The organism is Pontibacter saemangeumensis, assembly GCF_039541895.1.
In the GTDB taxonomy this organism is placed as follows: Bacteria; Bacteroidota; Bacteroidia; order Cytophagales; family Hymenobacteraceae; genus Pontibacter; species Pontibacter saemangeumensis.
This window is the reverse complement of record NZ_BAABHC010000029.1, coordinates 692058-749728: the sequence shown is the minus strand read 5'-3', so window position 1 is coordinate 749728 and position 57671 is coordinate 692058. Positions and strand designations below refer to the sequence as shown.

Annotated in this window: 44 protein-coding genes (2 of these 44 cut by a window edge); 26 read left to right on the top strand and 18 right to left on the bottom strand. The window is 55.3% G+C overall.

The window, feature by feature from the left end; genetic code table 11:
- Window positions 1-1806, bottom strand: the 5' portion of a protein-coding gene (locus ABD920_RS21410) for a vitamin B12-dependent ribonucleotide reductase (RefSeq protein ID WP_345162118.1). 1494 nt of this gene lie to the left of the window's left edge; only the first 1806 of its 3300 coding nucleotides appear in the window; it begins with the start codon at window positions 1804-1806; the stop codon falls past the left edge of the window.
- A gap of 392 nt (window positions 1807-2198) precedes the next feature.
- Here ABD920_RS21410 and ric point away from each other — a divergent pair, with 392 nt between their 5' ends.
- The 6 genes from ric to ABD920_RS21380 all read left to right on the top strand — a co-directional run bounded on the left by ric (window position 2199) and on the right by ABD920_RS21380 (window position 6665).
- Window positions 2199-3155, top strand: coding sequence for an iron-sulfur cluster repair di-iron protein (gene ric / locus ABD920_RS21405; RefSeq protein WP_345162116.1), 957 nt, complete (start codon window positions 2199-2201; stop codon window positions 3153-3155).
- 74 nt (window positions 3156-3229) lie between these two features.
- Entirely contained in the window at window positions 3230-3733 is a 504-nt protein-coding gene (locus ABD920_RS21400; RefSeq protein WP_345162114.1) for a hemerythrin domain-containing protein, read from the top strand.
- Window positions 3734-3735: 2 nt separating this feature from the next.
- On the top strand, window positions 3736-4554 hold the full coding sequence (locus tag ABD920_RS21395) for a DUF2249 domain-containing protein (protein ID WP_345162112.1): 819 nt from the start codon (window positions 3736-3738) through the stop codon (window positions 4552-4554).
- A 2-nt stretch (window positions 4555-4556) separates the two neighbouring features.
- A complete protein-coding gene (locus tag ABD920_RS21390) occupies window positions 4557-5867 on the top strand; it encodes a hypothetical protein (protein ID WP_345162110.1) in 1311 nt (436 codons plus the stop codon).
- Window positions 5848-6162, top strand: coding sequence for a metal-sulfur cluster assembly factor (locus tag ABD920_RS21385; RefSeq protein ID WP_345162108.1), 315 nt, complete (start codon window positions 5848-5850; stop codon window positions 6160-6162). The genes ABD920_RS21390 and ABD920_RS21385 overlap by 20 nt, the downstream gene beginning before the upstream one ends.
- Window positions 6163-6209: 47 nt before the next feature.
- Window positions 6210-6665 (top strand): RrF2 family transcriptional regulator, encoded by a 456-nt coding sequence (locus ABD920_RS21380; RefSeq protein WP_345162106.1) that lies wholly within the window; start codon window positions 6210-6212, stop codon window positions 6663-6665.
- A 95-nt stretch (window positions 6666-6760) separates the two neighbouring features.
- Here ABD920_RS21380 and ABD920_RS21375 read toward each other — a convergent pair whose 3' ends face one another.
- Window positions 6761-7078, bottom strand: a complete 318-nt coding sequence (locus ABD920_RS21375) for a hypothetical protein (RefSeq protein ID WP_345162104.1) — start codon at window positions 7076-7078, stop codon at window positions 6761-6763.
- Here ABD920_RS21375 and ABD920_RS21370 point away from each other — a divergent pair.
- The 11 genes from ABD920_RS21370 to ABD920_RS21320 all read left to right on the top strand — a co-directional run bounded on the left by ABD920_RS21370 (window position 7059) and on the right by ABD920_RS21320 (window position 31613).
- Window positions 7059-9830, top strand: a complete 2772-nt coding sequence (locus tag ABD920_RS21370) for a hybrid sensor histidine kinase/response regulator transcription factor (protein WP_345162102.1) — start codon at window positions 7059-7061, stop codon at window positions 9828-9830. The genes ABD920_RS21375 and ABD920_RS21370 overlap by 20 nt on opposite strands.
- Window positions 9831-10430: 600 nt before the next feature.
- Window positions 10431-11798, top strand: coding sequence for a sugar porter family MFS transporter (locus tag ABD920_RS21365; RefSeq protein ID WP_345162101.1), 1368 nt, complete (start codon window positions 10431-10433; stop codon window positions 11796-11798).
- Window positions 11799-11800: 2 nt separating this feature from the next.
- Window positions 11801-12691: a carbohydrate kinase family protein gene (locus ABD920_RS21360; RefSeq protein ID WP_345162100.1), complete on the top strand. Its 891-nt coding sequence runs from the start codon at window positions 11801-11803 to the stop codon at window positions 12689-12691.
- Window positions 12692-12713: 22 nt separating this feature from the next.
- On the top strand, window positions 12714-15833 hold the full coding sequence (locus tag ABD920_RS21355; protein WP_345162099.1) for a SusC/RagA family TonB-linked outer membrane protein: 3120 nt from the start codon (window positions 12714-12716) through the stop codon (window positions 15831-15833).
- 18 nt (window positions 15834-15851) lie between these two features.
- Complete coding sequence (locus tag ABD920_RS21350; protein WP_345162098.1) at window positions 15852-17576, top strand: RagB/SusD family nutrient uptake outer membrane protein; 1725 nt, start codon at window positions 15852-15854, stop codon at window positions 17574-17576.
- Window positions 17577-17710: 134 nt separating this feature from the next.
- Window positions 17711-19351: a glycoside hydrolase family 32 protein gene (locus ABD920_RS21345; protein ID WP_345162097.1), complete on the top strand. Its 1641-nt coding sequence runs from the start codon at window positions 17711-17713 to the stop codon at window positions 19349-19351.
- Between the two features lie 397 nt (window positions 19352-19748).
- Window positions 19749-20471 (top strand): DUF4397 domain-containing protein, encoded by a 723-nt coding sequence (locus tag ABD920_RS21340; protein WP_345162096.1) that lies wholly within the window; start codon window positions 19749-19751, stop codon window positions 20469-20471.
- Window positions 20472-21759: 1288 nt separating this feature from the next.
- The gene (locus ABD920_RS21335; RefSeq protein WP_345162095.1) at window positions 21760-24930 is read left to right on the top strand and encodes a SusC/RagA family TonB-linked outer membrane protein; all 3171 of its coding nucleotides are present in this window, start codon (window positions 21760-21762) and stop codon (window positions 24928-24930) included.
- Between the two features lie 11 nt (window positions 24931-24941).
- Window positions 24942-26804 carry a RagB/SusD family nutrient uptake outer membrane protein gene (locus ABD920_RS21330; RefSeq protein ID WP_345162093.1) on the top strand — a complete coding sequence of 621 codons (1863 nt, stop codon included), beginning with the start codon at window positions 24942-24944 and terminating at the stop codon, window positions 26802-26804.
- A gap of 102 nt (window positions 26805-26906) precedes the next feature.
- Window positions 26907-30263: a VCBS repeat-containing protein gene (locus ABD920_RS21325; protein WP_345162090.1), complete on the top strand. Its 3357-nt coding sequence runs from the start codon at window positions 26907-26909 to the stop codon at window positions 30261-30263.
- 426 nt (window positions 30264-30689) lie between these two features.
- Window positions 30690-31613: a hydroxypyruvate isomerase family protein gene (locus tag ABD920_RS21320; RefSeq protein WP_345162086.1), complete on the top strand. Its 924-nt coding sequence runs from the start codon at window positions 30690-30692 to the stop codon at window positions 31611-31613.
- A gap of 186 nt (window positions 31614-31799) precedes the next feature.
- Here the strand turns inward: ABD920_RS21320 and ABD920_RS21315 are convergent, their stop codons facing one another.
- From ABD920_RS21315 to ABD920_RS21300, 4 genes are all read right to left on the bottom strand, one after another.
- The gene (locus ABD920_RS21315; protein ID WP_345162084.1) at window positions 31800-32798 is read right to left on the bottom strand and encodes an FAD:protein FMN transferase; all 999 of its coding nucleotides are present in this window, start codon (window positions 32796-32798) and stop codon (window positions 31800-31802) included.
- A 228-nt stretch (window positions 32799-33026) separates the two neighbouring features.
- Entirely contained in the window at window positions 33027-34346 is a 1320-nt protein-coding gene (locus ABD920_RS21310; protein WP_345162081.1) for a Gfo/Idh/MocA family oxidoreductase, read from the bottom strand.
- A 38-nt stretch (window positions 34347-34384) separates the two neighbouring features.
- Entirely contained in the window at window positions 34385-35386 is a 1002-nt protein-coding gene (locus ABD920_RS21305) for a formylglycine-generating enzyme family protein (protein ID WP_345162080.1), read from the bottom strand.
- Between the two features lie 438 nt (window positions 35387-35824).
- Window positions 35825-36079, bottom strand: a complete 255-nt coding sequence (locus ABD920_RS21300) for a hypothetical protein (RefSeq protein WP_345162079.1) — start codon at window positions 36077-36079, stop codon at window positions 35825-35827.
- 526 nt (window positions 36080-36605) lie between these two features.
- Between ABD920_RS21300 and ABD920_RS21295 the strand changes: the two genes are divergently transcribed.
- The 3 genes from ABD920_RS21295 to ABD920_RS21285 all read left to right on the top strand — a co-directional run bounded on the left by ABD920_RS21295 (window position 36606) and on the right by ABD920_RS21285 (window position 41924).
- Window positions 36606-38492, top strand: coding sequence for a 3-keto-alpha-glucoside-1,2-lyase-like domain-containing protein (locus ABD920_RS21295; RefSeq protein ID WP_345162077.1), 1887 nt, complete (start codon window positions 36606-36608; stop codon window positions 38490-38492).
- 28 nt (window positions 38493-38520) lie between these two features.
- Window positions 38521-40671, top strand: coding sequence for a plastocyanin/azurin family copper-binding protein (locus tag ABD920_RS21290; RefSeq protein WP_345162075.1), 2151 nt, complete (start codon window positions 38521-38523; stop codon window positions 40669-40671).
- A 335-nt stretch (window positions 40672-41006) separates the two neighbouring features.
- Window positions 41007-41924 (top strand): mechanosensitive ion channel family protein, encoded by a 918-nt coding sequence (locus ABD920_RS21285; protein ID WP_345162073.1) that lies wholly within the window; start codon window positions 41007-41009, stop codon window positions 41922-41924.
- A 40-nt stretch (window positions 41925-41964) separates the two neighbouring features.
- On the opposite strand, the gene ABD920_RS21280 is transcribed toward ABD920_RS21285, so the two are convergent.
- The gene (locus ABD920_RS21280) at window positions 41965-42750 is read right to left on the bottom strand and encodes a sialate O-acetylesterase (RefSeq protein WP_345162072.1); all 786 of its coding nucleotides are present in this window, start codon (window positions 42748-42750) and stop codon (window positions 41965-41967) included.
- Window positions 42751-43349: 599 nt separating this feature from the next.
- Between ABD920_RS21280 and ABD920_RS21275 the strand changes: the two genes are divergently transcribed.
- The 3 genes from ABD920_RS21275 to ABD920_RS21265 all read left to right on the top strand — a co-directional run bounded on the left by ABD920_RS21275 (window position 43350) and on the right by ABD920_RS21265 (window position 44617).
- Complete coding sequence (locus ABD920_RS21275; RefSeq protein WP_345162069.1) at window positions 43350-43631, top strand: hypothetical protein; 282 nt, start codon at window positions 43350-43352, stop codon at window positions 43629-43631.
- A 185-nt stretch (window positions 43632-43816) separates the two neighbouring features.
- A complete protein-coding gene (locus ABD920_RS21270; RefSeq protein WP_345162067.1) occupies window positions 43817-44044 on the top strand; it encodes a hypothetical protein in 228 nt (75 codons plus the stop codon).
- Window positions 44045-44128: 84 nt separating this feature from the next.
- Window positions 44129-44617 carry a DUF4112 domain-containing protein gene (locus tag ABD920_RS21265; protein WP_345162065.1) on the top strand — a complete coding sequence of 163 codons (489 nt, stop codon included), beginning with the start codon at window positions 44129-44131 and terminating at the stop codon, window positions 44615-44617.
- Here the strand turns inward: ABD920_RS21265 and uvsE are convergent.
- From uvsE to ABD920_RS21245, 4 genes are all read right to left on the bottom strand, one after another.
- Window positions 44614-45513: a UV DNA damage repair endonuclease UvsE gene (gene uvsE, locus ABD920_RS21260; protein ID WP_345162063.1), complete on the bottom strand. Its 900-nt coding sequence runs from the start codon at window positions 45511-45513 to the stop codon at window positions 44614-44616. The two genes, ABD920_RS21265 and uvsE, sit on opposite strands and share 4 nt — an antisense overlap.
- A 65-nt stretch (window positions 45514-45578) precedes the next feature.
- Window positions 45579-46214, bottom strand: a complete 636-nt coding sequence (locus ABD920_RS21255; RefSeq protein WP_345162061.1) for a carboxypeptidase-like regulatory domain-containing protein — start codon at window positions 46212-46214, stop codon at window positions 45579-45581.
- 210 nt (window positions 46215-46424) lie between these two features.
- On the bottom strand, window positions 46425-46958 hold the full coding sequence (locus ABD920_RS21250; RefSeq protein ID WP_345162059.1) for a hypothetical protein: 534 nt from the start codon (window positions 46956-46958) through the stop codon (window positions 46425-46427).
- A 320-nt stretch (window positions 46959-47278) separates the two neighbouring features.
- Window positions 47279-48511, bottom strand: a complete 1233-nt coding sequence (locus ABD920_RS21245; RefSeq protein ID WP_345162057.1) for a metallophosphoesterase — start codon at window positions 48509-48511, stop codon at window positions 47279-47281.
- Window positions 48512-48666: 155 nt separating this feature from the next.
- Here ABD920_RS21245 and radC point away from each other — a divergent pair, with 155 nt between their 5' ends.
- Together radC and ABD920_RS21235 are read left to right on the top strand one after the other, a co-directional pair.
- Window positions 48667-49389, top strand: coding sequence for a RadC family protein (gene radC, locus ABD920_RS21240; protein ID WP_345162054.1), 723 nt, complete (start codon window positions 48667-48669; stop codon window positions 49387-49389).
- A 57-nt stretch (window positions 49390-49446) separates the two neighbouring features.
- A complete protein-coding gene (locus ABD920_RS21235; protein ID WP_345162051.1) occupies window positions 49447-49851 on the top strand; it encodes a four helix bundle protein in 405 nt (134 codons plus the stop codon).
- Window positions 49852-49853: 2 nt separating this feature from the next.
- Here ABD920_RS21235 and ABD920_RS21230 read toward each other — a convergent pair whose 3' ends face one another.
- The 6 genes from ABD920_RS21230 to ABD920_RS21205 all read right to left on the bottom strand — a co-directional run bounded on the left by ABD920_RS21230 (window position 49854) and on the right by ABD920_RS21205 (window position 55138).
- Window positions 49854-50054, bottom strand: coding sequence for a YwbE family protein (locus ABD920_RS21230; protein WP_345162049.1), 201 nt, complete (start codon window positions 50052-50054; stop codon window positions 49854-49856).
- Window positions 50055-50181: 127 nt separating this feature from the next.
- Complete coding sequence (locus tag ABD920_RS21225; RefSeq protein WP_345162047.1) at window positions 50182-50409, bottom strand: hypothetical protein; 228 nt, start codon at window positions 50407-50409, stop codon at window positions 50182-50184.
- A gap of 85 nt (window positions 50410-50494) precedes the next feature.
- Window positions 50495-51106, bottom strand: coding sequence for a DJ-1/PfpI family protein (locus ABD920_RS21220; RefSeq protein ID WP_345162045.1), 612 nt, complete (start codon window positions 51104-51106; stop codon window positions 50495-50497).
- Window positions 51107-51265: 159 nt separating this feature from the next.
- Window positions 51266-53113, bottom strand: coding sequence for a pyruvate kinase (locus ABD920_RS21215; protein ID WP_345162043.1), 1848 nt, complete (start codon window positions 53111-53113; stop codon window positions 51266-51268).
- A 185-nt stretch (window positions 53114-53298) separates the two neighbouring features.
- Window positions 53299-54639 carry a glycoside hydrolase family 2 TIM barrel-domain containing protein gene (locus ABD920_RS21210; RefSeq protein WP_345162041.1) on the bottom strand — a complete coding sequence of 447 codons (1341 nt, stop codon included), beginning with the start codon at window positions 54637-54639 and terminating at the stop codon, window positions 53299-53301.
- A 118-nt stretch (window positions 54640-54757) separates the two neighbouring features.
- Window positions 54758-55138: an SRPBCC domain-containing protein gene (locus ABD920_RS21205; RefSeq protein ID WP_345162039.1), complete on the bottom strand. Its 381-nt coding sequence runs from the start codon at window positions 55136-55138 to the stop codon at window positions 54758-54760.
- 442 nt (window positions 55139-55580) lie between these two features.
- Between ABD920_RS21205 and ABD920_RS21200 the strand changes: the two genes are divergently transcribed.
- Entirely contained in the window at window positions 55581-56957 is a 1377-nt protein-coding gene (locus ABD920_RS21200) for a vanadium-dependent haloperoxidase (RefSeq protein ID WP_345162037.1), read from the top strand.
- Between the two features lie 93 nt (window positions 56958-57050).
- On the opposite strand, the gene ABD920_RS21195 is transcribed toward ABD920_RS21200, so the two are convergent.
- On the bottom strand, window positions 57051-57671 hold the 3' portion of the coding sequence (locus ABD920_RS21195; protein ID WP_345162035.1) for a DUF5655 domain-containing protein. 294 nt of this gene lie beyond the right edge of the window; only the last 621 of its 915 coding nucleotides appear in the window; its start codon lies beyond the right edge, outside the window; it ends in the stop codon at window positions 57051-57053.

The window sequence follows — 57671 nt, the reverse complement described above, 5'->3', positions numbered from 1 at the left end:
GCCAGTCGTGTCACAGTCCATCAGCAACCCGATGGTGCCGGTGGGGGCGATGACGGTGGCCTGGGCGTTGCGGTAGCCATATGCCTCGCCCTGCTCCAGGGCCGTATCCCAGGCCTGCTGCGCCGCCTGCAGCAGTTGCGGCGGGCACAGTTCCTGATCCAGGCCGTGCGGTTTGATGCTTAGCCCCTCATATGCCTCCTGCTGGTTGTAGGTGGCGTAGCGGTGGTTGCGCATCACGCGCAGCATGGCCTCCTTGTTCTGTTCGTATTTTGAAAATGCACCCAAGACAGCGGCCATCTCAGCGGACGTGCGGTAGGCGGTGCCGGTCATGAGGGAGGTGATGCCGGCCGACACGGCGCGGGCCGCGTCGCTGTCGTAAGGCAGGCCCTGCACCATCAGCAGCGCCCCCAGGTTGGCATAGCCGAGGCCGATGGTGCGGTAATCGTACGAGCGCTGCGCCACCGCTTCGGACGGGAACTGCGCCATCAGCACCGAAATCTCCAGCACCACCGTCCAGAGGCGGCAGGCGTGGCGGAAGGCGGCGATGTCAAATTCCTGTTGCTCCTGATCAAAAAACTTAAACAGGTTAAGGGAGGCCAGGTTGCAGGCGGTGTCGTCGAGGAACATATACTCCGAACAGGGGTTGGAGGCTTTTATCTTTCCCCCGGCCGGGCACGTGTGCCACTCGTTGATGGTGGTGTCGAACTGCACGCCTGGGTCAGCGCAGGCCCAGGCGGCCTCTGCCACCTGCTGCCATATATGGCGGGCAGGTACGGATTTGAGCACGCGCCCATCGGTGCGTGCCGTCAGGTGCCAGTCGGAGTTGGTGTGCAGGGCCTCAAAAAAAGCGTTCGGTACCCGCACCGAGTTATTCGAGTTCTGGCCGGAAGCCGTCTGGTAGGCCTCACCTTCATACTCGGCGGAGTAGCCGGCGGCAATCAGGGCCGCTACTTTTTTCTCCTCCTCCTTTTTCCAGTTGATGAACGCCTCGATCTCCGGGTGGTCCAGGTCGAGACACACCATTTTGGCGGCCCTGCGCGTGGTGCCGCCCGACTTAATAGCCCCGGCTGCCCGGTCGCCCACTTTCAGGAAAGACATCAGGCCGGAGGAGGTGCCCCCGCCGGAGAGGGGTTCGTCTTTGCCCCGGATGGCCGAGAAGTTGGTGCCCACCCCGGAACCGAACTTGAAGATTCGCGCCTCCTGCACCAGCAGGTCCATCAGGCCGCCTTTCTGGGCAAGGTCGTCGTGCACCGACAGGATAAAGCAGGCGTGCGGCTGCGGCCGGCCAAAAGCGGATTCCGATTCTTTCAGCGCACCTGTTTCGGGCTCCACATAAAAGTGCCCTTGCGCTTTCCCCGTAATGCCATAAGACTCAAAGAGCCCCGTGTTGAACCATTGCGGCGAGTTAGGGGCGGCGTACTGGCCCAGCAGCATATACACCAGCTCGTCGTAAAACACCTGCGCATCCTCCTCCGCCTTAAAGTAACCGTAGCGGCTGCCCCAGGCCCGCCAGCAGTTGGCCAGCCGGTGCACCACCTGCTTCACCGACCGCTCGGCCCCCTTGCTGCCGTCGGGCTGCGGCACGCCGGCGCGGCGCAGGTACTTCTGGGCCAGGATGTCTGTCGCAATCTGCGACCACTGCAGCGGCACCTCCACGTCTTTTATCTCGGCCACCACATGGCCGGTGGGGGTGCGGATGGTGGAGGAGCGGGGTTCGTATCGGAACATGTCGAAGGGGCTTTGCGCCGCCGTCGTGAAGTGCCGGGCAAAGGAGAGGCCAGCGTGCTTGCTGTTGGTTTTTTTCATGAGCGTTCTATGTGTTGATGGTATATAAATCGGTGTCAGGTACCCTGGCTGCGCCGCAGCCAGGGTGACAGAACTGCAAAAAAGGCAGCAGCCGAATGCGAATAAAGCTAAGCCCAACAGCCCCCGCGGCGCATGACCGAAGTCATTTTGAGTGATGACATCAGTCATTTTAAGTTTACGCGAAGTGGCATAAACTTGTACATCGAATCAGCGGCCCGGCATGCCAAACCGGTGTGCCGCCTGCTGCGGATATTGATTGGAAACATCTCCGTCAAAACCTGGGGTAAATATAAGACGTATAGTAAAATAATAAAATACCTTTATATCTTTTATTTTAGATAATCATATTTTACCTTTATCCCGATATCAAAACCATACTAATCATATATCATATGGAAGCCACACAAAACATAGAAGTACTGGATGTCACCATCATCGCACCACGCCTGAAGCACCCGACTATTTTTGAGAAGTTCGATGCGCTACGGGGAGGGGAGGCCTTTATCATCCACAACGACCACGATCCGAAGCCGCTGTACTACCAGTTGCTGGGCGAGCGCGGCAACACCTTTACGTGGGAGTACCTGCTGCAGGGCCCTGAGATTTGGGAAGTGAAAATAAGCAAGCTGGCCCCTGCCGAGGGCGACACCGTGGGCGAACTGGTGGCCAAGGATTTCCGCAAGGCGCAGGTGTTCAAAAAGTACGGCATCGACTTCTGCTGCGGCGGCAAGAAATCGGTGGCCCAGGTATGTGAGGAGAAGGGCCTCGACCCACAGGTGCTGGAAACAGAGCTGGAGGCCAGTACCGCAGCCGCTACCCGCGAAACAGATTACGGCAGCTGGGAGCCTGGTTTCCTGGCCGATTACATTGTGAACATGCACCACAAGTATGTGCGCGAAGCCATTCCGGCCTTATATGAATACACGTCCAAGATTGCCCGCGTGCACGGGGAGCGGCATCCGGAGCTGCTGGAGGTAGCAAAGCATTTTGTGAATGTCGCCAACGAACTGGAGGCCCATATGCCGAAAGAAGAGCGCGTGCTGTTCCCTTACATCAAGCAGCTGACTGAGGCGAAAAAGCACAACGTTGCGCTGGACAAGCCCGCCTTTGGCACTATCCAGAACCCCATCAACATGATGGAGATGGAGCATGAAGCAGCCGGAGACGAGCTGGAGGCTATCCGCACGCTAACCAACAATTTTGAGCTGCCGGACGATGCCTGCGCCACTTACACGGTTGCCTTCAAAAAGCTGCAGGAATTTGAGGAGGACCTGCACCGCCACATCCACCTCGAGAATAACATCCTGTTCCCGAAAGCGCTGGAGCTGGAAAAAGAAGTCCTGAAATAACAACTGGGGCAGGCAGCCCTGCGGCTGGCCTCCCTTATTTTTCAAATTAAAGGGGGGAAGACCCCGCTACCGTCATGGAAAACGCAACGAAACCCCAAAAGAGAGACAAAAGCCTGATTCCACTGTCCAGGGAGCACCACTTTGGCCTGCTGTTCTGCTGGAAACTGCGCCAGGGGCTGAAGAACGGTGCCGACCTGGAGGTGATGCGCGCGTATGTGCGCTACTTCTGGAAAAGCATCCTGCAGCCGCACTGCGAGGAAGAGGAATGGGTGATGCGCCGCCTGCTCCCGAAAAACAACTACATGCGCCTGCGCCTGGAGGAGGAACACCGCCTGCTGCAGGCACTGATTGAACTGGTGGAGGAGGGAAGCCCGATGAACAGGGACCTGTTCAAGGTGCTGGAACAGGACCTGGTGGACCACGTGCGCTGGGAAGAGCGGGAGCTGTTCCCGTACCTGCAGGCCGAGGTGCAGCCCGACGAGTTGGAGCTGACCGGTAAGGTACTGGAGCACCGGCACACCGTGCACACCGACGATTTCACACCCGAGTTCTGGGTTAAATCAGCCAAAGCCAAGTAGCCATGGACATAGCGGCCACTACCAAAATTTCCTCCCTTATCAAGGAAAACCCGGATGCCGTGGAGGCCATCGCCTCCATCAGCAGTCATTTTGAGAAGCTGCGCAACCCGCTGCTCCGCAAGCTGCTGGCCTCGCGGGTAACCATCGCCGATGCCGCCCGCATTGGCGGTTGTAAGGTGGAGGCTTTCTATGAGAAGCTGGCCCCACTGGGCTTCACCGTCAGCAGCAGCCAGGGAAGCACACGGGCACTCACCGCTGAGGCTGGCCCCAGGCCTGCCGCACTGGCGCAGTTGCCTCCGGAGAACATCATCACGCTGGATGTGCGGGAGGCTATCGCTGCCGGCCATGATCCTTTCCAGCGAATCATGGGCGCGGTGCAGAAACTCAACAGTACCAATGCGCTGCTGCTTGTGAACACTTTTGAGCCGACGCCGCTTTTCGCTATCCTCGCCAAAAAAGGGTACGCTGCCTACGCCGAGGTGCAGGGGCCGGACCTGGTGCATACGTACTTCTGGCTAAGCGGCGGGGGAGAGGCGACGCCTTCGGAAACCAAGGCCCCGAATAGGGACTTTGAGCAATTGCTGCACCGGTTCGGCAACAGCAAGGTCCGGAGCATTGATGTGCGCCACCTGGAGATGCCGCAGCCGATGGTTACCATCCTGGGCGAGCTGGAGCAGATGCCGCCGGGCGAGGCCCTGTATGTGACGCACCGAAGGGTGCCGCAGTTCCTGCTGCCGCAGTTGGAGGAACGCGGCTTTACCCACGCCATCCGGGAGGTCGGCCCTGCGGAAGTTCACTTACTTATATATAAAGCGACGTAGCCATGCGTACCGCCACCGTCTCTAACTCACCGGGCAAATGGGTCGTGCTGCCGCATTATGCGTTTGCCGCCCTGGCTTTTGTGGCCCTGAGCGTGCTGCTGCTCATCTCCACCGATGCCTTCGGCGGGCACTACTTTCACCCGAAGCTGCTGACCCTGACGCACGTGGCAGTGCTAGGCTGGGCGACCATGCTCATATTCGGGGCGCTGTACCAGTTGCTGCCCGTGGTGCTGGAGGGGAGGCTTTACTCCGAGCGGCTCGCCATATATACGTTTGGCCTGCTGGGCACCGGCACCATCCTGCTGGCCTATGCGTTCTGGCATTTCGAGGTGGGCTGGGTGATGCACCTTGCCGCCTGTTGCCTGTTTCTTTCTTTCCTGCTGTTCACCATCAACGTGCTCCAGACGGCCCGGCAGGCGCCAAAATGGACGATAGAGGCTGATTTTATCGTGACCTCGGCCATCTGGCTGCTCATGACGGGCCTCGTGGGGCTGCTGATGGCCATTAACTTTTCGGTGCCTTTTCTGCCGGAGGACCACGTGCATTACCTGAAGCTGCACGCGCATATGGGCATGGCCGGCTGGTTCCTGCTGCTGATCATCGGCGTCGGCTCCAAGCTGATCCCGATGTTTTTGCTCGCGCATGTGAAAGAGACAAAGAAGCTGCACTGGGCATATAACCTGATTAACGGGGGGCTGGTGCTGTTCGTCTTCGACCACATGGTGCTGCGGATGGGGCTGCTGGCGTTGTGTGCCGCGCTGGTGGCAGGAGGCGTTGTGCTGTTCCTGCTATATGTTCAGGCGGCCAGGAAGGCGGCCCTGCGGAAAGACACTGACCTGGGTATGACACAGACGTTTGTGGCACTGGGCCTGCTCGTGCTGCCCCTGGTGCTGGTATTCGTGGTGAGCGGCAGCGGCCTGCGTGTGGCGCCGCAACTGATGGCCGCTGTCTACCTGGTATATGGCATCACCGTTTTCCTGGGGTTCGTGACCGCGCTTATCCTGGGGCAAACATTCAAGACACTCCCTTTCATCGTGTGGATGCATGCGTACGAAGACCATGTGGGGCGCTTTAAAACGCCGCTCCCAAAAGACCTTTACAGCCACGCGCTCCAGCGCTGGCAGAACATCAACTACCTCCTCGGCCTCCTGCTGCTGGTGGCGGGGGTGCTGCTGCGGCAACAGGAAATTATCCTGGCCGGGGCCATTGCCTTCACCATAACGGCTGTTTTATATATGATAAACGTGTTCAGCCTGCTGCTGCACAGAGTACATGACCTTAAACCCTTCTCTTATGGAAACGCAAGCGCCTGACATTGGCCACGAGGCGTTCGAAACGCTGAAGTACATCATCGACCCCGAAATCGGGATAAATATCGTAGACCTCGGGCTGGTATATAAAGTAAGCCTTGAGCAGGAGCAGCTCACGGTAGAACTTACCCTCACCACCCCCGGCTGCCCCATGAGCAGCACTATCGTGAAAGCAGCGGAGCAGGTGCTCATCAAGCGCTTCCCTGACCTGGATGTGGCGGTGGAACTGGTCTGGTCGCCGCCCTGGTCTGTTGATATGATTTCGGAGGAAGGGGAGCGCCAGTTGGGAAGGATATAGTAACTTTGCAGCCGTTTTAGTGTTAGACGTTTAGAGACTCTGAACCCATGTTATCGAAGACAACAGAATATGCTATGCGTGCCGTGGTGTACATCGCGCTGAGCGATGCCCAGGGCAATAAAGTGGGGATAAAGGAAATTGCCAAGGAACTGGAACTTCCGGCCCATTTCATGGGCAAGATCCTGCAGGACCTGGTGCGCAAGGGCGTTATCTCTTCCTCTAAAGGGCCGGGCGGCGGATTCTTCCTGCACCGGTCGGCCAGCGACATCAGAGTGATAGAGGTGGTGCAGGTGATTGATGGGCTGGAGGCATTCAGGAGGTGCGGCATGGGCATGAAGGAGTGCTCTGATAAGCACCCCTGCCCCCTGCACAACGAAATCAAGGCCTACCGCGACCAGCTGCTGAAGGTGCTCAGTTCCAGGACCATCCAGGATCTGGTGAATGGCATCAGCTCCGGGGAATACTTTATTACCAACGTACACGAGGCAGCGCCGAAAGCATAGCCTACTTTTGCTGCTTTATCTATACCGCCCCGATATGCTGCGCGCCTGTACGTGCAGCATATCGGGGCGCTTCTCCTCTCCGTATATCCTTCAGCTTACCAAGAAATTTCCTGCTGCGCCAGTCTGGTAGGGATGCCGGCCCGGCGGCAGCCGAGGTGTTCCCCTTCATCTCCGGCAATACACATCCCCAAGCTGTTCTTTGCCGGTGGCACGTGACGGAATACTGCAGGATAAAATCCCTGTTTGCCTTCAAATGTTAACAAAAGCCTTTTCTGGAAGCATTGATTTCCCTTTAAAATCCTTACCTTGTAAATCCGAATGTCTCTTATTTTCGCTGTTTCGGATACAATGCGCTTCTGTGGCGTTCCCGGACCTATATAAACAGTAGCAGCTATGCGGTTGTTGAAAGCCATATCCCTTATACTCCTCACTTTTGTGATTTCCTGCGGCAAGCCAGCCGAAGAGAAAGCGATCACCATTGGCTTTTCGCAGTGCACGGAAGGCGATGCCTGGCGCAAAGCCATGCACCGGGAAATGGAGCGGGAGGTGTCGTTTCACCCGGAGATAGACCTGCAGATAAAAGACGCCAAGAACAGCAGCGCCCGGCAGGTAGCGCATATCAGAGAATTTATAGACCAGGGGGTTGACCTGCTCATCGTTTCCCCGAATGAGGCCGAGCCCATTACGCCGGTGGTGGAGGAAGCCTTCGAAAAAGGCATCCCGGTGATCGTGGTGGATAGGAAGACCAGTTCCTCCAGCTACACCGCCTATGTGGGGGCTAACAACTACCAGATCGGGAAGCTGGCGGGAGAGTATATCGCCGAGATGCTGAACGGGGAGGGGGAAATCATAGAAGTGTGGGGCCTGACAGGCTCTACGCCGGCCATCGAGCGGCACAGGGGCTTCCTGGAAGGCATCGCTGCCTACCCGGGGGTAGAGGTTGTGGCGGATGTAAAGGGGGAATGGGAAAAGGAGATCGCCAAAGCCCGTTTCCCGGAGGCCTTCCACGCCAATCCGGGCATCGACCTGGTGCTCGCCCACAACGATGTGATGGCGCTGGGGGCCTATGAGAGCATAAAGGGCCAGGCCAGGCAAAAGGATTTGAAGTTTGTCGGCTTTGATGGCCTGGGAGGCCCCAACGGGGGGCTGCAGTTTGTCGAGGACGGCATCCTGGACGCCACCTTTCTCTACCCTACCGGTGGGGAGGAAATCATCCAGCTGGCCTATAATATCCTGCACAACCGGCCGTACGAGAAGGAGAACATCCTCAACACGACGGTGATCGACGATCGGAACGTGCATATCATGAAGCAGCAGTCCGACAAGATCCTGATCCAGGAGCAAAGCATTGAGCGACAGCAACACAGGATATACGAGCAGATCGAGCTATATAACAACCAGCAGGGGCTGCTGTACATCCTGTCGGCCAGCTTGGTCGTTATCATTGTGTTAGGCGCGCTGGCCCTGCAGGCCCTGCGGCTGAAGCAGGAGGCCAACAGGGCCCTGCTCCTCAAGCACCAGGAGGTGGTGAACCAGCGGAATGAAGTGGCGCTGATGGCCAAAAAAGCCGATAAAGCCAACGAGGCCAAATTGAAGTTCTTCACCAACATCTCCCACGAGTTCCGCACGCCGCTCACTCTGATTCTGGGCCCGGTGGAGGATGCGCTGCAAAGCAATATTCCTGCTGATTTAAAGATAGACATGCTGTTGGTAAAGCAGAATGCTACCCGTTTGCTGCGGCTGGTGAACCAGCTGATGGACTTCCGTAAGGTCGAGAACAAGAAAATGAAGCTTCAGGCGTCCGAAAGAGACATTGTCCGGTTCGTGAAAGAAGTGGCTTCTTCCTTCGACAGGCTTGCCAAAAAGCGCAACATCAGCTTTAAAGTGCAGACTGACCTGAAAGAACTGCAGGTGTTCTTTGACGCCGACAAGCTCGACAAGGTGCTGTTCAACCTCCTCTCCAATGCCTTCAAGTTCACAAAAGACGGCGGGAAAGTAACGCTGGGCCTGCGCCTGTCCGATACCTACGACAGTGTGGTTGTTTCGGTGGAGGACAACGGCAAGGGCATGTCTGCGGTGCAGGCGGAGCATGCGTTCGACCGGTTTTACTCCGGGGACACCTCCGGCAGCCTCAGCACCGGTTTGGGGCTGGCGCTTTCAAGGGAGTATATGAAACTGCACAAGGGCACGATTGCCGTCGAGAGTGAGGAAAAACGGGGAACGAAGTTTATGATCGTGCTGCCGTTGGGAAGCGGGCACCTCTCCGAGGACGAGATCGTGGCTGACCCCGGCGCATACGCGCCGCCACTGGCCCCTGGTGTGGCGGACACGGACGAGGATCTCTACGGCGAGCCTTACCTGGCGGGGGAGGGGGCGAAACTGAAAGAGCACACCATCCTGCTGATAGAAGACAACAAACAGCTTCGGGAGTTCCTGAAAAAGCGCCTGGAGCGGGAATTTAACGTGGTGGAGGCACCGCACGGGGTGTTCGGCCTGAACCAGGCCTTCGAAACGGTGCCGGACCTGATCCTCAGCGATGTGATGCTGCCCGGGCAAAGCGGCCTGGAGATCACCTCCATCCTGAAAAATGACCTGCGCACCTCGCATATCCCGGTTATTCTGCTGACAGCCAAAGACGCCATGGAGCAAAAGATAGAAGGGGTGCAATCCGGGGCTGATTTATATATAACCAAGCCCTTCAGCTCCCTGTACCTCCTGGAAAGAGTGAAGGGCCTGCTCAAAAACAGGGCGCTGCTGAAAGAGCACTACAGCAGCGAAGTGGCGGTGGATACAAAGGCAGCCCCAACGCCGCCAAAGCAACTGGACAAGAAGTTCCTGAACGAGGTGATGGCGGTGGTTGAGAAAAACCTTTCCAACCCCAACCTGAACGCCAACAGCATCGCCCATGACCTGGGCATGTCGCGGGTGCAGGTTTACCGCAAGCTGAAGGCCCTGCTGGGATACTCCGTGAACGACTATGTGGTAAACGCCCGGCTGAAGAAAGCCCGGCACCTGTTGCTGCACACCGACAAGAACATATCTGAGATCGCCTACGAGGTAGGTTTCTCTTCCCCCGCCTACTTTTCCACCGCCTTTAAGAATCATTTCGACAGGAGCCCTTCTGATTTTAAGGCGGACCGCTCCTTGAAAGAGCCAAGCGTATAGCCACAGCCGATTAAGGTTAGCAAAAGTTTCCGGCATACCAACCACCAGCCTTTCCGCATACTTCCCTTTGTAACCGGGGTTGATCTTATCGTTACGTCTATCCCATAGAAAACCTTTCCCTGCTCTCTCAGCTGGTATGCCTGCCGGTTGAAACACCACTGGCAGGAGTATGTTCTATCCTCTGTATACACGCAGCCTGTTCCCGTTTCTTTACTTCTGAAAAAAAGCCAAACACCTTTCCCTCCAAGTATAGGATAGTATACACAGGTGCTCAATGCCTGCCGCTTGCCTGCTGCTATGGCAGGGAATACAAGTGAGTGGATACTCATTTATGTAATAGGCGCCCGCCTTGCCGCAGCATAGCCAGTCAAAAAAGGGATATGTTGCTGCTATATGATACAATTTTGAAACAATGATACAAATTCGAAAGACCTCCATAGGGGAAAAAACCTTTTTTCTGGTGCATTTAACCGTCCTGGCGGCGCCTGCTGCTGCTTTTAGTGACTGGTTACTCAATTGGTCAGAAATCAAAACATATTGAAACGATCCTGAAATCCGCGCCAGCTGTTTGCCGCTACATTTGAAGAAAAACAAGCAGCTATGAACAGTAGGAAAATTTTATTTTGGTCGGTGACCGTGGCGATGGGGGGCTTCTTATTCGGCTTCGACACTGCCGTTATCTCCGGAGCTGAGCAATCCATTCAGGCGGTCTGGCAGTTAGATGTGTTTCAGCACGGGCTCACAGTTTCCATTGCGCTTATAGGTACCGTTCTCGGTGCCTTGTTCGGCGGGTTCCCCTCCGACAGGATCGGCAGGAAGAGCACCCTTTTCTGGATCGGGGTGCTTTACCTCGTGTCCGCTGCCGGGTCTGCCCTGGCCCCCGACTGGTACTCCTTTCTCTTCTTCCGGTTTATTGGCGGTCTGGGCGTTGGGGCCTCTTCCGTGGCGGCTCCGATGTATATAAGTGAAATTGCCCCTGCCAAAGACAGGGGTAAGATGGTGGCCATGTTCCAGTTCAATGTGGTATTCGGAATCTTGGTCGCTTTTCTATCAAACTACCTGCTGCAGGATATAGGCGGTAACGCCTGGCGCTGGATGCTCGGCGTGGAATCTTTTCCGGCCATAATTTTTGTCGGGCTGGTGCTGCTGGTGCCGGAGAGCCCGCGCTGGCTCATCGTGAAGCGGGGAGCGGTAGAAGCGGCAAGAGCAGTCCTCCACCAGATTGACCCTTCCACGGCTGACGCTGAACTGTCCGCCATCCTCGCATCCAGGGACAAGGATGAAAGGAGGAGCATTAAGGATTCGCTCTTCTCCAGGCAGCACAGTTTCCCGGTGATGCTGGCAGTTGTTTTCGCAGTTTTCAACCAGGTGTCCGGGATCAACGCGATCATATACTATGCCCCGCGAATTTTCGAAATGACAGGCCTTGGCAAAGACGCCTCCCTGCTTTCCTCCGCGGGTATTGGTCTGATCAACCTGATCTTCACGCTCATCGGCCTGAACCTCATTGACCGTGTGGGCCGCAGGGTACTGATGCTCATCGGCTCCATCGGCCTGATTGTTACCCTGGGCATGGTGTCGTGGGCCTTTTACACCGAAAGCTTCAACGGTATCCTGGTGCCGCTCTGCCTGTTCGGCTACATCGCCTTCTTCGCCTTCTCCCAGGGAGCGGTGATCTGGGTGTTTATTTCAGAGATTTTCCCGAACAGCGTCCGGGCGAGCGGCCAGGCGCTGGGCAGCTTCACCCACTGGTTTATGGCCGCGGTGATCGCTTTCGCCTTCCCCTACATCGCCACCACGCTGGGCGGCGGAAACACCTTCCTGATTTTCGCGGGCATGATGGTGCTGCAGCTGCTCTTTGTCTGGAAAATCATGCCCGAGACAAAAGGCATATCGCTGGAAGACATAGGGGAGAAAGTAGAGTCTTTGGATGCAATCGAGAAAGTAACCCTCACTAAAACCCACTAACCATGACAAAGCCACAGATTATATGCTTCGGAGAAGTGCTTTGGGATATCCTCCCGAGCGGAAAGATGCCCGGCGGCGCACCCATGAATGTCGCCATCCATTTATCCTACAACAACTTCTCGCCCCTCGTCATCAGCCGGGTGGGCAGCGACGACCTGGGGAAGGAGCTGCTGAGTTTCCTGCGGGAGAAGAACCTTTCCACGGAGTGGATTCAGGTGGGCGAGACGCACCTGACGGGGGTTGTGAAGGCGAACATCTCCGACAAGAACGAGGTGACCTACAAGATCGTGGAACCCGTTGCCTGGGATTATATACAGTTTGACGCACAGGTGGCGGACCTGGTGGCGGCGAGCGATGTTTTTATATATGGCAGCCTGGCCGCCCGAAACCCTACCACCCGCCAAACGCTGCTGCGCTACCTGAAACTGGCCAGGTTCAAGGTGCTGGACGTGAACCTGCGGCCGCCTTACTACAACCAGGAGCGCATACAGGAACTGCTGCAGTATGCGGACGTGGCTAAGATGAATCACCAGGAGCTGGAGGAAATCTCCGGGTGGTTCGGCTGGGCAGGGGACGGGAAAGAACAGATGGAGGCCGTGAGGCAGCACTTTAACCTGCAGCTGCTGATCGTGACGCGCGGCGAAAAGGGGGCCGCGGTAGTATCCGAGGCCGGCTACCACGAGCATGAGGGCCATCGGGTGGAGGTGGAGGACACCATCGGCAGCGGCGACGCGTTTCTGGCCACTTTCCTGAAATTCTACCTGCACCAGGAGCCTGTGCAGAAGGCCCTGGCAAGGGCATGCCTGATCGGGGCGTACGTTGCCACGCAGAAAGGCGCGACCCCCCGCATCGACTTATCGAAGTTTGAGAACACACCACTTACCCATATATAATTCACACTCTAAACTATATACCATGAAAAAGTTTCTATTCTTTATGCTGCTGCTGTTTGCGAGCCTTCCTGTGGTATACGGGCAGGGCGGGGCAGCTGTCAGCGGGGCGGTTACAGGCCCCGACAAGGAGCCCCTGATCGGGGTGACCGTCGTCTACAAAGGCGGCACCATTGGCACTACCACCGACGCTGACGGTACATTCAGCCTGCAAGTGCCTGACGCAAATGGCACTCTTGTCTTCTCTTATATTGGTTATATGACGCAGGAGGTGCCGATTAACAGCCAATCTACCGTCAATGTTTCCCTCGCCACCGACGCGAAGGCCTTGAGCGAGGTGGTGGTGACCGGTTACGGTACCGAGAAAAGAGCCGACCTGACCGGCGCGGTTGCTGTGGTAGACATGGACAACATCAAAGACAACCCCGCCCCGAACGTGATGCAGTCGCTGCAGGGGCAGGTGCCGGGCTTGTATGTGGCCACGGACGGATCGCCCAACCCAAACACGGAGGTGCGCATCCGGGGTACCAGCACGCTCGGCAACAACAACCCCTTGTATATCATCGACGGGGTGCCTTCCACCACCGGCCTGCAGTACCTGAACCCGAATGACATCGAGTCGGTGCAGGTGCTGAAGGATGGATCCTCGGCCTCCATATATGGCTCCAGGGCCTCAAACGGGGTCATCATCGTCACAACCAAGAAAGCAAAGGCAGGGCAGCTGTCTGTGGATTATAACGCCAGCGTTTCGGTGGAGCAGTTCCGCAACAGGCTGGATATGCTGGACACCGAGCAGCGTGGCCGTGCCCTGTGGCGTGCCGCCGTGAACGACGGGCGCGACCCGGATAACGGCCAGTATACCTACACCTGGCACCGCGACAATGCCGGCAACCCGGTGCTGGACGACGTGCTGGTGACAGAGTGGCTGGACGAGGCGGGAGGCATCCGGTCCGGCAACACCGACTGGTTCGATGAGGTGTTGGGAACGGGCGTGCAGCACACGCATGACCTGGCGATTGCGCAGGGAGGCGAGCGGGGAGGATTCCGTTTCTCGGTGAACTACTTCAACAATGACGGCATCGTGAAGGGCTCCAACTACAACCGCATCACCACCCGCCTGAACTCCAATTACAGCCTGCTGAACAACAAGCTGACCATCGGCGAAAACCTCTCTATATCCAAAGGACGCGAAACGCCGATGCCTTCCGGTATCGGGGGCACGCCGCTGATGCTGGCGGTGCGAGCCCTGCCCATCCTGCCCGTATATACCGTAGACGGCCGCTTTGCAGGTCCTACGCCCAACGGCTTCTCGGACCGGGACAACCCGATCGCCCTGATCGAGGACAACAAGCTGGACAAGCGACATACTGCGAAAGTGTTCGGCAACGTGTACGCCAACCTGGAGATCCTCAAGAACCTGAATTTCAGAACAAATTTTGGGGTTGACTACGAGAACGTATTTGGCCGCGACATCACCAAAAAGTTCCAGCGCGGCTTCCTGAGCAACCCCATCAATTCACTTAACCAAACGCAGGGGCACCTGCTCACCTGGACCTGGAACAACGTGCTGACCTACCAGCTGGAGAAAGGCGACCATAGCGTGAACCTGATGGCGGGCACAGAGGCCGTGGAGAGTTCGTTCACTAACTTCTCTGCTTACCGGGAGCAGTTCACGCTGGAGACGGACGATTATTTCTACCTCGATGCCGGAACGGGCAACAAGAACAACAGCGGCATGGGCGGAGGCTACTCCCTGCTGTCTTACTTCGGCAAAGCCAGCTATGCCTTCAACGACAAATACCTGGCTTCTGCCACCCTGCGCTACGACGGCTCCTCGCGCTTCGGTTCCGAAAACCAGTACGGCCTTTTCCCGGCCGTTTCCCTCGGGTGGAGATTGAGCAACGAGGACTTCATTGCCGACAATTTCAGCTTTATATCTGACCTGAAACTACGGGCAGGGTGGGGCAGAACAGGTAACCAGGAGATCGCCAACTATGCCACCTACGCCTTATATATCCCCAACTACGGCGACGACCAGACCTGGGCGCCCAGCAACGGCACGGCCTACGACATCGGCGGCAACGACACCGGCACGCTGCCCTCCGGCTTTTTCCGCACGCAAACCGGAAATGACCGACTGCGATGGGAGTCTACGGCGGAGACCAACGTCGGCCTCGACTTCGGTTTCCTGAACCAGAAGCTGTTCGGCTCGGTGGAGTACTATGTGCGCAAAACGGAAGACATCCTGATCCTGCCGGCCTTTATCGCGGTGAAGGGCGACGGCGGAAACCAGTGGGCGAACGGCGCTTCCATGGAGAACAAGGGTTTCGAGTTTATAGTAGGCTACCGGAACAACATCGGCAACGACTTCAGCTACGACGTAACGGCCAACCTCGGTTCTTTTAGAGACAAGATCACCGAGCTGCCGGATGAGGTGATCCGCTCTTACCCGAACAACGCTGAGAAAACTATCCTGGGGCACTCTATAAGGTCTCACTTCGGATATATAGCGGACGGCATTTTCCAGAACGAGGAAGAGGTGGCCGCGCATGCCGACCAGCCGGGCAAGGGCGTGGGCAGACTGCGGTTCCAGGACCTGAACAACGACGGGGTGATCAATACCCTGGACCAGGACTGGCTTGGCGTGGCAAACCCGGACTTCGGCTACGGACTGAACGCCAACATGTATTACAAGAACTTCGACCTGGGCTTTTTCTTCCAGGGTATACAGGGTATCGAGGTGAACACGCAGTCGTTCCAGATATATACCGACTTTACCTCCATCTGGAACGGGGAGAACTCCGGCGTGCGCGCCCTGGATGCCTGGACACCTGAAAACACCGGCTCTTCCATTCCGGCGCTTACGCTGGCTGATAACAACGACGAGAGAAGGCTCTCTTCTTACTACATCAACAACGGCTCTTACCTGAAGCTGCGCCACCTGCAGGTGGGCTACACCATTCCGCAGAACGTGCTGGAGCCGGTGTTTGTCAAAAACCTGCGGGTATATCTCCGCGGCGAGAACCTGCTGACCATAAAGGACAACAAAGGGGATAACAAATTTGCCGGCCCGGACCCGGAGACGCCCAACGACCAGTACCCAAGGCCTACCAGGCTTACTTTTGGCTTGAACGTGACATTTTAATCCTTAACGAAACACATCATGAAGATTCATAAATATATAGCTGTCCTGTTTAGTGCCGGTATGCTGCTGGCGGGCTGTAACGACGATTTCCTGGACAACCGCCCGAAGGGCACGGTGAGCGGCGATGACCTGACAACCCCTGAGACCGTAGATCAGATGGTGATCGCGGCTTACGCGGCTATCGGCAACGACCACTGGACCGTTCCGTTTGGCAGCATGTGGGCCTACGGCAGCGTGCGCTCCGACGATTCCTACAAAGGCGGCGGCGGCACCGGCGACGTGGGCGATTTCCACAATTACGAGACCTTCACCTTCAACCGGCCCACGCAGGGCTCCACCGATGTGCTGTGGTACAGGCTATATGTTGGCCTTTCCAGGACCAACGATGCGCTTGCCCGGATAAACGGGCTGGACGAAGCGGAGTACCCGCAGAAAACGCAGCGGCAGGCAGAAATGCGCTTCGTGAGAGGCCACTTCAACTTCCTGCTGAAGATCCTCTTCAACCAGTTCCCCTATATAGATGAGACCGTTGCGAAGGAAGATTATGCACAGGTCTCGAACGTGGAGTATACCAGCCAGGAGCTGTGGGACAAGATAGCCGATGACTTCCGGTTTGCGGCAGAGAACCTGGAGAACACCGCCCAGCAGGCAGGGCGTGCCGATCAGGGTGCTGCCAAGGCGTACCTGGCGAAAACACTGCTCTACCAGGCGTATGAGCAGGACGACCAGCACAACGTGGTGAACGTAAACAGGGAAAAGCTGGAGCAGGTGGTGAGCCTGGTAGACGAAATCTCGGGCAGCTATAACCTGGAGAGTGATTTCGGGCACAACTTTCTGTGGCAGTATGAGAACAACCCGGAGTCGGTATTTGCTATCCAGCGTTCGATCGATGACGGTACGCCGACAGGCCGGGTGGATATGGGCACAGCGCTGAACTACCCGATGGGCTCGACGTATGGCTGCTGCTGGTTCAACATCCCGAGCCAGAACCTGGTGAATGCTTACCAGACAGACCAGAACGGCCTGCCGAAATTCGACACCTATGACGCCACGAACCTGCTGACGGCGCAGGACTTCCAGGCGAAAACCGTGGACCCAAGGGTAAACCACACGGTGGGCATACCGGGCCAGCCCTGGAAATACCAGCCGGCGGTGGTATATGAGCAGTCTTGGGCCAGGACACCGGAGCTGTACGGGCACTTCTCATCCATGAAGGAGGTGCAGCAGCCGGATTGCGCCTGCCTGCGCAAGGTGGGGCCGTTCTTCGCCAGCTCCAAAAACAACCTGGTCATCCGGTTTGCGGATGTGCTGCTGTGGAAGGCAGAGGCGCTGATCGAGCTGGGGCGGCAGGACGAGGCGCTGCCGATCATCAACTTGATACGGGAGCGCGCCCAGAACAGCACGGGCATGCTGAAGGACGCAAACGGCAACCTGATCTCTAACTTTCAGGTGGAGACGTACAAGCCCGGTGTCAACATCACCTGGACGCAGGATGCCGCACGGCAGGCCCTGCGCTGGGAACGACGCCTGGAGTTTGCCATGGAGGGCATTCGCTTCTTCGACCTAGTGCGCTGGGGAGTTGCAGCGGAAACGCTGAATGCTTACTTTGAGACAGAGGAAGAGCGGCGCCAGTATCTGCAGGATGCCCAGTTCCAGAAGAACCGGGACGAGTACCTGCCGATTCCGCAGCAGCAGATCGACTTCAGCAAAGGGCTGTATCAGCAGAACGCCAACTGGAACTAAGGCCCTATATACTGTCGCTTTCGCGTGGCTGCAGATGCCGCGCAGACAGTAAGTATCATATATAAGTTGAAATCGGAAAGGCGGTGCCGGGGATTCACGGTACTGCCTTTCATACACCTGAACCATATAAGCAAATGAGAAAGTTATATATCGCCGCTGCCCTCGGAGCCCTGCTCAGCAGCTGTAGCTCCAACCAGTCGGCCGTGGAGAACACAACAGCCGAAACAGCCGCTGCGGACACGTCCGTTACTTTTAACGAGCCGCACCGGCCGCAGTTCCATTTTACGCCGCCCTCCGGGTGGATGAACGACCCCAACGGGATGGTGTACCACAACGGCGAGTATCACCTGTTTTACCAGCACAACCCCGACAGCACCGTGTGGGGCCCGATGCACTGGGGCCATGCTGTGAGCAAGGACATGGTGAGTTGGGAGCACCTGCCCATCGCGTTGTACCCCGACAGCCTGGGCACGATCTTCTCGGGCAGCGCCGTGGTGGATGTTAAAAACACGTCTGGTTTGGGTACAGCAAATAACCCGGCCATGGTCGCTATATATACCTATCACGATGCCGAGGGAGAAAAGGCGGGCAGAGACGATTTCCAGACGCAGGGCATCGCCTTCAGCCTCGACAACGGCCGGAGCTGGAAGAAGTACGAAGCCAACCCGGTGCTGAAGAACCCCGGCATACGCGATTTCCGGGACCCCAAGGTGATGTGGTACGAAGCCGGGCAGAAGTGGATCATGACGCTGGCCGTGAAAGACCATATCAGCTTTTACTCCTCCCCAAACCTGCTCGACTGGAAACTGGAGAGCGACTTCGGGGCGAACGTGGGGGCGCACGGCGGCGTGTGGGAATGCCCGGATCTGTTTAAGCTGAAAGTAGCGGGCACGGAGGAGGAAAAGTGGGTGCTGATCGTGAACATAAACCCCGGCGCCCCTAACGGCGGCTCGGGCACGCAGTACTTTTTAGGCTCTTTCGACGGCAACAAGTTTGTGATGGACCCGCAATTTGAGGCAAGCCTGAACACTAAGCCGGCCATCGCCACCACCGTGAACGGGCAGGAGGGCATCTGGCTCGACTATGGCCGCGACGAGTATGCGGGCGTAACCTGGGAGAATGTGCCGGAGCAGGACGGCCGCCGCCTGTTCATGGGCTGGATGAGCAACTGGGCCTATGCCAACGTCGTGCCGACAGAGAAGTGGCGAAGCGCCATGACCGTGGCCCGCACCCTGGAACTGGTGAACACGCCGGCCGGACTGCGCGTGGCCTCTATGCCGGTGAAAGAACTGCAGCATATCTATGGCGCCACCCATGACCTGGAAGGGCAGGACGTTACCGGTGCTCTGGCAATATCGGAGGGCGCCCCTTTCTCCACCCCGACATTTGATCTGCAACTGGAACTGGAGCGACTTTCGACAGGCGGTCAGTTTGCCGTGGAACTGTCGAATGCGAAGGGGCAGAAGGTGCTGGTGGGGTATGATGCGGCCCGCGGGCAGTATTATATCGACAGGAGAAACGCGGGCAGCAACAGCTTCTCCGACGATTTCGCCGGGATCCATTATGCGCCGCGCCTGGCCTCGGATGCGTCTTTCCCCGTGCGCCTGCTGGTGGATGTGGCCTCGGTGGAGTTCTTCGCCGACGGGGGCAAAACCGTGATGACAGACATTTTTTTCCCGGATGAGCCCTTCACCAACGTAAGGCTGATCACGGAGAAGGGGCAGTATCGGTTAAAATCAGGGAAACTGACGGAGCTGAAATCAATCTACAACTGAGTCGGATAGCAACCCAAGAAAAGAAGATCCCGCAGGCGAATGGCTTGCGGGATCTTTGCTTTTAACTGATACAGAGGCGCTTCCTTCATAGCTATATACACGTACAGGTTGTGAAGTTTCTTCAGCGCTGTTCATACAGGCACAAATTATCGCTCCCGTTTGCAGGCGCTGTTTCTTTTCCCAACCTTTGCCCGGTGTGGCAGCTGTTTCTCAAATGCTTACCTTTGACACTAATTTTGCTGATGGATGCGTTATGATATCCCATATTTTTATAGCCTCCCGTTGCAACCAATGCCGGGGTTATGGGGTCATCATCGCAGAACTGTGTTTCCGGACTTTGGCAAGAGACACAAGCAGATTATCTACATTACCTTACACCAACAACTATTTCCACTTTATGAAAAACTCTTTGCGTAGCTTCTCTTTAGCTAAAATCACCCTTCTGATGAGTGCTGTCATGTCGTTCGGCTTAACCGGTTGCCTGGACAATGACGTGGATGACGCCCCTGCGCCAACGCCGGTGGCCTATATCTCCTTCTACCACGGCTCACCTGACGCCCCTGACCTGAACGTGCTCGTGGACGAGGAGAAGATCAACAATCAGGCGTTCAAATATTCGAATGCCTCCAGCTACCTGTCGCTCACCACAGGCAACCACGAGATCGCCTTTACACCTGTCACGGGGTCTGATGCCATTGTGGATACAACCATCAACTTTAAGGAGGATAATATATATTCCCTTTACACCGTCAACACCCTGCAGGACATAGAGATGCTGGTGGTGGAGGACAGCCTGGTAACGCCGGGCACCGGGAAAGCCGCTGTGCGCCTGATCAACCTGTCGCCTGATGCGCCAGCCGTGGACGTGACGATTGCGGGAGGCGCCGCTACCCCGGAGTTTATGAATCTGGGCTTTAAGGGGAACACGCAGTTTGTACAGGTAACGGACGGAACGCACTCTTTCCAGGTGAAGGAAGCCGGAACTGAGAACGTGCTGGTTGCACCAACAAGCCTCACCCTGGAGCCGGGCAGAAGTTATACGCTGATCGTGCGCGGGTTCCAGACTCCCCCGGCCGGCAACAGCAATGGGCTGGCCCTGCAGGTCATCAGGAATTACTAACCCTGCCACCTGCACCAGGCGGGTCATATGCTTTTCCCCGTCCTATATATAAAAAGAGCCACCCGCATGCGGGTGGCTCTTTTTATATATAGGACGGGAAGTGATGCCCACTGTGGCATTCATACCCTTGTCAAGTAGGTTTTGCACGTGCTCGCTGTGTTAATAAAATCGAACCACCCCTGCCCCTCCTTGTCCAAGGAGGGGAGTTTTTCCTACTCCATCTCCTTTCTTCCTTTTCTCAAGCGCCTCGATATAATCAACCGCATGGTTATTTTTGATTATATAATAAGCTTGTTTAGCTGGCACATCCTCCACTACAATCTTTAAAAATCTTTAAAGTTTGTGAAAGCAGCAGTTGACTCCCCTCCTTGGACAAGGAGGGGCAGGGGTGGTTCGATCCATAGGCAGAACCCATTTGATACTGGCTGTAAGGCCCGCCCTGAATCCGGGAAAGATATACCCATCCGGGTTCCAGAGCTTCCTCGTGCAGGGTAAGGGGAGGTAGTAGCAAACCGTGGGGTGTGGTGGGTGACGGTCACAGGAAAGGTAAGCGGATACTTACTGGCATGAAAGCGCCGCACCTAAAACAGGGGCACGCGGCAGGCTTATTACAAATCAGGCACATACCTTAGGGCAGCTACTGACGAACCGTGGTGTAGGCTAAGCGGTTGGATTTAGGGGAAAGTATAGAGGCCTTCTGATGATCTTATAAAGTAATTAAACACTTTTTAGGCATGAGTCCTTTTTTTTCTGATTCTATACCTATATATTTAATTTCCTAAGCGAGCATACGAGGGATAGCCACTTCCCCCAGCTATGAAAATGTGGCAGATTGTGCATAGAAAGGCCCAACAGCCATTTTTAAATCCATGATATAGAAAGACGACTTGCTGCGTACAGGCACAGGGTTGTAATAAAGAATTCAGAGCAGCTGATTTGTTGCGGACTGTGAGTAGCGGAAAGAACTGTCTCTCATATGAAACCAGATAAACCAGGTGCCAAACAGAATGCACAGCCAATAGTTTAGGTGTAGAAAAAACACTTATATAAGGTAGGTACATCAATGTCGCGGCATCGGCTTTTCCGACAGCGGCGGCATCTGCCGAAGATATAGTCAGATTAGATAGGCTTCCTGTTGTGGTGAGATGCACCCCTGCAGGGGCTTATTAGTGCTGCTGATTTATTGGGGGGACAGGCAACTTAGTTTGCGGGGCAACCCACCTATATAAGCGCCAAACCAGGAATCACAGTGTATTTAGTATATTTTAAACCTTTAACAATCTAATCTATGCAACACCTTTTACTGAAAGAGCTGAAATACTTGCTTGTATTGCCTCTTTTCTTTATTTCTGTTGTCGCGGCCTTCGCTCAGGGGGTCACGGTGCAGGGAACGGTTACCGACGATGCCGGTACACCCCTGCCTGGCGTGACAGTGCTACTGAAGGGCTCCTCCACTGCAGCCCCGACGGGTGCTGACGGTACCTATACGATCAACGTGCCTGACGGCAACGGGACACTGGTTTTCACCTTCATTGGATTCTCACCAAAGGAAGTGGCGATCGATAACCGCACTTCGGTAGACGTGCAACTCACTACAGATGCAAAAGCGCTGGAGGAAGTGGTGGTTGTGGGCTACGGCACGCAGAAAAAAGAGACCGTGACAGGCTCTGTTGCCGCTGTGAAGGGTGCAGAACTGGAGAAGTCGCCTGCTGTTAACCTTACAAACTCTATTGCCGGCCGCATGCCCGGTGTGGTTGCCGTGAACAGAAGCGGTGAGCCGGGCTACGATGGCTCCGCTATCCGTATCCGCGGTTCGAACACACTGGGTAATAATAACGCCCTGATCGTAATCGATGGTATCCCGGCCCGTGCGGGCGGTATCGAGCGACTGAACCCGGCCGATATCGAAAGTATTTCCGTACTGAAAGATGCGTCCGCAGCCATATATGGTTCACGCGCGGCCAACGGGGTTATCCTCGTTACCACGAAGCGCGGCAAAGTAGGCAAGCCGGAGCTGTCTTACTCCTTTAACCAGGGCTTTGCCCAGCCTACCGTTATCCCTGACCTGGCAGACGCCGTGCAGTTTGGCGAGATGCGCAACGACCTGGAAATCTATAACCGTGTGCCTGCTGCCCTGTGGGAAGAGGCCAAGGAGGCGTTCCGCCAGAACGGTAGCTACACCCTGCCTGACGGCACTGTCGTGAATGCGCACTACGGCCCGGAAGACTTCCAGAAGTTCAGAGACGGCTCTAACCCCTGGACGCATCCGAACACCGACTGGTATGAGGCTACCCTGAAGGAGTGGTCTCCGCAGTCGCAGCACAACCTGCAATTGACAGGTGGCAGCGAGAACATCCAGTTCCTGACTTCGCTGGGCTATGTGAACCAGGACGCCTTCTACAAGAACTCTGCGACCGGCTACAAGCAGTATGACCTGCGGGTAAACCTGGACGCCAACGTTAGCAAATATATCAAAACCAGTATTGGGATGTTAGGCCGCCAGGAAAATCGCTTTTTCCCGACGGTGGGTGCCGGTGCGATCTTCCGAATGCAGATGCGCGGTATTCCTACTGCTCCCGCCCGCTGGCCTGATGGAAGACCCGGACCGGATATCGAAAATGGCGAGAACCCTGTTGTGATCACCACCAACGAAACCGGCTACGACCGCGATACCCGAAGCTACCTGCAGACCAACGGTTCAGTGGAGATCACCAACCCCTGGGTAGAAGGTCTGAAGCTTACTGCAACCGCTGCGGTGGATAAAATGACCCGCCGCACGAAAAGATGGCAGACACCGTGGTATCTGTATGACTGGGACAAAAAGACATTTGAAGCAGACGGCGTAACGCCTATGCTGACGGCTGGGCGCAGAGGACCTGCCGACCCGAACCTTACCATGGGGGATGAAGAGGAATTAAAAATCCTCTTGGGTGCTGTCCTGTCCTTCGAGCGCTCATTTGGCGATCACGGGGTAACCGTGCTGGCAGGTACGAACAGGGAGACGATTGAAGGAGACTGGTTCAATGCCTACCGCAGGTACTTTATCTCTCCCGCTATCGACCAACTTGCCGTAGGTGGGGATTTAGAGAAGAGCAACAATGGCGATGCCGTTGAGAGAGCACGTCTGAGCCACTTTGGCCGCTTTGCCTACAACTACAGGGAGAAATACATGGCTGAGTTCCTGTGGCGCTACGACGCCTCAGACATCTTCCCGAGAGATACCCGCTATGGATTCTTCCCTGGGGTGCTGGCTGCCTGGAGAATCTCTGAGGAAAGCTTCTTCAAGGATAACATCTCCTTTATCAGTAGCCTGAAATTGCGCGGATCATGGGGACAGATGGGTAACGACGATATCGGGGAACTTTACTCTTACCTCTCCCTGAACCAGTTTAACTCCTATATAGTAGGGGGCCAGGAAGTGAAAACCCTGCGCGAAACCCGTGTGCCAAACCCAACCATTACCTGGGAGGTAGCAAACAATGCCAACTTTGGATTAGAGGGACAGTTGCTGCAAGGTAAAATCAACTTTGAGTTTGATGTCTTCTATAACAAGCGAACCAATATTCTTTGGGCCAAGTACGGATCAGTTCCTCAGACTACCGGTATGACCCTGCCGCGCCAGAACATCGGCGAGGTAGCTAACAAAGGCTGGGAGTTCCTGGTAGGGTATAACAACCAGATCGGTGACGTGGCTTTCAGCGTTAGCGCAAACGGCGGTTATGCCAAAAACGAGATCCTGTTCTGGGACGAGGCACCCGGTGCCCCTGCGCACCAGCGCTCCACGGGCATGCCGATGGGCACAGGCCTTCGCTACGAGTTCGACGGCGTTTTTGTAGACCAGGCTGATATTGATTCTAATCCGCTTGACTACAGCGATATCGTGGGCACCCTGCGCCCTGGCGATATGAAATACAAAGACGTGTCTGGGCCGAACGGTGTGCCTGATGGAAGAATCACTCCGGACGACAGAACAAGAGACCCACGCAACGACATTCCTACCTTCCAGGGTGGATTGAACGGTAACGTGAGTTACAAGAATTTTGACTTCAGCGTACTGTTCCAGGGCTCAGCCGGCGCGGTGACGACGATCGGAACAGGCGAGATGGGTAGTATCGGTAACTTCCTGGAAGATATCTATGTGAACCGCTGGACCGTGGATAACCGCAGCTCTGAGCATCCACGTATCGCTGACCGCGGAAACCAGTACTTCTCTGGCGGCAATACCTACTGGATGCGCAGCACCGACTATATCCGCCTGAAGAACATCGAGCTGGGCTACACACTGCCGGCCGGCATCGGCCAGAAGATTGGCCTGAGCGCGCTGCGGGTGTATGTGAACGCCCTGAACCTGGCAACCTGGGATAAGCTGAAGGTATATGACCCTGAGAACGTGAACGCCAACGGACAGTATTACCCGCAGTCCAGAGTGATCAATTCAGGTGTAACAGTAACATTTTAAGTGAACTAGAAATGAAGAGAATAAATAAACTAAAATCTTTGTCCTTAGGTGTTGTCACGGCCATGGTGCTTATGACTGGCTGTAAGGATGATTTCCTGGACACCCAGCCCTTGACAAGTGTTCCAAGCGACCTTGTCTGGACGGATGCAGCGCTTGCCGAGGCTTTCGTGACAGACCTTTACACTGGCCTGGGTAATGGCGGTTTTGATGAGCAAATGCAGGCTTCCCTTACCGACGAGGCCATTTTTACCCACCCGGGCAGGGGGATTAACGTTATCACAGAAGCGCGTTCTAACCCTGCTGATCCAGGCTGGATAAACTATACGCTTAACTGGCCCAACATGTACAGCAGGATCAGGGCTACAAACTTGGCCATCACCAACCTGGCGGAGCCTCAGTTTGATAACCCGGCGCTGGTGGAAAGGCTGAGAGGTGAGGCGTTGTTTATGCGCGCGTACCTGTATCACCAGCTGCTTCGCTACTACGGCGGTGTGCCGATTGTGGATAGCCCCTACGAACTTGGTGCCGACAGTTACACGATTCCCCGCGGTACTTTCGAGGAGACGGTAGAGTTTATTGTGAAGGATGCAGAAGAGGCGGCGCAGCTGCTCGAGGGTAAGCCGCTGGTAAAAGGCCGGGCATCTCAGGCCGCGGCGATGGCTTTAGAGTCGCGTGTATTGCTGTACGCTGCCAGCGACCTGCATGACATCCCTACTGCCAAGGCAAAGTCAGCTGTGATTGCCGCTTACCCTAACCCGGAACTGATCGGCTATGTAAATGGCGACCAGACGGAACGTTGGAGAAGAGCACAGGCTGCAGCCAAAGACGTACTGGACCTTTCGGGATATGGTTTTGAGCTGAACCTGACGGAGCCTGTTTCTCCTGAAATGGGATACCAGAACTACGTGGACGTTTCCCTGTTCAGAGGCGGCGGCGAGCAGGACATGATCTTCGGCCGGTACTTTATCCAGGCGAAGAACGAGACCGGTGGCCGTGTGGGCCTGTTCAATGGCCCCAACGGGTATCGTAACTGGGCTGGCAATACCCCGATTCAGGAACTGGTGGATGATTACGAAATGATGGATGGCACTGAGTTTAGCTGGGATAACCCGGAGCATGCCGCAAACCCATACGAAAACCGCGATCCGCGCTTTGAAGCCACGATCCTGCACGACGCGTCTGACTGGAAACCGAGGTTTACTACTACGGCTGACCCTGCAAATGAAATTCAGACAGGACAGTATGAAGTGATGGACGGCGGTCAGAAGGCAACTCATTTTGGCCTGGATACCCGTCAGAGCTCGATAGAGGACTGGAACGGTACCCGCACAGGTTACTATATGAGACGGTTTGTTGACCCGAACCCGAACCTCGTGGACATGAACATGTGGCAGCAGGTGCCGTGGGCCTTCTTCCGCTACACAGAAGCTGTGCTGAACTATGTTGAGGCCAGTATCGAATTAGGGGAGGATGCCGTGGCGCAGGAATGGCTGAACAAGGTGCGCTTCCGTGCCGGTATGCCTGCTGTTACAGCGGGAGGCGCCGAGCTGATGGAGAAATACCGCAACGAGCGCAGGATTGAGATGGCCTACGAAGAACAGCGTTACCATGATGTGCGCCGCTGGATGATCGCTGCGGAGGAGTTCGGGCAGCAGCCCCATATTATCGATATAAAGGGAACGCTGAAACCTGGTAAAACGGTGTCGCAGTACCAGTACAATCCTGAGAACTATAACTATACTTACAAAGTGATAGAGCTTGGCGAAGGTATTGAGAACCGCGCATGGGACGATAAAATGTTCTACCTGCCAATTCACCGCGATGAGATGAACCGTAACGAGGAACTGGTGCAGAACCCGGGTTATACCGAATAAGAATTATTGCTTCATTGAATTTAAAATCTATGCCAGTCGTTTTGTACTGGCATAGATTTTTCTTTTTTTACTGCTTATATAGATCGCTTACAACCCATTAGCATGCTCCGATCCCCACTTACCACCTTATCCTTGCTCACCCTTTTAGCTTTCGCATCCTGCCAGGAAAAACCCTCTGTGGAGGAGCAGGAGGCAAGTAAGGCCCCAACTATCGTGGCCGACCCGCTTTTCACCTTGCTCCCTGCGGGTAAGACCGGCGTTAATTTCTCTAACAAACTGACCGAAGGCCTGAACACCAACGTGCTCATGTATGAGTACTTCTACAACGGGGGCGGGGTAGCCGTGGGGGATATAAACGGAGACAGCCTGCAGGATATCTACTTTACGGCCAACATGGCCCCCAACCGCCTGTACCTGAACAAAGGCAACATGCGGTTCGAGGACATTACAGTAGGGGCGGGCGTGGCCGGAAGGGAAGGCCCCTGGGCTACCGGCACCACCATGGCCGATGTGAACGGGGACGGCCTGCTGGATATATATGTTTGCTATTCAGGCAAGCTGCGCCCGGAGAAGCGCGAAAACCAACTGTTTATCAACAACGGACCGGATGCGAACGGCAGGCCCACGTTTACGGAGCAGGCGGCGCAGTATGGCCTGAACAGTGCCTCCAACAGTACCCACGCCGCCTTTTTCGACTTTGACCGCGACAGCGACCTGGATATGTTTCTCCTGAACCACAGCCCGGAGTCCCTGCCCGTGCTGGATGAGGTGTCTACGGCGGAGATACTGCAGAAGGAGGATGCGCAGCGCGGGGTGCGTTTTTTCAGGAATGACGGGGGGCGATTCAAGGACATCACAAAACAAGCCGGCTTTCTTTCCTCTACCCTGACCTATGGTCTGGGTGCCGGCGTGGCCGACATCAACGGGGATGGCTGGCCGGATATTTATATCTCGAACGACTATGACATCCCGGACTACCTATATATCAACAACCGCAACGGCACGTTCTCTGACCAACTGAAAACAAGCATCGGGCACACCTCCCACTTCTCGATGGGCAGCGATGTGGCCGATATAAACAACGACGCCTTCCCGGACATTTTTACCCTGGACATGCTGCCGGAGGACAACCGCCGGCAAAAACTGCTGTTCGCCCCGGACAATTACGAGAAGTTCAACCTCAGCCTCAGAACAGGTTTCCATTACCAGTACATGCGGAACATGCTGCAGCTCAACAACGGCAACGGCACGTTCAGCGAGGTGGGGCAGCTGGCCGGCATCTCCAACACCGACTGGAGCTGGGCGCCTCTGTTCGCCGATTATGACAACGACGGACTCAAAGACCTCTTCGTGACCAACGGCTATCTGCGGGATTACACCAACATGGACTTCATCAAGTACATGGGTAATTTTGTGCAGCAGCAAGGCGGCAGGATGCAGCGCGAGAACGTGCTGGAGCTGGTCAGTAAGATACCTTCCTCCAACGTCACCAACTACATCTATAAAAACAACGGCGACCTGTCGTTCACAAACAAGGGCAGGGACTGGGGGATGAGCACTGCCTCCAACAGCAACGGCGCCGCCTACGCCGATCTCGACAACGACGGCGACCTGGACCTGGTCGTCAACAACATCAACCAACCGGCGTTTATATACCAGAATGAGTCGGACAGGCAGCTGGACCATCACTTCCTTCAGCTCAGGCTGCAGGGAGCCGGCAAAAACACAGCCGGGACGGGCGCGAAAGTAATGCTGTATGCCAACGGCCAGCAGCAGTACCAGGAGCAGATGCCCTCCCGCGGCTACCAGTCCAGCGTGTCGCCGGTGCTGCACTTTGGCCTGGGCAAGCAGAAGGCAATTGACTCGTTGCGGGTGGTGTGGCTGAGCGGGAAACAGCAGGTGCTGCGTAATGTGAAACCAGACCAACTGCTCACCCTGCAGGAGCAGGAGGCCACCGCGCCCTATATCCCTTCCAAGCCCGGCTCCCCTGTTTTCGGGGAAGCCAAAGCACCCGTGTCCTTTGCGCATCAGAAAAGCACGATCAACGATTTTAAGCGGCAGCCGCTGCTCATCAACCCGCTTTCCTTCTCCGGCCCGTGCCTGGTGAAGGCGGATGTGAACGGGGATGGCCTGGAGGATGTGTATGTCGGCGGCGGGCAGGGGCAGGCAGGCGCTTTATATATACAGCAGCGGAACGGAAGCTTTATACCCAAACCTACGCCAGCCTTCGAAGCCGACAAGCTGAGCAGTGATGCGGATGCGGTGTTCTTCGACGCCAACAACGACAAGGCCCCGGACCTGTACGTAGTCAGCGGCGGCTATCACAACTTTATGCCCGACGATGCGCTGCTGCAGGACAGGCTATATATAAACGACGGCAAAGGCAGTTTTACCAAAGCGGCCGGTGCCCTCCCGGCCATGCCCGTCAGCAGCAGCAGCGCCCGGGCAGCCGACATAAATAATGATGGGCATCTGGACCTGTTCGTGGGCGGCAGAGTGATTCCGGGGCGCTACCCCGAGACACCGCGCAGCTATATACTCCTGAACGACGGCACCGGGAAATTCAGGGATATGACCAGTTCTGTGGCCCCCGCCGTGGAGCGCCTGGGCATGGTGACCGATGCCGCCTGGCATGACCTGAACGGAGATAAAAAGCCGGAGCTGGTGGTAGTGGGGGAGTGGATGCCGGTGACCGTCTTCAAAAACACGAACGGCAACTTAACGGACGACACCAAAACCTACTTCGACAGGGAGTACAGGGGCTGGTGGAATAAGCTGCTGATAGGGGATTTTAACCAGGACGGTCAGCCAGACCTGGTCATCGGCAACCTCGGCCTGAACACCCAGTGCAAAGCGACCGAACAGCAGCCGGCAGAAATGTACTACAAAGACTTTGATGACAACGGCTCCGTGGACCCCATCCTGACATTTTATATACAAGGCAAGAGCTACCCCTACGTAACCCGCGATGAGTTGCTGGACCAGATGAGCACAATGCGCACCCGCTTCACCGACTATAAAAGCTATGCGGACGCCACGCTGCCGGATATTTTCACGGCGGAGGAACTTGAGGAGGCAGGCCATCTCTCTGCCAATTACCTGCAGACGGCCTATTTTGAGAGCGGAAGCGACGGCAGGTTACGGGAGAAGCCGCTGCCGGTGGAGGTGCAGTTCTCGCCCATATATGCCATCTCCGCCCTGGACTATAACGGCGACGGGAAGCAGGACCTGCTGCTGGGCGGCAACATGAGCCAGGCCCGGCTGCGCTTCGGGAAGTACGATGCCAACTATGGCATCCTGCTGCAGGGGAACGGCAAGGGTGGCTTCACGTACGTCCCGCAGGCGAAGTCAGGCTTCGCGGTGAAGGGAGACGTGCGCAGCATCCTGCAGGTGAACAACACCCTGCTGTTTGGCATAAACCAGCAGGCGGTGCAAGCCTATAAACTCAAACAGCCATAAACCATATAGGCTACAATAGTCTATGCCTGCTGCTTTTGCTTTTTTAATAACTTTTGAAAAAAGCAGCCTGCATTTAAGTAAGCTTTTTATACCGCTATCACTGCAAACTGCGCATAACATCTAACCTGTCTGCAGATTCCCCTCCTGGGAGGGGCAGGGGTGGGTTCTGTAGAACAGCCTGGAGTTGATAGTGCTGTTATCGCTGAAAATGAGGAGAGAGTGGAGCGGGATGTGAAAGCCTCATCAGGATCGCTTTTACATAGACATTGGTGCTGTAAAATGTTTGATTTCTTACTTGGTATATATATATTTAGAATAGCTTACCGTGCTAGCTAAACCCCTTTGCTGTCAATCAATCTATATATGCTGTGGCATTGTTCTTAAAGAGAATTTTTCGTGATGCCGCATCCTTAGCCCCAATTATATATGAAAAGAAGTGAGTTTATCAAGAGCAGCCTGCTGGGTGCCGTGGCCCTTACAAGCGGCGCCTCGGCCTTCGCTGGTAGCCCCGCTGTGGAGCAGAAAGCACCCAAGGCTTTCAACCTGAACTATGCCCCCCACTTTGGCATGTTTAAAGAGTCAGCCGGGGAGGATATCATCAAGCAGCTCCAGTTTATGAAAGCCCAGGGCTTCACGGCCCTGGAGGACAATGGCATGATGGGCCGCCCCGTGGCCGAGCAGGAGAAGATTGGGAAAGAGCTTGCGCGCCTGGGCATGACAATGGGCGTGTTTGTGGTGGACAAAGGCGGGAACGGCCAGAACACCCTGGCGGCGGGCAAGCCCGAACACGTAGACATTTTCCTGAACGGCTGCAAGCGCGCCGTGGACGTGGCCAAGCGTGTGAACGCGAAGTGGGTGACCGTTGTGCCTGGTGATTTCGAGCGCAACCTGCCGATCGGTGTGCAGACCGGCAACGTGATTGAGGCCCTGCGAAGAGGGGCGGAGATCCTGGAGCCGCACGGCATCGTGATGGTGCTGGAGCCGCTCAGCGACTCGCCCAACCTGTTCCTGCGCACCTCCGACCAGACCTATATGATCTGCAAGGGTGTTAACAGCCCTTCCTGCAAGCTGCTGTACGATATATACCACATGCAGAAGAACGAAGGCCACCTGATCCACAACATGAACCAGACCTGGGATGAGATCGCCTATATACAGATCGGGGACAACCCGGGCAGGAACGAGCCCACTACCGGCGAGATCAACTACAAGAATGTGTTCAAGCACATTTATGAGAAAGGCTACAAAGGTGTTATGGGCATGGAGCACGGCAACGCCCGAAAAGGCAAAGAAGGGGAACTTGCCCTGATCAAAGCCTATCGGGAAGTAGACAACTTTATGCCGGCTTAATAACCAAACCGGATAAAACAGGAAGCGGTTAAGCTGATCCCATCAGGGTCAGCTTAACCGCTTTGTTTTTCAACAGCAGAGGTCTCATACCGTATCCTGCATACTTCCTTCCATCGTAAAAACGAGGCTCCCCTTTCCTTCATAAGGATAAAGCCATATAAGAAAGAGGGTTTAGGCGACTTGGGCTTATTTCATCAACCGGTAAAACCCGGCAGTAGCCGTGTCTGCCACCGCGCCGTCGGCCTGGCGGTATATAAAATAAGCCTGCAGTTCTTTCTGCCCTCTTAAATAAGCAAAGGCTTTTTCGAGTCCCATTCCCATCAGGGCATTGTCGTAGGCATCGGCGGTCATCGCGTCTCCGGCCCAGACGGTGACGCTAATCAGCTCATTGTCTAAGGGGAAGCCTGTTTTAGGGTCGATCAGGTGCGATATTTTTCGGGAGCCGCTCTGGTAGAACTTCCGGTAGTTGCCCGACGAGGTGATGGCGCCTTTCTCCAGCCTGATGATTTTTTGAATGGGGTATGCGTCCCCGGGGGAGCCTGCCGACGGCCCCTCAATTCCGATGGCCATAGGCTTCCCATCCGGCTTCCGGCCTTTCACGCGTATCTCGCCGCCCAGCTCCACCAGGTAATCCCTGATGCCATTTTTCTCCAGGAAATCAGCCAGCACGTCCACGGTATAGCCTTGTGCAATGCCGTTTACGTCGATCTGCACACAAGGCGCGTCCTTTCGCAACTGTCCTCGGCTTAAATGTATTTTGTCCGCACCCACACACGGCAGTAAATCCTGGATTGCGGCTGTGTCGGGGAGCGCCGGAACTGGGGTTGCCCCAAAGCCCCAGGCCTGCACCAGCGGCAGCACGGTGATATCGAACGCACCACCCGTTTTCCTGGACACCTGCTGCGCCTTCTTCACGACTTTTCGGAGGTGCCTGTCCGGCCGGATTCCGGTTGCAGAACGATTGAACTGGCTGATCAGGGAGTATGGTTTGTAGATGGAAAGCGAGCTGTCGATCTGTGCCAGAACAGAAGTTATTTGCGCTTTGTTGAGGCTGCTGTCTTTGGCGTAGTACGTAACCTGGTAGCTTGTGCCCTGTGCCAGCCCCCTGATCTGGAATTGCTTAAGCTCACTCTGTTTGGGGAGGAAAAACAGCGGGGAAAACAGGAGCAGTAACAGAAAGCGCATAGGTTCAGGATATGGCGGCAGGCAAAAGTAGCAGGGCAGGGGATAAAGGCAAAGCGATTAACAGAGATAAATGCACGGCAGATTTATAGATGCTGGCAAAGTGATCATCTGCCTACAGCATCATGTATATAAGACGAAAAAGATTGCCCCCTCAACCTTACCTGCCTGGGCAGTCGTGGTTTCCGGGGCAATCTCTCTTCAATTAGGATTATGTAACAGGTAACCGGACTAGATCACCTTTGTCTTGCCTGGCATGGCTACAGGATAGAACCCATCGGCATTCGGCAAAATTTTAGGCTTGGTGTCCCAGGTGTAGGCTTCCGGCATCAGGCTGACGTTCGAGTTCAGCGCCTCATCCCACTTTATCTCGTGCCCTGAGTAGGTGGCGTAACGGCCCAGGAGCGAAGTCATGGTGCTCATGGCTGACCGCTCCGCATCCGCGAACTTATACTGGCCTGCTTCTATCGCAGCGAAAAGCTCGTCATGCTCTGTTTGATATGGGTTCGGGTCGTTTTTGCCGGGATGGTCGTACAGGGAGTTGCCTTTGTAGTCCCACAGCTTTCCGTCGTTGTTGGCAGAGAGGTATACTTTGCCTTTAGTGCCCTGGAAGCTTTCATCCACCCGGTTATCGGTTCCTTCGTAGTGGCGGCACTGGCTCTGAATCACGGAGCCGTCGGCATATATAAACTCCACCGTGTGGTTGTCGAAGATCTCACCGTACTCTTTGCCTGTGCGCTGGTAACGGCTTCCTGTGCCCTGTGCCGAAACCGGGTAGCCGTTCTTCACCCAGTTAGCCACATCGATGTTGTGCACGTGCTGCTCAGTGATGTGGTCTCCGCAAAGCCAGTTGAAGTAGTACCAGTTTCGCATCTGATATTCCATCTCCGTTTGGTTGGCCTGGCGCGGGCGCACCCACACGCCGCCGCTGTTCCAGTAAACCTGTCCGGATACCACATCGCCGATCGCCCCATCCTCGATGCGTTTGATCGTTTCGCGGTAGTTGTTCTGGTAGCGGCGCTGCAGGCCCACTACCACGTTCAGTTTCTTCTTTTTCGCTTCCTCGGCAGTGGCCAGCACCTGGCGTATACCCGGCGAGTCGGTGGCGACGGGCTTCTCCATAAACACGTGCTTGTTCTGCTTTATAGCCTCCTCAAAATGGATCGGGCGGAACCCGGGAGGGGTGGCGAGCAGCACTACGTCTGCCTCTGCAATTGCTTTTTTATAGCCGTCAAACCCAACGAAGCGCTTGCCCTCCGGCACGTTTACCTTAGCTTTCCCGAATTTACCAAACAGGCTCTTGTAACTTTCGTCCAGGCGGTCCTGGAAAGCATCGGCCATGGCTACCAGCTTCAAATCATGCTTCGTTGCCAACGCCTGGAAAGCCGCCCCGGTGCCTCTGCCGCCGCAACCAACAAGGGCTATTTTGATGGTGCCCTTACCTGCTGCATATGCGCCTGCCAGGGGGAGGCTGCTCAACACGGCCCCACCGGCCAGTATGGCGGAGGCTTTCAGAAAGTCTCTTCGCTTATTTGAGTCGAAATTGTTCATGCTGTTTCTATGGAATTAAGGTTAAACGTTATTGTCTATTAATAGTCAGGGGTTGGCTGCTGGTTGTAATACGCCTCGATCTCCGCCTCGGACGGCGGGTTCACGGGGCGCACGAGCCGGAGACCAACGAAAGGGGCTTCCGGAAACCACCAGTTGCTTTTGGGTATCTGCGGATCGATCCGTTTCCAGTTCGGGTCGGAGCCTTCCCGGTTGGCCGAGCGCAGGGCTTCCGCTTTATCGGTAAAGGCGCCTCCGCGTACCACGTGCGGGTACAGTTTGTCGGGTTTCGCCACCGGGTTACTCGCAGGCTTGCCTTTGAATTTCTTGTAGTAGTCCGGGATATACTGGTCAAATGTCCACTCGGCCACGTTGCCGTGCATGTCATACAGGCCCCAGGCATTGGCTTTTTTGCTGCCGACCGGGTGCGTTTCCTTGTTGCTGTTGGCCTCGTACCAGGCGTATTCCGGGAGTGCGGAGGCGTCGTCGCCAAAAGAGTAGGCGGTTTTGGTGCCCGCCTTGCTGGCATACTCCCATTCCGCCTCGGTTGGCAGCCGGTAGAATACGCCGGTCCGGGCATACAGCCACTTGCAGAACTGGATAGCGGCATATTGCGTCATGCCCACTGCCGGGTGGTTTTCCTTTCCCATCCCGAAGGTCATGTCCAGGTAAGGCTTTGTGGGGCGCGCCACGGCGTCCACTTCGGCGCTGACAGTGCCGTTGCTCTGCGTTATCTCGTAGTCTTTGTACACGAAAGGCTCAAAAACATCCCAGGTCACCTCATGCTTGCCCATCCAGAAGGGCTCGAGCTTTACCGGGTGCTGCGGCCCCTCGTCCGCGTCCCTTCCTTTTTCGCCGGCGGGGCTGCCCATCATGAACTCGCCGCCGGGGATGGCCACCATGTCGAATTTAAGTTTGGTGCCGGAAATTTCCTGTGTGTAGGGCTCACCGCTACTTTGCTGGCAGAAGGCGATGGTGGGGGTAAGCGTGAGGGAGGTTAGCCCGAATAATAGTGTGTTAAAAGATAGTTTGATCAGATTCATTCCAGCTGTTGTCGTTTCTCGCGGTGTAGTGATTTTTTTGAAAACCTGGCGGATCTGCTGCGGCACTTCTATAGCTGCGAAAAAAGTCCGCACCGCCTGCAAGAGAAAAAAGCCTATAGATTTCCAAAAATCAAGTGATTGATCAATTTTATTATAAAAACTGACATAAACAAGTTTCAACACTATTAATGTGATCGGCGGGCGCTGTTTTTTGTGCAACACTTCAGCAAGGGCAGTATATGCCCCTCCTGTAAGCGAAAGCAGGCCCGGAGCGCGCGGGCCATCCGAAGAGGCTTATTATATATTAACTATATATAGGTGTTGCTTTTGAGGAATGCCGCCTCAGAGGAAGCAGGACGCTGCTTTTAATGCCGGTGGCATAATAGCTGGGTATATCCTGTGTCGTGGGGTTGTGGACGCAACGGCAGATTACCGATGTCAAAACCTGGCTGAGATCTCCGTCAGGCTGATCATCTCCAAATACGGGTCCAAGGAAACCTGGTCCTGGAGGCCGCGCGCCAGCACGAATTCGTGCCGCCTGGGTTCGTACCAGAGCTCCGCAAAAAACTGGTTCATGTGGTACAGGCATATCACGTACTGCGACCTGTGCCGCATCGCCAGGAAAGTACCTTGCCGCGTCAGGATCCCCGCCCGCTGCTCTAAAGGTTGCTGGTTGAATTGGTTTAAGTCCATGGTAAAGGGTGTCCTGTGCCTTTAGCTAACGCATTCCGCCCGCAGGAAATTGAAGGCGAACCGCTGATAAAATAACTGTCGTAGTGCCGGGGTGCCATTTCGCCGGCGCGCAGGGCTGCCGGTGCCAACCGGTCGCTGCCCCTCTGTATAAATCCGATATCGGCGCATTTCGTTCGCTGTTTTTGTTATTTGTTTTCAAGGCCCTGCAGGAGGATTTATATATGGCAGAAAATATATTTGCTGCTTATCCAAACCTTTATATATAGTTGGGAGTATGTAAAGCAGCATATCTGATTAATTTAGATGAAAAGGTTGGAAGGCCCGTGGAGTGAACGCTACGGGCCTTTTACTTTGTACTCCCTCCCCGGCATAGCCGCTTCTCCCGTTGCCGCTTTGCCGGCTCCCCTTTTCCATGGAAAACTACTTATACAAAGAAGGCCTGAAGTAGGAACGATTTCATTTTTTACAGGCTTATCTTTGTAATAGTTTCTCACTTTCTTTAATTATGTGTCTTACAAACGCTTTTATGAGATATCATTCATTTTCGATTCTCTTTTTTCTGGTGCTTACCGCATTTACGGGCATGGCGCAGACAAGGGAATTGCCCAACACAACCGTTTCGCTCCAAAACATGGAGGCCTTCCGGCCGGTAGCGGAAAACTGGCAGCTGACAGGCGATGTTTATTATGACCTGAAGAAGGCTGGCAAGGGAAAGATAGAGCAAGGCACCGGCGTGCTGGTAAACGATCCGTCGGATAAGAACAAAGACAACCTGCTCACCAAAATGGAGCACGGCGACATCGAACTGGAGCTGGACTTTATGATGGACAAAGGCTCGAACGCCGGCATCTACCTGCAGGGGCGCTACGAGGTGCAGCTGTTCGATAGCTGGGGGGTGCAGAACCCGACTTCCGCTGATTGTGGGGGGATATATGAGCGCTGGGACGAGAGCCGCCCCGACGGCAGGAAAGGCTTTGAAGGCCATGCCCCCGCCGTGAACGTCAGCAAGGCGCCCGGCCTGTGGCAGCATTACAAAATCGTGTTCAGGGCGCCCCGTTTCAACGGGCAGGGCCAGAAAACGGAGAACGCCGTGTTTGTGCAGGTAATCCACAACGGGGTGACCATTCACGAAAACGTGGAAGTGACAGGGCCGACGCGCGCCGCTGCTTTCCAGGACGAGCAGCCGCTGGGCCCCCTGATGATACAGGGCGACCATGGCGCGGTGGCGATCCGCAACATCAGCTACAAATCATTCGGAACCGAGCCTGTCACCCTGACGGGCCTGACGCTGAAGGCCTATGAGGGCGAGGCGAAGGACCTGGCCGCCTTAAACAATCTGACGCCGGTGAGGGAAATGGACATCCGGGCGCTGGCCCACCAGGGCTCCGGCACCAAGGACCAGTTCGGCGGCAGAATAAACGGCACCATCCACATACCCACCACAGGAGAGTACCTTTTCAACCTGAAACTGAACTGGATCCCGGAAGACAACAATTACCCGGAAAGGCCAAACGGTGCCGGCGAGCTGACCATCGGCGGCAAAAAGGTGATCACGATTGACGGGGAGCACGGGGATGCTTCGGCGATGGTGCAGCTGGAGGCAGGCGAGCACCCGATCGAGCTTTCGTACCTGAAGAACTTCGGGTACTGGTATGCCCAGAGCAACGATTTCACCCTGACGGTGGAAGGGGCAGGCGTTGCCCGCACAGCGTTAAACACCCCGCTGCGTGCCGTAGATCCGGTGGGCGCTATCATGGTGCTGGCCGATACCAGGCCAGTGATGCTGCGAAGCTTCATCGAGCACAACGGAGCCAAAAGAACGCACACGATCTCTGTTGGGGAGCCCGGCAAAGCCAATTATACCGTTGACCTGGGGACGGGTGATTTCCTGCAGTTCTGGCGCGGTAACTTTATGGAGACAACCCCGATGTGGCACGGACGCGGCGAGAGCCAGCTGGGCGTGCCGATGGGGAGCGTGATCGAGCTTGCGGGCAAACCCTCCCTTGCTTTTCTGGCAGACGGAAGCGCGGCCTGGCCGGATTCCAATGCGGCGTACAACTACCTCGGGTATGAGGTGGACAAGAGCGGCCGCCCGGCCTTTAAATACAACCTGGGCAAAGCAAGTGTGCGCGAGGAGTTTGAGGTGAGCGAGGAAGGCCGCAAGCTGGTGCATACCCTGACAGTGGTGCCTGGCCAGGAACAGGGGGAAATGTGGTGCAGAGTGGCGGAGGGAAGTGAGATCAAGGAATTGCCGAACGGCTTATATGCCATCAACGACAAGGAGTACCTGATCGAGTTGCCACGCCGGGCAAAGCCTGTTATCCGGAACACGGGGCAGAACAGGAAAGAGCTTCTGCTACCCGTTAAAGCCAAAAACGGCAGCGCAGAAGTGGCATATAACATCGTTTGGTAGGCGTTAGGCAACAGGAGAAAAAACAGTCATGAACATACAATCATTGAGTATAGGCCTCTCAAAGGCGACCCTTTTTACCATCTGTTTGCTTATCCTGGGTGGGCAACCGGCAATGGCACAGAAAAAAGCCAAGGTAAACCCCGAGACGGGAAGTAAGCAACCGGCGCCAGCCGCTAAGGGGCTTGAGCAGACGGAGGCTATCCCGGAAGTGGAGGACGATTTCTACAAGCTGATTTCGCTGCCGATACCGGAAGGCGTTATCTTGGAGGTTGGTGGCCTGGCCACGCTGCCCGATGGCAGCATTGCGGCCTGCACCCGAAGGGGAGAGGTCTGGATCATTTCGAATCCCAATATATCCGGTAACGCCAAACCAACATACAAGCGTTTCGCGTACGGCCTGCATGAGCCGCTCGGGCTGGCCTACAAGGACGGCGACATCTACGTAACACAGCGCAGCGAACTCACCCGGCTCCGAGACAACGACGGCGACGGCGAGGCAGACGCGTACGACAAGGTGTATTCCTGGCCGCTGTCGGGCAACTACCACGAGTACTCCTACGGCCCGCTGTTTATGCCGAACGGGAATATGCGGGTGACCCTGAACCTGGGCTGGAGCAATAGCCTGGGGCATGGCGTCAGCCTGGCGCCGTGGCGCGGCTGGATGCTGGAAATCACCCCGGACGGGCAGATGACGCCTATCGCGGCCGGTTTGCGTTCGCCCTCCGGATTCGGCATGAACGAAGCGGGAGACGTGTTCTACACCGAGAACCAGGGCGACTGGGTTGGCTCGGGCCGCATCTCGCACATCGAAAAAGGTGATTTCCTGGGTAACGCCGAGAGCCTTCGCTGGACAGACCTGCCAGGCTCCCCGCTTAAACTGAAACCGCAGGACATTCCGAATACCGGTGAGCCCATGTATGAAGTAGCGAAACGGGTGGATGCCCTGAAGCCGCCGGCTGTGTGGATGCCGCACGGCATCCTGGGCATCTCTACCTCCGGTATCCTGAATGACGACACGAACGGGAAATTTGGGCCTTTCACGAACCAGTTCTTTGTCGGCGACCAGGGGCAGAGCAAAGTCATGCGGGTGGCGCTGGAGAAAGTAAAAGGGCAGTACCAGGGGGTTGTTTTCCCGTTCAGGGAAGGCTTCTCCTCCGGTATTCTCCGGCTGATATGGGGCAGCGACGGCTCCATGTTCAGTGGTATGACGAGCCGCGGCTGGTCCTCCACCGGGAAAGAGCTTTTCGGGCTGCAGCGCCTTGTCTGGACCGGCAAGACTCCTTTCGAGATGAAGACCGTGCGGGCGATGCCGGACGGGTTCGAAATTGAGTACACGCTGCCTGTGGACAGGAAACTGGCCGCCGACCCGGCGGCTTACAAGGTAACGGGCTTCAACTATAAATACCAGGCCGCTTACGGCAGCCCGGTTATCAACAACGAGAAATGCGCTGTGCGCGGTGTGGTGGTGTCGGAGGATGGGTTAAAGGCCCGCCTGGTGGTGGATGGCCTGCGGGAAGGTTATATCCATGAGATCACAGCCGAGGGCGTGCGTGCCGCTGATGGAAAGCCCTTGCTGCACCAGGTCGGTTACTACACGCTCAACCAGTTCCCGGATGGGGAGAAGCTGGCCCTTGCAGCGCCTGCGCACGACCATACCGCGATGGCCTCTACAGACAAGGCAGCAGCGACAGCGGCCAAGCCGGCTGCCACAAAAGCAACTGCTGCGAAGAAAGCCGCTGCCGCTAAGCCCGCTGCCGGCACACAGGCCAAGCGCGTCACCAAACGGCCTGCCTCCTGGACGAAGGAAGCGGACATCACCATCAACGTGGGTACAAAGCCCGGCCTGAAGTTTGACCCCTCGCAGCTGCGCGTGAAAGCGGGCAGTAAGGTTAAAGTGGTTTTCCACAACAACGACGACATGCTGCACAACTTCGTAATCGTGTTGCCGGGAACAGCCATCGAGGTAGGGGAGATGGCGATGAAACTGGGCCTGGAGGGGCAGGAGAAAAACTATATCCCCCAGACAGACAAGCTGCTGTACCACACCAAGCTGCTACAGCCCAGTGAAACAGAAGCGATCTATTTTGAGGCCCCCAGCAAACCTGGCGAATATACCTTTGTTTGCACCGTGCCAGGACACTTTTACGTGATGCAGGGCACTTTGAAAGTAGTGGAATAGAGTCGCCGATCAGCGGCCATCTGCATAGGAGTAAGGCATGCGGATGCTTTGGCGCTGTAAGCTGTTGTAGATAGCTGGCTATATATCAAGCACTGCAAATCTAAGTCAATCTATATATAGCAGGGCCCGTGGCGTAAGCGCCATGGGCCTTTTGCTTTTCAAACCCGGTCTGTTAACCTGCGTAATTTTTCTGCTGCCTCAGGTGTCTCCCGTCCCGGCCATGAAACTGGATACCGGTCAATCCGTTTAGAAGCAGCAGGTGCGGCGGCTTGTTATATGCGCAGCGCACCGCCGGCCGTTTAGCGCCTTTGACACGCAATTTGAAACAGCAACTCATGCAAGATGCCACTCGCTTAGATATCAACGGTTCTACCGCCAGCCTGATGGATGTCGTGAATGAATACTGGGAGAGGTTCCTTTTTTTGCTGCCCAACATCCTGCTCGCCCTCCTGATCTTCTTTGTAGCCCTTTGGGTCGCGGGCAAGGTGAAGGCCGTGCTTGGCGAAAGGCTGTCGGGCAAGGCGCATGACAGGATTACGGGGCAGTACATCGCACTGGTGTCGAAGTGGGCGGTTATAATTGTGGGGCTGTTGCTGGTGCTGCAGACACTGGGCCTCACCGGGGTAGCCGGCGGTTTGCTGGCGGGCGCCGGTCTGTCAGCGGTGGTGATCGGCTTTGCCTTCAAAGACATCGCGGAGAACTTTCTGGCAGGCCTTATCCTCGCCTTTAACCGCCCCTTCGAGATAGATGACACCATTGAAGTGGAGGATACCGTCGGGAAGGTGAAGGCGCTGCACCTGAGGTCCACCCACGTCCTGACGTTCGACAGCATGGATGTCTATATCCCCAATGGCACGATCCTCAAATCAAAAGTGGTGAACCTTACTCAGAATGGCCTGATCAGGATGCATTTTGTAGTGGGCATCGACTACAACGACAACATACAGGATGCCATCGACCTGATTGAGAGAACGGCGCTGGGCGTGGAAGGCGTTTTGCAGCAAGACCCGCCCTATGCCACAGTAGATGAGCTCGGCACCAGCACCTTGAATATAAAAGTGTTTTTCTGGGCCGAAACCGATGACTATAAAAAGGGAGTGGTGCTGCTGAAAGGAAGCATTATGCAGGCCGTAACAAAGGCACTGCTGGAGAACGGCTTTGGCCTGCCCGCCAACATCCAGGAAATCAAGTTATATGACTACCAGAAGGACCTCCCCGTCCGGGTAATGGAAAGGGGGGCGCAGGGAGAGTAGCGACGCCCGGGTCCGCCAATTGCACTGCAAAAGCTGCAGGCTATTTCACGCCTTTGATAGCGTTAAAAAGATCGGTGCCGGCCTGCAATTGCCCTGCAGCGTTGGCATGCAGCCTGTCCTGCGGGTTGCGTTCATAGCCATTCGTTTCCAGGGTGGCGACTGTGCGCTTGTCTGCGGCGGCACGGGCCGCTTTGCCTTTGTTGATAGCGCCCGCCTGCGGGTGGCTTTTCAGGTCAGAGAATATTTTAAACACCACCCTTTTCGTGCCGCCCAGGTAGGTCACCTTGTCGAGCGATGCGAAAAACGCCTCCTCGTTGGCCCGGTAAGCACTGGCGTGTTCAGTTACCAGGGCGTCCGCCTCGCCCTGCCACCAGGCGATTGTTTTAAACACGGGCTCTTTCCCTTCGGCTACCAGCGCCGCACGCGCTTTTTCGATCGTTTCCTTGCTTTGCTCCAGCAACTCGTTTGAGTCGGGGTGCCAGTCGAGTATTTCTCTCGAGCCTGAATTATATAGTTGGGAGTTCCCGAAGCCTGCCACCACAAAGTACACGTCTTTCTGCTTGTGTTGCTGTAGCAGTTGTGCCGCCTTCACCACAGGACCGAATTGCCCCTTGTTTGACATCGTGTTGACCCCTGCCTGCATCAGTTCGAATTTTCCGCTGTGGGTGTTGTAGATATAACAGCCCTGCAAAGGCTGCTGCAGCTCGGTGGGCAGTTCGAAAGAATAGGCACGGCCAAGCCCGTTCGACTGGCCCAGGATCACGTGCACCTCCACGCTATTTTCGGGCTCAGAGTGTTCCTTACCGCAGGAGGCAAGTCCAATCAAGCTAAAAAGGGTGTAAAGAAGCACTTGGTAAATTGGGGATCTCATGGTGCTAATAGCTTTTAGTAGATAGAGTAGAAGCGTAATAATCGGTTTTAAAATTCATTCCCAGCACCTACGGCATAGTGCTCTCAGGGTTTCTTGTTATTGACATATCGCAATAAAATATTGTGAATTTAAGCTAATGTATTTGAAGGTTTATATATAAAGCGTTGCAGGAAAAGATAGATTAGCGCGCCTTTTGGCAGCACTGGTGGCAGGGACCTGCGGTGGCTGGCAAAAACAGGCCATAGTCTCAGGTAGAAAGTGACGGGTCGTCGGGCATGTGGCAGGCGCATTTGCAGCAGCATAAATCCTTTAATTGCCCTTTTTATAGGGTGGGCTGTGGCCTGTCTTATTCGATTATTTATATCCTGTGCAAATAATTTCAGGGCGCTGCTGCTGCAGTATTGCTATGTAAGTAATTGATTATAAATAGCTTATATATAAAATAATGTTGTGCCGAAAAACCTATATGCCACATAGGTATCGGAGAACTGCTGCGGCACACGCTCCGGCATGATTATTTCCTATATATTGCAACACCAATTTAGCATCTGAATATGAAGTCAACTTTAATGAGAGGTTTCCTGCTGGCAGGGGCCTTATTTTACATGGCCTCCTGCTCTACCTCCAAAAAGCAGCCGTCCCGCACGGGCAGAGTCATTATCATCGACGATACCAAGCATGCCCGCACCGGTCAAAAAGACAACGGGCTTCACAAGGGCTGGTATAAAAACCCGAACAACCCGCATCACCCAAACACGACAAACCCCGGGCACACGAAACACAAGAAAGGGAAATCCGCTAAGGCAAGTAGCGCCAAGAAAGGCAAGAAAAAATAACGTTGTGCAAAAAAACTGAAACGGGCCTTAAATGCTGCACCTCCAGCACTTAAGGCCCGTTTATATATCCTGTTTCTATATATAGCCATATGGGGTTGTTGGCTTTTTCGGATAAATAGTTATACTTTTATGTTTGGTATACGTTAACAACCGCTGAAATATTCTGTTACCAAGCGCAACCCCTTATGAACATTTACAGACAAATCCTGATGCTGCTGGTCGTGGCTAGCTTAGCCCTTTCATGCTCACCCCTGAGAGGCAGAAAAGCCATTGTGGTAGATGACGACGGCCGAAGCATGCGGTTCACGAATGGCCGGGCCGAGAGCAAGAACAAACGTTGGAACAGCTCCAAGAGCCTAAGCAAGCAACAGAAGAAGCGGGACAAGGCCTTCAGGAACAGGCGAAGAAACTAAGGCCGTTCTTGCCCGACTTGTCGCGATGCGCCCGCCCCAGGAGGCTATGCACCTTTCGACTGCTGCTTGCGTATAAGCGCGTATATGTCGAAAGAGAACCTGCACTATACCCGCACCCCACAGTCTGAACGGCTGAAATGGGTTAATTCTGTAGCCCGTTTGTTGGACAACCAGTTTGTGCTGCCGGGCACTAAATTCCGTTTTGGCCTCGACCCGCTGCTGGGCTTGCTGCCCGTGGCCGGCGACCTCGCTTCTTTCGCCATGTCTGCCACCATCGTCCTGACCATTGCACGCCACGGGGCCAGTGGAAAGCTTGTGGCGCTCATGCTTGTTAATTTAGCGCTCGACGCCATCATCGGAAGCATCCCGGTGCTTGGCACCGTCTTCGACTTCGCTTACAAAGCCAACGAGCGCAATGTGCGGCTGCTGCAGCGCCATTACCAGGAAGGCAAATACCAGGGCAGCGGAAAGAATATACTGGTGGCAGCGGCCGTCGGCATACTGCTCATCTTCCTGCTCCTGTTGTGGGGCATGTGGGAACTGCTGGAGTGGATGTACCACCTGATTTTTTAAGCAGGCACCCGGCCCAGTGACCTGGCAAGGGCCACGGCCTTCAGGGCGCTTTCTTCTTTGTCTTTTATCTCCAGCATGATGTCCATGTCCTGCCCCTCCGTTTCGGACAGAAAATCGTGGAAAAGTTCTTCCTGAATGCTTTGCACGTGCTTGCCTTTGCGCTCGTTGGGTGCCTGCGAGGAGTAGTCCATCATCAGGATGCCGTCGCGCCCAGGCTGCCAGGTGCTGGCCGCCATCTCCACAGCCTCGCGCATCGGCTCACCGTTGTTCACGCACTCATGGTGAAAGTTATCGAAAATAACAGGCATACCGGTTAGCTCATGCAGTTGCAGGCAGTCCTGCAGCGAGTAGGTACGATCGTCGTTCTCCACACACAGGCGCGCCTTCACGGCATCGGGCAGCATGGTGTGGTACACGTCGGCAAACCGTTGTATCGCGGAATGCTTGTCGCCATAGGCGCCGCCGCCGTGTATCTGCAGTTTGGCGGTGGTATCGAGGCCCATCAGGTCGAGCACGCTTCCCTGGTACACGAGCTCGGCAATGCTGTTCTTCACCGTCTGCTCGTTAGGGGAGTTCAGCACCACAAACTGATCGGGGTGCATGGAGATGCGCATCTGGTTGTTCTGGATATAGCTCCCCAGCCTCCGGAAGGTAAGTTTAAAGTGTTCCTGCCAGTTGTATTGGTTCACGGCATGGGAGGCAAAAGGCACGAGGTCGGAGGTAAGCCTGAAGAAGAACAGCCCGTGCTGCACGTTATACTCCAGGATGCGGCTCAGGCAGGCCAGGTTCTGCTCCACCGTCTCAATCAGGCGCTCCTCGGAGTAAGATGCCAGACGGAAGGTGCGGGAGGAGCTACAGTCGAGGGTTTGGTTAATGCAGGGGTATCCGATTTTCATGCCAATAAAATTTAGTATACCCCATAACTTACGGCGCGCCTTATTGTTCGGCTGCCTTCTGGGCTTTACTCATATCCCCGGTTGTCCTTGAAAAAGCGGTTGTAGTCGTCCTCCTCTTTCATCTTTTCCTCCAGTTCCTGCTTTCTTTTCAGCTCCTCCACCTTGCGGCGCTCCTTGCCTTCCTTTGAAAACATGTCGTACATCAGGCCGATGGGGCTGGCAATGGTGGGCGCAGGGGCCGGAGGGGGCGGGGGCGGCTCGAGGCCGGGTATATAGCCGGGGCGTTTCGCCTGGCTCGATTTCTCGCGCTTCATGTTGCGCAGCGCCCGGTCGATCATCTCCTGCGAAGGGCGGCTGGTCACCTCCACTTCGCCCAGCATCACGCTGTCTTCCTGCATCACGATGTTGATGCGCAGCTCCGACACCGGCAGCTTGTTGGGCAGGTACAGGAGCGGCTTATAGCCCACGGCACGGATCAAAAGCGTGTCGTCCTGGCCTACATCGATCCTAAACTGGCCCTGCTCATCCGATATCACGCCTAATTTGGTGCTCACTTTTATCACCGATGCCCCTGGTACCGGGGTTGATTTGTCTGGCTGCAGCACCGTCCCGCTCAGCCGAATGCTTTTCTGGGCGTGCGCAGGCAGGCTAAAGCCTACAAGCAGCAAAGCAAGGATATAAAGCAGGGGGTGTCGGAGCATGAATAAGGTTGATACAGCAGCAGCGATGAGATGTAAAGCTACTTAATTACGCCCAAAGAAGCCAAAAAGTATGCCAGCCTCCGGAAAAACAGAAACGGCGCTTAAAAGTAAAGACAAAACAGCTAAAATCAGCGAAAGCCTGCAGCAACCGGTGCCGCAGGCTTTCGCTGTACACGGCAGACAGGGTTGCTGCTGCCTGCCTTGCTTGGTTTAGTTTTCGGATCCGTTGGTCGTAGTGCCTTCCGCCGCATCGCCGGTGGTGGTGGTGGGGTTATTATATCTTGAGCGGTTTTGCTGGTAGGTTTTGTACTGCTCGGGCGTCAGGATACCCTTCACCTTCTGGTCCGTCTCGTCATCGATGCGTTTCCGCTCTGTCTCCATGTTGGCGGCCTCCGCGCCATCTGCGTTGGCCTGAAGGCGCTGCTCCAACTCGCTGAGCTGCCTGTTGCGGTCGTAGTAAACCTGTACCATTTCAGTCGCCACATCGCCTTCTACACCCAGGTCTGTCGTCACTTGCTCCGAGAACTTGTCCCTGTCGAAGCCATACATCTGCCCGGCCACAGGGTCGGCAGGCGCGGCTCCGCCTGGCTCTGCGTCCCCATAGCCCCGGATGTGATCAGGGTTCACGCTTTCATCCTCATTAGATTCTTCGACCTCCGTCGTGGTGCCCCTGTCTTCAGAGCAGGAGGTGGCTGTGAATAGCAGCGCGCTTAAGGCGAAGAGGGTATAAAGTGTCTTTTTCATAGTTTGGTTTATCAGTTTATATAGGAGGTTGCGCCAGCGCGGGCCACACGAAACGGTGCAAATCGGCCGGCACCCTCTGTTTTACGAACCGAACCTGATCGGGTTAGAACCTTTGTGCCTGAAGACGCACTGAAGTGGCAGAAAGGGAGGAGAAGGAAAGCGCAACTGTGCTGGACATCTGAGAGGGCAGATCAGAAACACCGGATCAGATACAAACCTGAAGTAGAAGGTCATTAATCCGATTGCGCTGCCCCTATATGGCAGCAGCGCCAACTGGGAAGGCTAGCGCTGCTGCCATATATTGAAATAAAGGTTTAGGATCAGGCTTTCTTCAGTTCAAAAACAGTGATCTCCGGCAAGAACCCGACACGGCCCGGATACCCCAGGAAGCCGAGGCCGGTATTCACATACAGGTGCTGGCGGCCGTTCTTGTACAAACCAGCCCACTGCTTGTACACGTACTGCACCGGGCTCCACTTCCAGCCAGGTATGTTCACGCCAAACTGCATGCCGTGCGTGTGCCCCGACAGCGTGAGGTCTATATCGTTGTATTTTGGGTTGATCTCGCCGTCCCAGTGCGAAGGGTCGTGGGAGAGGAGCACCTTAAACGGGGAATCCTCGGTGCCGGCGTAGGCCTGCTCTAGGCGGCCGTATTTCGGGAAGCCGGCGCGGTTACCCCAGTTCTCAACGCCCAACACCGCAATCTTCTCGCCGTCTTTCTCAATGATGCGGTGCTCGTTCATCAGGATCTGCCAGCCCATCCTGCCGTGGCTCTCGATGAGGGTGCGCAGGTTCTCGCGCTTCGCCTCCGGGCTTGGCCAGGACACGTAATCGCCGTAGTCGTGGTTGCCCAGCACCGAGAATACCCCGGCCCTGGCCTTGATCTCTTTCAGGGTGCCGATGTGCTGCTGCACCTCAACAGCCATGTTGTTCACCAGGTCGCCGGTAAAGAACACGAGGTCCGCCTCCTGCCTGTTGATTAGCTTCACGGCCTCCTGCAGCGGTTCCGTCGAGTTGAAACTGCCCGTGTGCAGGTCTGAAATCTGCAGTATCTTATACCCGTCGAAGGCCTGTGGCAGGTTCGGGAATTTCAACGTAATGCGCTTTACCTGGTAATCGTAGGCGCCCTTCACCATGCCATATATAAACGCTGTGAACGGTACGGCCGCCACCAGAAGCCCCATCTGACTCAGGAACTTGCTGCGCGACGGGTCGAAGGCGGTTTCGCTGCTGGCGTAGTGGAACGCGATTCTGGCTATCCGCACCGAGTCATCCACGAGCAGGAAAAGCACCACCACCAGCTTTGAGGCGAAGAAGATGAAAAGCGTGCTGGCCAGGTATGTTTTATAGGCGTTGGGTGGCGTGCCGCGTGTGGCGGCGGCCAAAACAAAAGTGCCTGCCGTAATGGCAAAAATAGCCCAGTACAAAAAGAACAGTACCCGCTGTGCGGTAGGGTCCAGGCTCTGTGTCACTGTTTTGATGGCCTGGAACACGTACAGGTCCACCAGGAAAAGGAACAGGATAATTGTTCCGGATGATAAGAGAGATCTCATATAGACATTAAAAACCGGAGTGCCCTGCGGTTGTTGCAGCGGCGGCGGCCTTTGTTTAACTTGTTAGGATTAAAATTATATAGGTCTGCACTGAACTAATCTACTCTGAAAACAATTGCACAGACATCTCCAGCATCACAAAATCTGTACCGCAAGTGAAAGATAACCAAGCTACTGCCATTGCGTCTTACCAGCCGCTGCTCAACATCAAGACGTGGGCGGAAGAAGACCGCCCGCGTGAGAAACTGTTGCTGAAAGGGAAAGCCGCTTTAAGCGATGCGGAGCTGATCGCCATCCTGATCGGCTCGGGCACCACCAGGCTTACGGCGGTGGATGTGGGCAAAATCATTCTCTCCGCCGTAGGCAACGACCTGAACGAGCTGGCGAAGCTAACGGTAAAGGACCTGACAAAACACCCGGGCATTGGGGAGGCCAAGGCGATTTCTATCGTGAGCGCGCTGGAGTTGGGCCGCCGCCGCAAAGAGACGGTCGCCGCCGCCAAAACCCGCATCACCTGCTCCACGGATATATATAACTACATCAAGCCGCAGTTGCTGGACCTGCCCCACGAGGAGTTTTGGATTCTGCTGCTCAACCGGGCGAACGTGGTGATGAAGAAGGAGAGCATCAGTACCGGGGGCGTGGCCGGCACCGTGGCAGACCCGAAGATCATCTTCAAAAAGGCGATTGAGCAGCTGGCCAGTTCGATCATCCTGGTGCACAACCACCCGAGCGGCAACACCAAGCCCAGCGCCGCAGACATCTCCCTGACCAAAAAAATGAAAGAAGCCGGCCAGTTCCTGGACCTGCCCGTGCTGGACCATATCATCTTCACCGAGAACGACTACTACAGCTTTGCGGATGAGGGGGTTTTGTAAGTTAGAGCGTTAGAGGGTTTGGGAGTTAGAAAGTTTGAGAGTTATAGAATTTAGTTTATGAGTGGGCAGGGGAAGAGCAACTTTACCTGTTCGGAAGAGTTTAAGAAGCGCGCAAAGATTTTTGCGCTGCGCGTGATTAAGCTGTATCAATCATTACCGAACAATGTGGAGGCGCAGATCCTTGGTAAGCAATTGTTGCGTGCCGCTACGTCTGTAGCAGCAAATTACCGCGCCGCTTGCCGTGCCCGGTCGTCTGCAGAGTTTGTTTCGAAAATCGGCATCGTTTTGGAAGAATCCGATGAGTCGCTTTTCTGGCTTGAGGTTTTAGAGGAGGCTGGAATTGTGCCTGCTAAGCGTTTAACTCAACTGAAGCAGGAAGCCAATGAGCTGACAGCCATACTCACCACCATCAGAAAATCCTCCCAAAAAAAGAAGCAACTTTCTAACTCCCAAACTCTCTAACTTTATAACTCAGAAAGTATTTCTTTCACGCGGCCTACCTCGCCGGTCTCCAGCCTCACTTTGATGCCGTGCGGGTGCGTGGGAGAGTTGGTGAGGATGTCTTTCACGTAGCCCTCGGTGCGTTCTCCGCTGCGCTGGTCTTCCTTCAGCACAATGTTCACGTGCAGTCCGGGTTTGATGTTGGCGCGTTTTCTTCCGTCCATGTCAGTTTAGGGTGTTTGTGGGCATATAAGGGCGTTCCTGTGCCTGCAGTTGCCCGTTTCGCTTCCCAGCTGCAGCTTCAGGTTAGGGAACCGGGCTGAAGGCAGCTTTGCTATCCTGCCAAAGGGTTCAGCCCTTCTTCAGTTGTTCTTTTTCTAAAGGCGGCTCCTTCTGCTCTAGCTCATTTATATACTTCATGTGCAGGAAGATTGCCGCCACGCCCGTGATAAGCCCGGACAAGGTCAGGTACAAGCCCAGAAAGTTTTCGGGGAGGATGAATAACCGGATAACGATTCCACTCAACACCAGCACTGCGGCGACTTTATAAAGCAGTTTTTCAACATTTCTGTCTTTCATCAAACTACGTCTAAGTTAAACAACAGCCTTTGCGTTTAGCCCCGGCACCGGATGCCGGGGCAGGCTTATGAAAATCTGCACAGCTTTATACTGCCGTGGTGCCGGCAGGCTGCCCGAGCACTATTTTGGTGCCCAGCACATCTAAAAAGGCGCGGATAAACTTAGGGTGGCCGGGCCAGGCAGGCGAAGTCACGAAGTTACCGTCCACTACCGCTTCGGTTGCCTCCACTGTTACATAGGTGCCACCCGCCAGCTCTACTTCCGGGGCTACGGCAGGGTAGGCCGTCAGTCGGCGGCCTTCCACCACGCGGGCGGCCGTCAGTATCTGTATGCCGTGGCACACTGCGGCCAAAGGCTTATTGTTCTCCGCGAAATACCGCACCAGGTCCAGCACCTCCTGGTTCAGGCGCAGGTATTCGGGGGCGCGGCCACCGGCAATCACCAACCCTTCGTAGTCGGCAAGTTTTATATCGGAGAAAGAGTAGGTGAGCTGAAAGTTGTGGCCCGGTTTCTCGGTATAGGTCTGGTCGCCTTCAAAATCGTGGATGGCGGTTTTAATCATATCGCCTTTTTTCTTGTTGGGGCACACGGCGTGTACCTCATAGCCCACCATCAGCAGCATCTGGAAAGGGACCATGGTCTCGTAGTCTTCTGCGAAATCACCTGTCAGGAACAGGATTTTCTTAGCGTTTTCCATATCTGTTTCTTCACTAAACTATCAAAATAAACAGCGCTTCCCTTGCGCGCGCCAGCGCTACATTTTGCCAAGGTATATAAAACCTTTTAGAAAGTACAGGATATTGTCTTGAATTTCAAAGATATGAGGCTGACGTTGCCGTCAGAGCACGCCTGCCTGCTACTCCTGCAAGGCCTCCAGGTCAGACACGTGCAGGCTGCGCAGCATGGATGTTTTCTTGTGCTGGTGCTCCTGCATGCGGACCAGTATGTCGTTCAACAGCTCGATGGCCTGCACGACGTGGGGGCCTTTGTTCAGCATCACGCAGTCAGCCCGCTGGGCCATGGCGGCATCCGTGATCTCTGCCCTCGACGGGCGGCCCTTTTTAGCCAGCGTCTCTAATACCTGTGTGGCCCATACCACCGGTATATGCGCCGCCTCGCACAGCCACAGAATCTCCTCCTGCACTTCGGCCAGCCGCAGCCAGCCGCACTCCACCGCCAGGTCGCCGCGCGCAATCATAATGCCCGCCGGGTAACCCTTCATGGTGGCCAGCAGCAGGCGCGGCAGGTTCCGGAAGCCCTCCTTGGTCTCTATTTTCAGCATCACCCCTATCTCATTTGCCCCGAGCTCCTTAAGCTCATGGTGCAGCGCCTCCACATCCTCCACATAGTTTACGAAGGAGAAATTGACGATATCGGCATGGGAGGCCACAAACTTCAGGTCCTGTTTGTCCTTTTCCGTCATGCCGTTCAGCTTAATCTTGCTTTCAGGCAGGTTAATGCCGTTGTCGGCGCGCAGCTTACTGCCGGTGTCGCTGGCATACGTAATCTTCACCAGTAGCCAGTCCTTGTTCACCTCCATGATCTGCCCCTCTATCTTGCCATCGTCAAACAGGATGGGCTGGCCATCCTTCACCTGCTTGAAAACCTCGGGCAGGGTGCAGGATATATGGGCCGGCTGCACCACATGCCCTTTGTCATCGTAACGGGCCGGCTCCCCGGGTGTCAGTTCGCGCGTCAGCACCAGCAGGCTGCCTTTTTTCAGGATGATGGGCGCGAAGGTGGGCGGCAGCTCGCCTACCTCGGTCGTGCGCTCCACCACAGCCTTGTTCTTGATGTGCAGCTTGATGCCGGTGGTGATGTAAGAGGACTTATAGAGATGGGCAATAACGCCGCGCCCTTCTTTTCGCATAACGGTGAAGGAGCGCTTCCGTCTGCGGGTGTCTGTGAAAATGATCCTGTCGTTTTCCTGCAGCTGCGCCAGCCACTCTTCCTGCACGGGCAGCCAGGCATCTATGTTTTGGGGGGGCGGCTCATCCGCCGGGGCCAGCCATACCTTGGCCGCCTCAGTTGTCTGCCCCAGGTTGTTCTGCGTGGGCCGGATGGTCACTAGTTTCGGGCCTTCCTTCAGCGGCCCCGTACGCAGCTTCGGACCCATCAGGTCCATGAGTATCTTGCAGGCAATGCCGGTCTCTTTCTCGGCCTGGCGAATGAGGTGCACCATCTGCAGCCATACAGCCTCGTTGTCGTGGGCGCAGTTGATGCGGGCGCAGTTCATGCCGGCACGGAGCAAGCGGAGCAGCAGCTCGTAATTTTCGGCGGCTTCGCTGGGGATGGTGACCATGATGCGGGTGCTGCGCTTCTCGGGGCGGGGGCCGAGAAGGGCCTCTGTGTTGGATTCAAGCAGTTCCGCATTCTCATGAAAGGAGACAGCGAGGGGCTCCTCGGTGGGGGTACAGGCTTTCAGGTAACAAAGCTGGTGGCGCACCGCCTGCAGGCTGGCCAGCACATGCCCCTCTGCCCGGCCAAGCGACGAAAGCCCCATTTGCGAGAGGCTTTCCTGCAACTCCCGGATATCGCGCTTCCGCAGCGACAGGTAGTGCAGCAGGTTCCGGGCGCTTTTCTTGAATTTGGGGTGCACCAGCTCAACGGCCGGTGCGAACTTCTGTTCTAGGGCGATTGCCTCGTCATGCAAGGCCTCGAGCTGCGCAATCAGCGCTTCTATGTGGTTTGTATCCTGCTGCATAGATTTTTTCGGCTATATATAAATCTATACTACAAACTGCGGAAGCCTGGGTTAGGTTGTGCTTTTAAGAGAGGATTTGCTTAAATATTTTATTTATTTATATATATAATTCAATTTTGTTCACAGAAATTGCTTTTGCACGACAGCACAACGTACACCTCCTATATTAAAGCGTATCAGCAAACTTACTTCTTCACATAGAAGGGGATATTGGCTGTGGCAACGTTGTCGTGGCCATCATACACATAGATGAACAGGCGGTAAGCGCCCGGCTCCGAGGGAGTCTGGAGTACGGCATTATCGCCGTCCGTCTCTGTCAGGCGATCGGGTATGGCGGCTGGCCTGTCTTCGCGGTCGCCGCCTTCTTTCAGGTCCGTGCTTTCGTGGAGCAGCTCATACTTATAGGTTAGCTTATCCTTGTCCGGGTCGCTGACGTCGGCGTTTGCTCTATAGCTTTGGTCGGGTTTCAGGAAGATGTTCTCCTTCGCCAATTTCCCGTTTAGCTTAAACGACTCTATGTGCGGGGCGCGGTTCTCGGGCCAGCTGCCCGTCCAGAGGTACTGCATCACATCCACCACCTCCGTCTCTTTCCCGTCTTCGGTGAAGAGGCCATACCAGGTAGGCGTGCGCTCCTGCTTCTGTCCCCACAAAAACACGTAGGAGCCTATATTCCGGGTCGTGTCCCGTCCCATGGTCAATTCGTAGCGGTTTTTATAGACGGCGGCTTTCTCGCTGCTCGTCTCTTCCACGGCTGCAGCCCACGAGGTGTGCTGGCTTTCCCAATGGCCGGTGGGTCCCCACTCGGTAATCATATAGGGGCCATCCCAGCCAAGATACTGTATATTGGGAGGCACATCCGGCAGCGCGGCATAGGCGTTGACGGCCAGGATATCCAGTTCCGGCACTTTCTCATTTATATAGTCAACCTCCATTTTGTTGAGGCCGGCCAGCATGGTGCTGGTGGGGTGGTTCGGGTCCACCTCATGGATCATTTTGGCGATGTCGTTCACGGCGTCCCATACCAGCGGGTTGGTGTAATTCAGGTTCAGCTCGTTCCCGATTCCCCAGATCAGCAGCGCCGGGTGGTTCTTGTACCGCTCCACCTCTTTTCGCAGCTCATTCAGCTGCTGCTCCACCGCGGCAGGGTCGTCGTAGTCAAAGCCGTGGCGCTCGCGGCCCACCTCCAGTCCCAGGGTCACGGTCAGGCCGTTCCGGTAGGCCTCGTCCAGCACCTCCTGCGCGTTATCGGTGCTCCAGGTGCGGATCGAGTTGCCCCCGTATGCCGCAAGCCGCTCCAGGTAACGGCTGCCGCCCGCCCCTTTTATATAGTAAGGTTCGCCGCCCCGGTAAAGTTTGAAGCTCCCGTTTTCCTGGCGCACTTCCACCGGGACAGGCTCCATCGGGATTTCCTCCTTTTTTTCAACCGGTTGCTCTGTTTCAGGTGCATTCGTGAGGGTGCCGGAGCAGGCCTGGGCCAAAGCGGCGATGAGCAGAAGGGCAAAAGCTTTCGGTAAGGCGATTTTCATATATGCTTGCTGGATGGTGCTGCCTGTTGAAGGAATACTCGCTGCGCAGCCGAAGGTTATACAGGGCAGGGCTATATACCGGCTTGCGTTTTATATAGGGTAGGACGGTTTCGCCGGCTCAGTCCTCGTAGAACTCGATTAGGGAGCCGAAGTAGCTGTTGTCCCAGCCTTCCACGATGTCCTCATAATCCTCATCCGGGATGTTGGTGTGGCGCAGCTCTGCCGAGGTGCCGTACTTGTGCGGGTGCAGTTTGATGGTGACGATCGAGGCATCGGGCTGCTCGCCGAAATACCACTGCTGCACAATCAGCCTGCCTTCCTCGAATTCCAGGTTCTTGCCCACGATGCTCCCGTCCCAGAGCGAGAACTCCGTGCCGGGCTCCGCCGACATCTCTGCCTTGTCGCCGGTCCAGGCCTGGATCGTGAGCGGGTGCGTCAGGGCCAGGTACACTTCCTCGGGTGTGGCCGGTATGATATAGTATTTCTTGAAGTCTTTCATGGTGCGTAGGCAATTTTAGTAAAGATAGCATTTTGGCGGGAGTGCCAGCGTTTGTTGGGGCCGTCGTAACCGGTTTGGCGCCAGGCAGTGCGTTAGGCGCGCTGCTGCTTATATATAACCTGATCCGGAGGGGCACTATAACAGACGATAAAATACATGATGGGGTAAAAGTATAAAAGTTCTGTGAGAAATGAATTTTCGCTGCTTTGTTTCATGTTCCTCCTGTAACTCGGTAAGTGCGGCGAAAGCCAGCGGGAATTACAAAAGCTCCGGCAACGCATGACATTTGTCATTTGCAGCCTTTCAGAATTTGTTTAATTTTAAATCCCGTAAATCGCCTTGAAACCAGTTTGTGCCTGCCAGAAACAGTTGCTTAACTTTTTGATTCACACTCGTTTGGATCTGGTTGGAAGAAGCTTTTCCTGCTAAAACGTCAGTTTATATGCTTAAATCGTTTGTCTTCTTAGTCTTTTTAGCCGGCCTGATCGGGGATGGCAGTTGTAGCAGAGCAACGCCCGAGGAATACAGCCAGCAGGCTGCCTCGCCCGAGATCTTCCACCAGGCATCCGATCAGCTGACCGACTTTATCATCCACGACATTTTCAAGCCGCCGGTGGCCAGCCGCATTTACGTCTACACCAACCTGGCCGCCTACGAAACGCTGCGCCAGCAGCACCCGGATTACGAGTCGATGGCGGGCAAGCTGAATGGCTTCACGGAGGTTCCCCAGCCGGCCAAAGACGGGGAGTACTGTTTCCCGCTGGCGAGCGTGGCCTCCTATATAGCCGTCAGCAAGGAGCTGATCGTGTCGATGGCCGAGATGGAGGACTACGAGCAGGCTGTATATGAGCAGTATGCGCAAATGGGCGTGCCGGAGGACGTGCGGGCGCGCTCCATCGCCTACGGCGAGCAGGTGGCCCGGCACGTGCTGGCATATGCCGGCCAGGACAACTACAAGGAAACGCGGGCCATGATGCGCTACACGTTTACAGACCTGCCGGGATCATACCAGCCGACCCCGCCCAACTACGCTCCCGCCTGCGAACCCAGGTGGAACGCCATGCGGGTGCTGACCCTGGACAGCTGCACGCAGTTTCAGCCAAAAGCGCCGGCCGCCTACAGCCTCGACCCCGAGAGCGACTTCTTTAAAATGGTGCGGCAGGTATATGACTTTTCAGTCAACATGACCGAGGAGCAAAAGGCCATCGCTTATTTCTGGGACGACAACGCGGTGGTGACCAATGTGATGGGGCATGTGTCGTATATGGATAAGAAAATGACACCTCCGGGCCACTGGCTGGCCATTGTGCAGACGCTGGCGAAAGACAAAGACCTTGATCTGATGAAATCTGTGCAGGCCTACACGTTCACCTCAATTGCCTTGTACGACGGCTTTATTGCCTGCTGGGACGAGAAATACCGCAGCGCGCGCATCCGCCCCGTCACGGTGATCAACGAACACATTGACCCGGCATGGCAGCCTTTCCTGGAGACGCCGCCCTTCCCGGAGTACGTGAGCGGCCACAGCGCCATCTCCGCCGCCGCCGGCACGGTGCTCACGCACCTGTTCGGCGACAACGTGGCCTTTACCGACTCCACCGAATATGCCTACGGGCACGGCGTGCGTTCCTTCAAATCCATCAAGGATGCCTATATGGAAACATCCATCAGCCGGGTGTATGGCGGCATCCACTTCTGGGACGGCTCCTTTGAGGGAACCGACCAGGGCGAGAAGGTAGGCGAATGGGTGTGGTCTAAAATCGGACCGAAGGAAAAGCAGGATTTGATAGCTAAAAGCACAGCGCAAAAGAAAAGGTAATACCAAAATAGTGCTGCACTTGGTATGCAACTTTTTAATATAGGTGACGGTTTTTATATTAGTTTATATGCCTCAGTAGGCATATAAACTGCTTTACTTATTTTTCCTCAAAGACTGTTTTACCAAACTCAGGATGTATTCAATTTCTTCTGAATCTGAAATTTTTATTTCATAAGCCCCATTGCCCCAATGGCCAACATTTGAAACGTCTCTTGCAATTCCTTTTGCATCATCTAATTCTCCACTTTTAAGGTTAAGAAATATCTTTAGATTCTTGCCCTGAAGCACTACATCGCAAAATGTGTTACCGTCGATCTTAAAACCAACGAAGTGCTTCCTTGGGTTTAATGTTATGTTATCGGCCAAGTTGAAAACACGTTCCTTGAAGCTCTCATATAGCTCCCGTATATCGAACTCTGCTTTTTGGATAAGATCCTGTTCCGTAAATACTTTTAGTTCGTTTGTGACCTTTTCAACAGCATTATTATTGCCGGAAATTGTTTTGATGCTTTCCTGAGCATTTGTTTTTTGTACCTGCTCGAAAGAGACGGTGTTATTTTCAAATTTTTTGACCTCCCAAAGCTCGATCGGCAAATCTTTAAAGTTGATAGCCTCTCTTTGGTAGGTGGTGAATGAAGGAGAAATAAATATAACTTTGGATTGAGACCAATCAACACTGGACCGCTTCAGCGTCCCTTCCCTTTGCTCATTGTA

Bases quoted from the DNA above. Each gene is read 5' to 3' on its own strand.
- ABD920_RS21215 (WP_345162043.1), bottom strand. From the start codon at position 53,113: ATGCAGCAGGATACAAACCACATAGAAGCGCTGATTGCGCAGCTCGAG.
- ABD920_RS21300 (WP_345162079.1), bottom strand. From the start codon at position 36,079: ATGGACTTAAACCAATTCAACCAGCAACCTTTAGAGCAGCGGGCGGGG.
- ABD920_RS21360 (WP_345162100.1), top strand. From the start codon at position 11,801: ATGACAAAGCCACAGATTATATGCTTCGGAGAAGTGCTTTGGGATATC.
- ABD920_RS21320 (WP_345162086.1), top strand. From the start codon at position 30,690: ATGAAAAGAAGTGAGTTTATCAAGAGCAGCCTGCTGGGTGCCGTGGCC.
- ABD920_RS21210 (WP_345162041.1), bottom strand. From the start codon at position 54,639: ATGAAAATCGCCTTACCGAAAGCTTTTGCCCTTCTGCTCATCGCCGCT.
- ABD920_RS21365 (WP_345162101.1), top strand. From the start codon at position 10,431: ATGAACAGTAGGAAAATTTTATTTTGGTCGGTGACCGTGGCGATGGGG.
- ABD920_RS21370 (WP_345162102.1), top strand. From the start codon at position 7,059: ATGCGGTTGTTGAAAGCCATATCCCTTATACTCCTCACTTTTGTGATT.
- ABD920_RS21315 (WP_345162084.1), bottom strand. From the start codon at position 32,798: ATGCGCTTTCTGTTACTGCTCCTGTTTTCCCCGCTGTTTTTCCTCCCC.
- uvsE (WP_345162063.1), bottom strand. From the start codon at position 45,513: ATGAAAATCGGATACCCCTGCATTAACCAAACCCTCGACTGTAGCTCC.
- ABD920_RS21250 (WP_345162059.1), bottom strand. From the start codon at position 46,958: ATGAAAAAGACACTTTATACCCTCTTCGCCTTAAGCGCGCTGCTATTC.
- ABD920_RS21255 (WP_345162061.1), bottom strand. From the start codon at position 46,214: ATGCTCCGACACCCCCTGCTTTATATCCTTGCTTTGCTGCTTGTAGGC.
- ric (WP_345162116.1), top strand. From the start codon at position 2,199: ATGGAAGCCACACAAAACATAGAAGTACTGGATGTCACCATCATCGCA.
- ABD920_RS21335 (WP_345162095.1), top strand. From the start codon at position 21,760: ATGCAACACCTTTTACTGAAAGAGCTGAAATACTTGCTTGTATTGCCT.
- ABD920_RS21395 (WP_345162112.1), top strand. From the start codon at position 3,736: ATGGACATAGCGGCCACTACCAAAATTTCCTCCCTTATCAAGGAAAAC.
- ABD920_RS21275 (WP_345162069.1), top strand. From the start codon at position 43,350: ATGAAGTCAACTTTAATGAGAGGTTTCCTGCTGGCAGGGGCCTTATTT.
- ABD920_RS21230 (WP_345162049.1), bottom strand. From the start codon at position 50,054: ATGGACGGAAGAAAACGCGCCAACATCAAACCCGGACTGCACGTGAAC.
- ABD920_RS21285 (WP_345162073.1), top strand. From the start codon at position 41,007: ATGCAAGATGCCACTCGCTTAGATATCAACGGTTCTACCGCCAGCCTG.
- ABD920_RS21220 (WP_345162045.1), bottom strand. From the start codon at position 51,106: ATGGAAAACGCTAAGAAAATCCTGTTCCTGACAGGTGATTTCGCAGAA.
- ABD920_RS21385 (WP_345162108.1), top strand. From the start codon at position 5,848: ATGGAAACGCAAGCGCCTGACATTGGCCACGAGGCGTTCGAAACGCTG.
- ABD920_RS21355 (WP_345162099.1), top strand. From the start codon at position 12,714: ATGAAAAAGTTTCTATTCTTTATGCTGCTGCTGTTTGCGAGCCTTCCT.
- ABD920_RS21235 (WP_345162051.1), top strand. From the start codon at position 49,447: ATGAGTGGGCAGGGGAAGAGCAACTTTACCTGTTCGGAAGAGTTTAAG.
- ABD920_RS21345 (WP_345162097.1), top strand. From the start codon at position 17,711: ATGAGAAAGTTATATATCGCCGCTGCCCTCGGAGCCCTGCTCAGCAGC.
- ABD920_RS21380 (WP_345162106.1), top strand. From the start codon at position 6,210: ATGTTATCGAAGACAACAGAATATGCTATGCGTGCCGTGGTGTACATC.
- ABD920_RS21295 (WP_345162077.1), top strand. From the start codon at position 36,606: ATGAGATATCATTCATTTTCGATTCTCTTTTTTCTGGTGCTTACCGCA.
- ABD920_RS21305 (WP_345162080.1), bottom strand. From the start codon at position 35,386: ATGAATCTGATCAAACTATCTTTTAACACACTATTATTCGGGCTAACC.
- ABD920_RS21400 (WP_345162114.1), top strand. From the start codon at position 3,230: ATGGAAAACGCAACGAAACCCCAAAAGAGAGACAAAAGCCTGATTCCA.
- ABD920_RS21225 (WP_345162047.1), bottom strand. From the start codon at position 50,409: ATGAAAGACAGAAATGTTGAAAAACTGCTTTATAAAGTCGCCGCAGTG.
- ABD920_RS21350 (WP_345162098.1), top strand. From the start codon at position 15,852: ATGAAGATTCATAAATATATAGCTGTCCTGTTTAGTGCCGGTATGCTG.
- ABD920_RS21200 (WP_345162037.1), top strand. From the start codon at position 55,581: ATGCTTAAATCGTTTGTCTTCTTAGTCTTTTTAGCCGGCCTGATCGGG.
- ABD920_RS21375 (WP_345162104.1), bottom strand. From the start codon at position 7,078: ATGGCTTTCAACAACCGCATAGCTGCTACTGTTTATATAGGTCCGGGA.
- ABD920_RS21270 (WP_345162067.1), top strand. From the start codon at position 43,817: ATGAACATTTACAGACAAATCCTGATGCTGCTGGTCGTGGCTAGCTTA.
- ABD920_RS21205 (WP_345162039.1), bottom strand. From the start codon at position 55,138: ATGAAAGACTTCAAGAAATACTATATCATACCGGCCACACCCGAGGAA.
- ABD920_RS21265 (WP_345162065.1), top strand. From the start codon at position 44,129: ATGTCGAAAGAGAACCTGCACTATACCCGCACCCCACAGTCTGAACGG.
- ABD920_RS21245 (WP_345162057.1), bottom strand. From the start codon at position 48,511: ATGAGATCTCTCTTATCATCCGGAACAATTATCCTGTTCCTTTTCCTG.
- ABD920_RS21325 (WP_345162090.1), top strand. From the start codon at position 26,907: ATGCTCCGATCCCCACTTACCACCTTATCCTTGCTCACCCTTTTAGCT.
- ABD920_RS21330 (WP_345162093.1), top strand. From the start codon at position 24,942: ATGAAGAGAATAAATAAACTAAAATCTTTGTCCTTAGGTGTTGTCACG.
- ABD920_RS21340 (WP_345162096.1), top strand. From the start codon at position 19,749: ATGAAAAACTCTTTGCGTAGCTTCTCTTTAGCTAAAATCACCCTTCTG.
- ABD920_RS21290 (WP_345162075.1), top strand. From the start codon at position 38,521: ATGAACATACAATCATTGAGTATAGGCCTCTCAAAGGCGACCCTTTTT.
- ABD920_RS21310 (WP_345162081.1), bottom strand. From the start codon at position 34,346: ATGAACAATTTCGACTCAAATAAGCGAAGAGACTTTCTGAAAGCCTCC.
- ABD920_RS21390 (WP_345162110.1), top strand. From the start codon at position 4,557: ATGCGTACCGCCACCGTCTCTAACTCACCGGGCAAATGGGTCGTGCTG.